The 55225-nt window shown below is 58.4% G+C and carries 59 protein-coding genes (2 of these 59 only partly in view); 25 read left to right on the plus strand and 34 right to left on the minus strand.

The window, feature by feature from the left end:
• The 4 genes from fbaA to tkt form a co-directional block, all read right to left on the minus strand.
• On the minus strand, window positions 1-342 hold the beginning of the coding sequence (gene fbaA / locus ACMGGH_RS01375) for a class II fructose-bisphosphate aldolase (protein WP_008499731.1). 738 nt of this gene lie to the left of the window's left edge; 342 of the gene's 1080 nt are visible here — the first part of the coding sequence; the start codon lies at window positions 340-342; its stop codon lies beyond the left edge, outside the window.
• 92 nt (window positions 343-434) lie between these two features.
• Complete coding sequence (gene pgk / locus ACMGGH_RS01380) at window positions 435-1598, minus strand: phosphoglycerate kinase (RefSeq protein ID WP_028014337.1); 1164 nt, start codon at window positions 1596-1598, stop codon at window positions 435-437.
• 49 nt (window positions 1599-1647) lie between these two features.
• A complete protein-coding gene (gene epd / locus ACMGGH_RS01385; RefSeq protein ID WP_047367434.1) occupies window positions 1648-2667 on the minus strand; it encodes an erythrose-4-phosphate dehydrogenase in 1020 nt (339 codons plus the stop codon).
• A 325-nt stretch (window positions 2668-2992) separates the two neighbouring features.
• The gene (gene tkt, locus ACMGGH_RS01390) at window positions 2993-4984 is read right to left on the minus strand and encodes a transketolase (protein ID WP_041908344.1); all 1992 of its coding nucleotides are present in this window, start codon (window positions 4982-4984) and stop codon (window positions 2993-2995) included.
• 271 nt (window positions 4985-5255) lie between these two features.
• On the opposite strand from tkt, the gene ACMGGH_RS01395 reads away from it, so the two are divergent.
• The 3 genes from ACMGGH_RS01395 (at window position 5256) to ACMGGH_RS01405 (ending at window position 9162) form a co-directional block, all read left to right on the plus strand.
• Window positions 5256-6014: a M48 family metallopeptidase gene (locus ACMGGH_RS01395; protein WP_232948827.1), complete on the plus strand. Its 759-nt coding sequence runs from the start codon at window positions 5256-5258 to the stop codon at window positions 6012-6014.
• Between the two features lie 210 nt (window positions 6015-6224).
• On the plus strand, window positions 6225-7493 hold the full coding sequence (locus ACMGGH_RS01400) for an OprD family outer membrane porin (protein ID WP_232948826.1): 1269 nt from the start codon (window positions 6225-6227) through the stop codon (window positions 7491-7493).
• Between the two features lie 526 nt (window positions 7494-8019).
• Window positions 8020-9162, plus strand: a complete 1143-nt coding sequence (locus tag ACMGGH_RS01405) for an IS481 family transposase (protein ID WP_420299056.1) — start codon at window positions 8020-8022, stop codon at window positions 9160-9162.
• A 132-nt stretch (window positions 9163-9294) separates the two neighbouring features.
• On the opposite strand, the gene ACMGGH_RS01410 is transcribed toward ACMGGH_RS01405, so the two are convergent.
• The 14 genes from ACMGGH_RS01410 to ACMGGH_RS01475 form a co-directional block, all read right to left on the minus strand.
• Window positions 9295-10935, minus strand: a complete 1641-nt coding sequence (locus ACMGGH_RS01410) for a thiamine pyrophosphate-binding protein (protein WP_232948825.1) — start codon at window positions 10933-10935, stop codon at window positions 9295-9297.
• 13 nt (window positions 10936-10948) lie between these two features.
• Complete coding sequence (locus tag ACMGGH_RS01415) at window positions 10949-12418, minus strand: aldehyde dehydrogenase (RefSeq protein WP_069732731.1); 1470 nt, start codon at window positions 12416-12418, stop codon at window positions 10949-10951.
• Between the two features lie 9 nt (window positions 12419-12427).
• A complete protein-coding gene (locus ACMGGH_RS01420) occupies window positions 12428-13198 on the minus strand; it encodes an aspartate dehydrogenase (RefSeq protein WP_041908340.1) in 771 nt (256 codons plus the stop codon).
• Window positions 13199-13207: 9 nt separating this feature from the next.
• Complete coding sequence (locus ACMGGH_RS01425) at window positions 13208-14002, minus strand: SDR family oxidoreductase (RefSeq protein WP_193066226.1); 795 nt, start codon at window positions 14000-14002, stop codon at window positions 13208-13210.
• On the minus strand, window positions 13986-14756 hold the full coding sequence (locus ACMGGH_RS01430) for an alpha/beta fold hydrolase (protein ID WP_193066225.1): 771 nt from the start codon (window positions 14754-14756) through the stop codon (window positions 13986-13988). Before ACMGGH_RS01430 ends, ACMGGH_RS01425 begins: the two co-directional genes overlap by 17 nt.
• A 9-nt stretch (window positions 14757-14765) precedes the next feature.
• On the minus strand, window positions 14766-15296 hold the full coding sequence (locus ACMGGH_RS01435) for a cupin domain-containing protein (RefSeq protein ID WP_017382915.1): 531 nt from the start codon (window positions 15294-15296) through the stop codon (window positions 14766-14768).
• A 10-nt stretch (window positions 15297-15306) separates the two neighbouring features.
• A complete protein-coding gene (locus tag ACMGGH_RS01440; protein ID WP_028014347.1) occupies window positions 15307-16563 on the minus strand; it encodes an MFS transporter in 1257 nt (418 codons plus the stop codon).
• A gap of 25 nt (window positions 16564-16588) precedes the next feature.
• Complete coding sequence (locus tag ACMGGH_RS01445; protein WP_232948824.1) at window positions 16589-17776, minus strand: NAD(P)/FAD-dependent oxidoreductase; 1188 nt, start codon at window positions 17774-17776, stop codon at window positions 16589-16591.
• Complete coding sequence (locus ACMGGH_RS01450; protein WP_049136405.1) at window positions 17773-18699, minus strand: VOC family protein; 927 nt, start codon at window positions 18697-18699, stop codon at window positions 17773-17775. The genes ACMGGH_RS01445 and ACMGGH_RS01450 overlap by 4 nt, the downstream gene beginning before the upstream one ends.
• Before the next feature lie 78 nt (window positions 18700-18777).
• Complete coding sequence (locus ACMGGH_RS01455; RefSeq protein WP_193066222.1) at window positions 18778-19566, minus strand: IclR family transcriptional regulator; 789 nt, start codon at window positions 19564-19566, stop codon at window positions 18778-18780.
• Window positions 19567-19578: 12 nt separating this feature from the next.
• Window positions 19579-20328 (minus strand): SDR family oxidoreductase, encoded by a 750-nt coding sequence (locus ACMGGH_RS01460; RefSeq protein WP_003860050.1) that lies wholly within the window; start codon window positions 20326-20328, stop codon window positions 19579-19581.
• Window positions 20328-21350 carry an aromatic ring-hydroxylating oxygenase subunit alpha gene (locus ACMGGH_RS01465; RefSeq protein ID WP_232948823.1) on the minus strand — a complete coding sequence of 341 codons (1023 nt, stop codon included), beginning with the start codon at window positions 21348-21350 and terminating at the stop codon, window positions 20328-20330. The genes ACMGGH_RS01460 and ACMGGH_RS01465 overlap by 1 nt, the downstream gene beginning before the upstream one ends.
• Before the next feature lie 10 nt (window positions 21351-21360).
• Window positions 21361-21669 (minus strand): recombinase-like helix-turn-helix domain-containing protein, encoded by a 309-nt coding sequence (locus tag ACMGGH_RS01470; RefSeq protein ID WP_028014353.1) that lies wholly within the window; start codon window positions 21667-21669, stop codon window positions 21361-21363.
• On the minus strand, window positions 21666-21989 hold the full coding sequence (locus ACMGGH_RS01475; protein WP_003860044.1) for a Rieske (2Fe-2S) protein: 324 nt from the start codon (window positions 21987-21989) through the stop codon (window positions 21666-21668). The genes ACMGGH_RS01470 and ACMGGH_RS01475 overlap by 4 nt, the downstream gene beginning before the upstream one ends.
• A 414-nt stretch (window positions 21990-22403) precedes the next feature.
• Here ACMGGH_RS01475 and ACMGGH_RS01480 point away from each other — a divergent pair, with 414 nt between their 5' ends.
• Entirely contained in the window at window positions 22404-23615 is a 1212-nt protein-coding gene (locus ACMGGH_RS01480; RefSeq protein ID WP_193066221.1) for an MFS transporter, read from the plus strand.
• Between the two features lie 3 nt (window positions 23616-23618).
• Here the strand turns inward: ACMGGH_RS01480 and speB are convergent, their stop codons facing one another.
• From speB to ACMGGH_RS01500, 4 genes are all read right to left on the minus strand, one after another.
• Complete coding sequence (gene speB, locus ACMGGH_RS01485; RefSeq protein WP_017382921.1) at window positions 23619-24539, minus strand: agmatinase; 921 nt, start codon at window positions 24537-24539, stop codon at window positions 23619-23621.
• 210 nt (window positions 24540-24749) lie between these two features.
• Entirely contained in the window at window positions 24750-26726 is a 1977-nt protein-coding gene (gene speA, locus ACMGGH_RS01490; RefSeq protein WP_028014361.1) for a biosynthetic arginine decarboxylase, read from the minus strand.
• Window positions 26727-26734: 8 nt separating this feature from the next.
• Complete coding sequence (gene yqgB / locus ACMGGH_RS01495; protein ID WP_127312443.1) at window positions 26735-26866, minus strand: acid stress response protein YqgB; 132 nt, start codon at window positions 26864-26866, stop codon at window positions 26735-26737.
• Between the two features lie 94 nt (window positions 26867-26960).
• On the minus strand, window positions 26961-27104 hold the full coding sequence (locus ACMGGH_RS01500) for a hypothetical protein (protein ID WP_418721940.1): 144 nt from the start codon (window positions 27102-27104) through the stop codon (window positions 26961-26963).
• Here ACMGGH_RS01500 and ACMGGH_RS01505 point away from each other — a divergent pair.
• The 9 genes from ACMGGH_RS01505 (at window position 27056) to ruvX (ending at window position 34600) form a co-directional block, all read left to right on the plus strand.
• Entirely contained in the window at window positions 27056-27343 is a 288-nt protein-coding gene (locus ACMGGH_RS01505) for a hypothetical protein (protein WP_041908330.1), read from the plus strand. The genes ACMGGH_RS01500 and ACMGGH_RS01505 overlap by 49 nt on opposite strands.
• 186 nt (window positions 27344-27529) lie before the next feature.
• Window positions 27530-28684 carry a methionine adenosyltransferase gene (gene metK, locus ACMGGH_RS01510; RefSeq protein WP_041908329.1) on the plus strand — a complete coding sequence of 385 codons (1155 nt, stop codon included), beginning with the start codon at window positions 27530-27532 and terminating at the stop codon, window positions 28682-28684.
• Window positions 28685-29043: 359 nt separating this feature from the next.
• Entirely contained in the window at window positions 29044-30441 is a 1398-nt protein-coding gene (gene galP / locus ACMGGH_RS01515; RefSeq protein WP_028014363.1) for a galactose/proton symporter, read from the plus strand.
• 58 nt (window positions 30442-30499) lie between these two features.
• Complete coding sequence (locus ACMGGH_RS01520; RefSeq protein WP_028014364.1) at window positions 30500-30997, plus strand: SprT family zinc-dependent metalloprotease; 498 nt, start codon at window positions 30500-30502, stop codon at window positions 30995-30997.
• A gap of 94 nt (window positions 30998-31091) precedes the next feature.
• Window positions 31092-31799 carry a deoxyribonuclease I gene (gene endA / locus ACMGGH_RS01525; protein ID WP_028014365.1) on the plus strand — a complete coding sequence of 236 codons (708 nt, stop codon included), beginning with the start codon at window positions 31092-31094 and terminating at the stop codon, window positions 31797-31799.
• Between the two features lie 51 nt (window positions 31800-31850).
• A complete protein-coding gene (gene rsmE / locus ACMGGH_RS01530) occupies window positions 31851-32582 on the plus strand; it encodes a 16S rRNA (uracil(1498)-N(3))-methyltransferase (protein WP_232948822.1) in 732 nt (243 codons plus the stop codon).
• A 19-nt stretch (window positions 32583-32601) separates the two neighbouring features.
• Window positions 32602-33549: a glutathione synthase gene (gshB, locus tag ACMGGH_RS01535; protein WP_041908326.1), complete on the plus strand. Its 948-nt coding sequence runs from the start codon at window positions 32602-32604 to the stop codon at window positions 33547-33549.
• A 74-nt stretch (window positions 33550-33623) separates the two neighbouring features.
• The gene (locus ACMGGH_RS01540) at window positions 33624-34184 is read left to right on the plus strand and encodes a YqgE/AlgH family protein (RefSeq protein WP_028014368.1); all 561 of its coding nucleotides are present in this window, start codon (window positions 33624-33626) and stop codon (window positions 34182-34184) included.
• A complete protein-coding gene (gene ruvX / locus ACMGGH_RS01545; RefSeq protein WP_021242076.1) occupies window positions 34184-34600 on the plus strand; it encodes a Holliday junction resolvase RuvX in 417 nt (138 codons plus the stop codon). Before ACMGGH_RS01540 ends, ruvX begins: the two co-directional genes overlap by 1 nt.
• A 9-nt stretch (window positions 34601-34609) precedes the next feature.
• On the opposite strand, the gene ACMGGH_RS01550 is transcribed toward ruvX, so the two are convergent.
• Window positions 34610-35590 carry a type IV pilus twitching motility protein PilT gene (locus ACMGGH_RS01550; protein WP_041908325.1) on the minus strand — a complete coding sequence of 327 codons (981 nt, stop codon included), beginning with the start codon at window positions 35588-35590 and terminating at the stop codon, window positions 34610-34612.
• Window positions 35591-35607: 17 nt separating this feature from the next.
• On the opposite strand from ACMGGH_RS01550, the gene ACMGGH_RS01555 reads away from it, so the two are divergent.
• From ACMGGH_RS01555 to ACMGGH_RS01580, 6 genes are all read left to right on the plus strand, one after another.
• Window positions 35608-36309 carry a YggS family pyridoxal phosphate-dependent enzyme gene (locus tag ACMGGH_RS01555; RefSeq protein ID WP_028014370.1) on the plus strand — a complete coding sequence of 234 codons (702 nt, stop codon included), beginning with the start codon at window positions 35608-35610 and terminating at the stop codon, window positions 36307-36309.
• 21 nt (window positions 36310-36330) lie between these two features.
• Window positions 36331-36897, plus strand: a complete 567-nt coding sequence (locus tag ACMGGH_RS01560) for a YggT family protein (RefSeq protein WP_045260768.1) — start codon at window positions 36331-36333, stop codon at window positions 36895-36897.
• A complete protein-coding gene (gene yggU / locus ACMGGH_RS01565) occupies window positions 36894-37190 on the plus strand; it encodes a DUF167 family protein YggU (protein ID WP_014885193.1) in 297 nt (98 codons plus the stop codon). The genes ACMGGH_RS01560 and yggU overlap by 4 nt, the downstream gene beginning before the upstream one ends.
• Window positions 37191-37193: 3 nt before the next feature.
• On the plus strand, window positions 37194-37787 hold the full coding sequence (locus ACMGGH_RS01570) for an XTP/dITP diphosphatase (protein ID WP_010435473.1): 594 nt from the start codon (window positions 37194-37196) through the stop codon (window positions 37785-37787).
• Window positions 37780-38922, plus strand: coding sequence for a radical SAM family heme chaperone HemW (gene hemW / locus ACMGGH_RS01575; RefSeq protein WP_232948821.1), 1143 nt, complete (start codon window positions 37780-37782; stop codon window positions 38920-38922). Before ACMGGH_RS01570 ends, hemW begins: the two co-directional genes overlap by 8 nt.
• A gap of 63 nt (window positions 38923-38985) precedes the next feature.
• On the plus strand, window positions 38986-39324 hold the full coding sequence (locus ACMGGH_RS01580) for an endonuclease domain-containing protein (protein WP_028014373.1): 339 nt from the start codon (window positions 38986-38988) through the stop codon (window positions 39322-39324).
• An 82-nt stretch (window positions 39325-39406) separates the two neighbouring features.
• On the opposite strand, the gene ACMGGH_RS01585 is transcribed toward ACMGGH_RS01580, so the two are convergent.
• Genes ACMGGH_RS01585 through trmB form a run of 3 tightly spaced genes read right to left on the minus strand, consistent with a single transcriptional unit; the run spans window position 39407 to window position 41226 of the window.
• Window positions 39407-40123: a DUF2884 domain-containing protein gene (locus ACMGGH_RS01585; RefSeq protein ID WP_041908321.1), complete on the minus strand. Its 717-nt coding sequence runs from the start codon at window positions 40121-40123 to the stop codon at window positions 39407-39409.
• A 57-nt stretch (window positions 40124-40180) separates the two neighbouring features.
• The gene (locus ACMGGH_RS01590) at window positions 40181-40507 is read right to left on the minus strand and encodes a YggL family protein (protein WP_028014375.1); all 327 of its coding nucleotides are present in this window, start codon (window positions 40505-40507) and stop codon (window positions 40181-40183) included.
• Window positions 40507-41226, minus strand: a complete 720-nt coding sequence (trmB, locus tag ACMGGH_RS01595) for a tRNA (guanosine(46)-N7)-methyltransferase TrmB (protein WP_028014376.1) — start codon at window positions 41224-41226, stop codon at window positions 40507-40509. The genes ACMGGH_RS01590 and trmB overlap by 1 nt, the downstream gene beginning before the upstream one ends.
• A 144-nt stretch (window positions 41227-41370) precedes the next feature.
• Here trmB and mutY point away from each other — a divergent pair, with 144 nt between their 5' ends.
• The 4 genes from mutY (at window position 41371) to ACMGGH_RS01615 (ending at window position 45380) form a co-directional block, all read left to right on the plus strand.
• Window positions 41371-42423, plus strand: a complete 1053-nt coding sequence (mutY, locus tag ACMGGH_RS01600; RefSeq protein ID WP_169804859.1) for an A/G-specific adenine glycosylase — start codon at window positions 41371-41373, stop codon at window positions 42421-42423.
• Window positions 42424-42449: 26 nt separating this feature from the next.
• On the plus strand, window positions 42450-42722 hold the full coding sequence (locus ACMGGH_RS01605) for an oxidative damage protection protein (protein ID WP_023309138.1): 273 nt from the start codon (window positions 42450-42452) through the stop codon (window positions 42720-42722).
• Between the two features lie 56 nt (window positions 42723-42778).
• Window positions 42779-43855, plus strand: a complete 1077-nt coding sequence (gene mltC, locus ACMGGH_RS01610) for a membrane-bound lytic murein transglycosylase MltC (protein ID WP_045260773.1) — start codon at window positions 42779-42781, stop codon at window positions 43853-43855.
• Window positions 43856-44123: 268 nt separating this feature from the next.
• A complete protein-coding gene (locus tag ACMGGH_RS01615) occupies window positions 44124-45380 on the plus strand; it encodes a nucleoside permease (protein ID WP_041908317.1) in 1257 nt (418 codons plus the stop codon).
• Window positions 45381-45470: 90 nt separating this feature from the next.
• Here ACMGGH_RS01615 and citG read toward each other — a convergent pair whose 3' ends face one another.
• Genes citG through ACMGGH_RS01655 form a run of 8 tightly spaced genes read right to left on the minus strand, consistent with a single transcriptional unit; the run spans window position 45471 to window position 52779 of the window.
• Entirely contained in the window at window positions 45471-46274 is an 804-nt protein-coding gene (citG, locus tag ACMGGH_RS01620; RefSeq protein WP_232949184.1) for a triphosphoribosyl-dephospho-CoA synthase CitG, read from the minus strand.
• Window positions 46252-46791: a citrate lyase holo-[acyl-carrier protein] synthase gene (gene citX / locus ACMGGH_RS01625; RefSeq protein ID WP_232949183.1), complete on the minus strand. Its 540-nt coding sequence runs from the start codon at window positions 46789-46791 to the stop codon at window positions 46252-46254. Before citX ends, citG begins: the two co-directional genes overlap by 23 nt.
• Window positions 46788-48311, minus strand: coding sequence for a citrate lyase subunit alpha (gene citF / locus ACMGGH_RS01630; RefSeq protein ID WP_028014382.1), 1524 nt, complete (start codon window positions 48309-48311; stop codon window positions 46788-46790). Before citF ends, citX begins: the two co-directional genes overlap by 4 nt.
• Before the next feature lie 10 nt (window positions 48312-48321).
• Window positions 48322-49197, minus strand: coding sequence for a citrate (pro-3S)-lyase subunit beta (gene citE, locus ACMGGH_RS01635; RefSeq protein WP_028014383.1), 876 nt, complete (start codon window positions 49195-49197; stop codon window positions 48322-48324).
• Window positions 49194-49487 carry a citrate lyase acyl carrier protein gene (gene citD, locus ACMGGH_RS01640; protein ID WP_193050788.1) on the minus strand — a complete coding sequence of 98 codons (294 nt, stop codon included), beginning with the start codon at window positions 49485-49487 and terminating at the stop codon, window positions 49194-49196. The genes citE and citD overlap by 4 nt, the downstream gene beginning before the upstream one ends.
• A 16-nt stretch (window positions 49488-49503) precedes the next feature.
• Window positions 49504-50526, minus strand: a complete 1023-nt coding sequence (gene citC / locus ACMGGH_RS01645; RefSeq protein WP_232949182.1) for a [citrate (pro-3S)-lyase] ligase — start codon at window positions 50524-50526, stop codon at window positions 49504-49506.
• 10 nt (window positions 50527-50536) lie between these two features.
• Window positions 50537-51400 carry a fumarylacetoacetate hydrolase family protein gene (locus ACMGGH_RS01650; RefSeq protein ID WP_028014386.1) on the minus strand — a complete coding sequence of 288 codons (864 nt, stop codon included), beginning with the start codon at window positions 51398-51400 and terminating at the stop codon, window positions 50537-50539.
• A gap of 17 nt (window positions 51401-51417) precedes the next feature.
• Entirely contained in the window at window positions 51418-52779 is a 1362-nt protein-coding gene (locus tag ACMGGH_RS01655; protein WP_045630637.1) for a 2-hydroxycarboxylate transporter family protein, read from the minus strand.
• A 345-nt stretch (window positions 52780-53124) separates the two neighbouring features.
• On the opposite strand from ACMGGH_RS01655, the gene ACMGGH_RS01660 reads away from it, so the two are divergent.
• Together ACMGGH_RS01660 and ACMGGH_RS01665 are read left to right on the plus strand one after the other, a co-directional pair.
• Entirely contained in the window at window positions 53125-54750 is a 1626-nt protein-coding gene (locus ACMGGH_RS01660; RefSeq protein ID WP_207119621.1) for an ATP-binding protein, read from the plus strand.
• A protein-coding gene (locus ACMGGH_RS01665; protein ID WP_047367414.1) for a response regulator crosses the window boundary here: on the plus strand, window positions 54740-55225 show its 5' portion. It continues 207 nt past the right edge of the window; the window shows 486 of its 693 coding nt (coding positions 1-486); it begins with the start codon at window positions 54740-54742; its stop codon lies off the right edge, out of view. Before ACMGGH_RS01660 ends, ACMGGH_RS01665 begins: the two co-directional genes overlap by 11 nt.

The following is a 55225-nucleotide window of genomic DNA, read 5'->3' on the forward strand; positions in this document are numbered from 1 at the left end:
CTTCGCGCAGTGGTCAGTGTGCAGGATAACTGGAACACCGTAGTGTTCAGCCATCTGGTGAACGTGGTGCGCACCAGAGATAGCACCCAGGATAGCAGCACCCTGAGGAATGTCAGTTTTCACGCCTTTACCTGCGATGAACGCAGCGCCGCCGTTAGAGAACTGAACGATAACCGGTGCTTTAACTTTTGCAGCGGTTTCCAGTACGGCGTTGATGGAGTCGGTACCTACGCAGTTAACTGCTGGCAGAGCGAAGTTGTTTTCTTTAGCTACCTGGAACACTTTCTGTACGTCATCACCAGTGATAACGCCAGGTTTTACGAAATCAAAAATTTTAGACATGTTGCTTAGTCCTGTATCTTCGGCCGTTAGAAAAGGTGCGAGCTCTTAAAAGCGCGCTGAAAATTGGGCAGGTTTCCCTGCCCTTGAATGGCTTACTTCTTAGCGCGCTCTTCGAGCATTGCTACTGCTGGCAGTACTTTGCCTTCCACGAATTCGAGGAATGCGCCGCCACCAGTGGAGATGTAGGAGATCTTGTCAGCGATACCGAACAGGTCGATTGCTGCCAGGGTGTCACCACCGCCTGCGATAGAGAACGCTTCGCTGTCTGCGATTGCGTTAGCCACGATTTCAGTCCCTTTGCGGAAGTTCGGGAATTCGAACACGCCAACAGGACCGTTCCACAGGATAGTTTTTGCGTTTTTCAGGATTTCAGCCAGTTTCTGTGCAGAAACGTCGCCCAGGTCCAGAATCTGCTCTTCGTCTTTGATGTCGTTTACAGATTTCAGGGTCGCGGTTGCGGTTTCGGAGAACTCGGTCGCCACGCGAACGTCAGTTGGAACCGGGATATCACAGGTACCCAGCAGGCGTTTGGCTTCGTCAACCAGGTCTGCTTCGTACAGGGATTTACCCACGTTGTGGCCCTGAGCGGCAACGAAGGTGTTCGCGATACCACCGCCAACGATCAGCTGGTCAGCGATTTTAGACAGGGAATCCAGAACGGTCAGTTTGGTAGACACTTTAGAACCACCAACGATAGCGACCATTGGGCGAGCAGGTTCTTTCAGTGCTTTACCCAGTGCTTCCAGTTCGTCAGCCAGCAGAGGACCCGCACACGCGACGTCTGCGAATTTACCGATGCCGTGGGTAGATGCCTGCGCACGGTGCGCAGTACCGAATGCATCCATCACGAATACGTCGCACAGTGCAGCGTATTTTTTGGACAGGGTTTCGTCGTCTTTCTTTTCGCCTTTGTTGAAGCGAACGTTTTCCAGAACAACCAGCTCACCTTCGGCAACGTCTACGCCGTCCAGGTAATCTTTCACCAGGCGAACCGGGTTGGACAGTTTGTCTTTCAGGTAATTAACAACCGGCAGCAGAGAGAACTCTTCGTTGTACTCGCCTTCAGTTGGACGGCCCAGGTGGGAGGTGACCATCACTTTAGCGCCCTGCTTCAGTGCCAGTTCAATGGTTGGCAGAGATGCACGGATACGCGCGTCGCTGGTCACTTTGCCATCTTTAACCGGTACGTTCAGATCGGCACGGATGAAAACGCGTTTACCTGCCAGATCCAGATCGGTCATCTTAATTACAGACATGGTGAATCCTCTCGTTGATTCTTAAAGTTTTGCAAGCGCAAGGTGCGCTCTACCTGAAACCTTTTGCGGCCATGGCTAACGTGGTGTCGAGCATTCGGTTAGCAAAGCCCCATTCGTTATCACACCAGACCAGCGTCTTGATAAGGTGCGCACCACTGACTCGCGTCTGCGTGCCATCCACGATGGCGCTGTGCGGGTCGTGGTTAAAATCTACTGAGACCAACGGTAATTCCGTATAGTCAACTATACCATGAAATGCTCCCTGTGCCGCTTTTTGCAGCAACAGGTTGACTTCACAGGCTTTTACCGGTTTTTTCACCGTCACGCTAAGATCGATTGCGGTGACGTTTATCGTCGGAACACGCACGGCAATCGCTTCGAAACGGTCATTAAACTGCGGGAAAATTCGGGTGATCCCTGCAGCCAGTTTCGTGTCCACCGGGATGATTGACTGGCTCGCCGCGCGAGTGCGTCGTAAATCCGGGTGATAGGCGTCAATAACCTGCTGATCGTGCATGGCGGAGTGAATCGTAGTTACGGTGCCGGATTCAATGCCATACGCATCGTCTAACAGTTTGATGACCGGAATAATGCAGTTGGTGGTGCAGGAGGCGTTGGAAACAATGCGGTGTTCGGCTTGCAGCTCATGCTGGTTGACGCCAAACACGACGGTCGCGTCGAGGTCGTTACTTCCGGGATGAGAAAACAGGACTTTTTTCGCGCCTGCTGTCAGATGCGCTTCGCCGTGTTCGCGGTTGCCATACACACCGGTACAGTCAAGCACGACATCCACACCCAGTTCACGCCAGGGTAGCCCGGAAATGCTGTTCTCATGCAGCACACGAATAGCGTCATCACCCACAAAAAGCTGATCTCTTTCCTGGCGCACATCCCAGGCGAAGCGTCCGTGGCTGGTGTCATACTTCAATAAATGCGCCATGCCAGCAGCATCCGCCAGTTCATTGATTGCCACCACGGTGATTTCCGCCCGACGTCCGGATTCATACAAAGCACGAACCACATTACGCCCGATGCGACCGAAGCCATTAATCGCTACGCGTACGGTCATAGATCTCCTGCAAAGCAATCCCTGAGTTTGAGGTGGCTGAAAGAGTAATCCAGCGACGCCCGAAGGGGAATCTTTGCTATCACAAACTGCGATTGATTGGTCAATTGTCGAACATTTAATCGACTGAAACGCTTCAGCAAGAATAAGCGAATCGGGGAATAAAAGGAATGTCTGTCCAGATGAATAAGCGAGCTATATGACTTGCGTCACATTTTCATTGGAATAATGACGCAAAAAAAGCCGGGTAAGCGCTAGCGCTTACCCGGCCTACTTTTGAGCCATTTGTAGGCCCGGTCAGCGTAAGCGCCACCGGGCAAAACGGCGATTACAGCAGTTCTTTCGCCTTAGCGACCACGTTCTCAACGGTGAAGCCGAACTCTTCGAACAGCTGTTCTGCCGGAGCAGACTCACCGAAGGTGGTCATACCGACGATAGCGCCGTTCAGGCCCACGTATTTGAACCAGTAGTCAGCGATACCCGCTTCCACCGCCACGCGAGCGGAAACCGCTTTAGGCAGTACGGATTCACGGTAAGCCGCATCCTGCTTGTCGAACGCATCGGTAGACGGCATGGAGACCACGCGCGCTTTCACGCCTTCGGCAGTCAGTTTTTCCCATGCTGCTACAGCCAGTTCAACTTCAGAACCGGTCGCGATGAAGATCAGCTCAGGCTGGCCCGCGCAATCTTTCAGCACGTAGCCACCGCGGGCGATGTTTGCCAGCTGCTCAGGGGTACGCTCCTGCTGCGCCAGGTTCTGACGGGAGAGGATCAGTGCGGTCGGGCCGTCCTGACGCTCAACGCCGTATTTCCACGCCACCGCAGATTCAACCTGGTCACATGGACGCCATGTGCTCATGTTCGGGGTTACGCGCAGGGAAGCTACCTGCTCTACCGGCTGGTGAGTTGGACCATCTTCGCCCAGACCGATGGAGTCATGGGTGTAGACCATCACCTGACGCTGTTTCATCAGCGCAGCCATACGCACAGCATTACGTGCATATTCCACGAACATCAGGAAAGTAGAGGTGTATGGCAGGAAACCACCGTGCAGAGCGATACCGTTCGCGATAGCGGTCATACCGAACTCACGTACGCCGTAATGGATGTAGTTACCGGCAGTGTCTTCGTTGATTGGCTTAGAACCAGACCACAGGGTCAGGTTAGAAGGCGCGAGGTCAGCGGAGCCGCCCAGGAATTCTGGAAGCAGCGGACCGAACGCTTCAATCGCATTCTGAGATGCTTTACGGCTGGCGATTTTAGACGGGTTCGCCTGCAGCTTCGCGATGAATTCGTTGGCTTTCGCGTCGAAGTCAGACGGCATATCGCCTTTCATACGACGGGTGAATTCAGCCGCTTCCTGTGGGAACGCCTTCGCATAGGCAGCGAATTTCTCGTTCCAGGCCGCTTCTTTCGCCTGGCCCACTTCTTTAGCATCCCACTGAGCATAGATCTCAGACGGGATTTCGAAGGCAGGGTGTTTCCAGCCCAGTGCTTCACGGGTCAGTGCGATTTCCGCGTCGCCCAGCGGTGCGCCGTGGGAGTCATGGGTGCCCGCTTTGTTCGGAGAACCGAAGCCGATGATGGTTTTGCACATCAGCAGGGACGGTTTGTCGGTGACTGCGCGAGCTTCTTCTACTGCACGTTTAATCGAGTCAGCATCGTGGCCATCAACACCACGCACAACGTGCCAGCCGTAGGCTTCGAAACGTGCGGCGGTGTCGTCGGTGAACCAGCCTTCAACGTGACCGTCGATGGAGATACCGTTGTCGTCGTAGAACGCCACCAGTTTGCCCAGCTTCAGGGTACCAGCCAGGGAGCACACTTCGTGAGAAATGCCTTCCATCATGCAGCCGTCGCCCAGGAAAGCGTAGGTGAAGTGGTCAACGATGTCATGGCCAGGACGGTTGAACTGCGCCGCCAGGGTCTTCTCGGCAATCGCCATACCCACAGCGTTAGCAATGCCCTGACCCAGCGGGCCGGTGGTGGTTTCTACGCCAGCGGTGTAGCCCACTTCCGGGTGACCTGGAGTTTTGGAGTGCAGCTGACGGAAGTTTTTCAGCTCTTCGATTGGCAGATCGTAGCCGGTGAGGTGCAGCAGGCTGTAGATCAGCATAGAGCCGTGGCCGTTAGACAGCACGAAACGGTCGCGGTCAGCCCATGCCGGGTTCTGCGGGTTGTGGTTAAGGAAATCACGCCACAGGACTTCGGCGATATCAGCCATACCCATAGGGGCACCCGGGTGGCCGGATTTGGCTTTCTGTACTGCGTCCATGCTCAGCGCACGAATAGCATTAGCAAGCTCTTTACGTGAGGACATTTTAACTCCAGATCGGACTGTTAAAGGCCATGCCCTTGACGACAGCGCGTTTTGGGCTACGCCGGAAAAAAGTGCCAACAATGTAACCCAAGCCGCAGGGCATGTACATGGACCATTCTTTTGCAGCTTAAGAAATCTCTGGATCATGCTCGCATGTTGCGCAATCTGCTCGCCCGCGCCTGTAGATATTCCTTATACTTATCCCGCCCCGGCTTCGTTGCGGGTGCACTTTTCGGATTTTATTCAGTTTAACGAGTACGGAAGCAACCTCATGAAAATGCGTGCAATAGTGCTGGCCCTGAGTACAACGCTCGTGCTGAGCGGCTGTCAGAATATGGACTCTAACGGTCTGATGACCTCAGGTGCAGAAGCCTTTCAGGCCTACTCCCTGAGCGACGCGCAGGTTAAAGCGCTGAGCGATCAGGCCTGTAAAGATATGGACGGAAAAGCCACGCTTGCGCCGGCTGACAGTACCTACACACAGCGTCTGAATAAGATTGCTTCCGCGCTCGGCGATAACATCAACGGCCAGCCGGTGAACTACAAGGTTTACATGGCGAAAGACGTCAACGCCTTCGCGATGGCTAACGGCTGTATCCGCGTCTACAGCGGGCTGATGGATATGATGACCGACAACGAAGTGGAAGCGGTTATCGGCCATGAAATGGGTCACGTTGCGCTCGGCCACGTGAAGAAAGGGATGCAGGTTGCCTTAGGCACCAACGCCATTCGCGCGGCGGCGGCCTCTGCGGGCGGCATCGTTGGCAGCCTGTCCCAGTCGCAGCTTGGAGACGTAGGTGAAAAACTGGTTAACTCCCAGTTCTCGCAGCGTCAGGAGTCCGAAGCGGACGACTACTCCTACGATCTGTTGCGCAAACGCGGTATTAATCCATCCGGTTTAGCCACCAGCTTCGAAAAGCTGGCAAAACTGGAAGCGGGTCGCCAGAGCTCCATGTTTGACGATCACCCGGCCTCAGAAGCGCGCGCACAGCATATTCGCGACCGAATGGCCGCTGACGGAATTAAATAATTTTGGAAGGAGGCAATTTTGCCTCCTTTTTATTTCGCATGAATTGCTAACTAAATCGCACGTATCGGTAACACCTCTGAAAGCCCCGTCAAATCTACCCTTTCCGGCTGAAACGTCTGGTCACATATTTATTGCAATCGTTAATCTTTCCGGTAATTATCAAACACGCAGTAATTCAATTTAATATATTAAGACAGAGACGTTCCCTCCGTGAAAAAAGAATTATCGTTAATTGCTTTAAGTTTATTCGCCGCATTACCCGCCGCTGCAAGCCAGCAATCTGACAGCAAGGGTTTTATCGACGACAGCCATTTAGACCTGTTTTTACGCAATGCGTATATCAGCCGTGACTACCATCAGGGCCAGCAGGATAAAGCCGAATGGGGTCAGGGAATCATCGCCACCTTTGAATCCGGCTATACCGAAGGGCTGGTGGGCTTTGGCGTGGACGGCATCGCGCAGTACGGCGTGCGCCTGGACGGCGGTCGCGGCAAGAGCGGCGCGGGCGGTATCGACTTCTTTAAACAGGAAGACGATGGCCGGGCCAAATCCGATTTAGCGAAATTTGGCGCTACCGCCAAAATGCGGATCTCGAATACTGTGCTGAGCTACGGTAACCAGCGTCCTGAACTGCCTATCGTTAACGCCGACAGCTCCCGCCTGCTGTTTGAAAGCTACACCGGTGCCATGCTGACCTCGAAAGAGATCGACGGGCTGGAAGTGAACGCCGGTTATTTCACCGACGAGCAGCGTAAAAGCGACGACCGCCACGACAGCGGCCTGAAAAGCCTGACTTTCGGTGGCGCAAGCTACCAGTTCAACGACCAGTTCAGCGGCGCGCTATACGCCTCTCATAACGAAGAGGTGATGAACAAACAGTACCTGGGGCTGAATTTCAAACAGCCGTTCAGCACCGGGCAGCAGCTGGTGCTCGACTTTAACGGCTATAACTCGCGTCTGGATCAGGGCTACGCTGACAGCCTCGACACCGGCCGCAGCAACACCATCTGGAGCCTGGCGGCGAGCTACATCTGGGATGTTCACACGTTCAAAGTGGCGTACCAGCAGAGCAGCGGCAGCACCGGCTATAACTACGGCGGCTATCGCGACAAGGGTGGCGTGGGCGACGGCGGTAACACCATCTGGCTCGCGAACTCCTACTGGTCTGACTTTAACGGCGAAGATGAACGTTCCTGGCAGGCATCCTACGGTCTGGACTTCGCGGGTCTCGGCCTGCCGGGCCTGAGCTGGACCACCGCCTACGTACGCGGCGACAACATTAAGACGTCTGAAACCAGCAACGGCAAAGAGCACGAGTGGTTTAACCAGATCCAGTACCAGGTGCAGAATGGCCCGGCAAAAGATCTGAAGCTGAAACTGCGCTACTCCGTGCTGCGCGTCTCCAGCAACGCCAGCGACTATAACGTGGGCGGGGACGAGATCCGCGCCTACGTGGAATACCCGTTTAACGTGTTCTGATAAAACAAGCCGGGTGGCGGCTTCGCCTTACCCGGACTACTGTTTTCTCCCTCTCCCCGTGGGCTGAGGGATCCCCAGTAATTTTTAAGCAGAAGCATTAACGTTGCTTCAGAACGATTTAAGGCTTTCAGCGATGCTCTGGTCCGGCTGTAAATCGCTGAGGCGTTTCCTGCAGGCCGGGGCGAGGCGCATGGATGCGCCGAGAGGGCGGGCTTTACAGGGATGTTACCTCCGCCCGTCCCCGATAAGCCGAAAGGAATTAGCCGAAGGTACCGCGTAGCGGCGATTTACCGCCGGGAGCCCGGGTCGCCAGGGCGGCGGCGATTGAGCCGCCCTGGCACGTTCACCGAAACAGCATTTACAGAGTAGCAAGGAACATAAAGTGAACGGAATGACCACCACTGCCGTATGTTCCCCTCACCCTAACCCTCTCCCCATGTACGGTCCGGGGACATAGTGAACACTTGTTCGGGGACATGGTAGACACTTACAACTGAGGCATAAGAACCCGTTTATGGAGTCACTTATGCCCTGGGATGCGAGAGATACCATGTCATTACGTACCGAGTTTGTACTGTTCGCCTCGCAGGACGGGGCGAACATCCGTTTCCTCTGCCGTCAGTTCGGCATTTCTCCTGCCACCGGCTACAAGTGGCTTCAGCGCTGGGCTGAGGAAGGTGCCTCCGGTCTTCAGGACCGCTCCCGCGCACCTCATCATTCCCCGAACCGCTCATCTGACGACATCACGGCCCTGCTGCGCATGGCGCATGACCGTCATCAACGCTGGGGCGCCCGCAAGATTAAGCGCTGGCTTGAAGACCAGGGGCACCGTATGCCCGCCTTCAGCACCGTCCATAATCTGATGGCCCGTCACGGTCTGCTGCCGGGCGCATCACCGGGCGTTCCGGCTACGGGACGCTTCGAACATGACGCGCCGAACCGGCTCTGGCAGATGGATTTTAAGGGCCACTTTCCCTTTGGCGGTGGCCGCTGCCATCCGCTCACCCTGCTGGACGACCACTCCCGTTTTTCCCTGTGCCTGGCGCACTGTACCGATGAACGGCGCGAGACCGTGCAGCAGCAGCTGGTCAGCGCGTTTGAACGCTACGGCCTGCCGGACAGGATGACGATGGACAACGGCTCACCGTGGGGCGACACCACCGGCACCTGGACGGCGCTGGAGCTGTGGCTGATGCGCCACGGTATCCGGGTGGGGCACTCCCGGCCTTATCATCCGCAGACGCAGGGCAAGCTGGAGCGTTTTCACCGCAGCCTGAAGGCGGAAGTGCTGCAGGGAAAATGGTTCGCGGACAGCGGAGAGCTGCAGCGCGCTTTCGATCACTGGCGCACGGTGTACAACCTTGAACGCCCGCACGAGGCGCTGGATATGGCGGTACCGGCCTCGCGTTATCAGCCGTCTGCCCGGAAGTACAGCGGCAGCGTAACGCCACCTGAATACGATGAAGGGGTGAAGGTCAGGAAAGTGGATGTCAGCGGAAAGCTGAGCATACAGGGTGTCAGTCTGAGCGCAGGCAAGGCGTTCAGGGGAGAACGGGTCGGGCTGAGGGAGACGCAGGATGACGGCTGCTATGAAGTGTGGTGGTACAGCACGAAAGTGGGGGTGATCGACCTGAAGAAAAAGTCGATCACCATGGGTAAAGGATGTTAAAAAGTGTTCACCATGTCCCCGAACACCTGTCTACCATGTCCCCGGACTGTACACCCCAAAGGGGCGAGGGGATTGTTCAGTGCTCGCATTAATTTGTGGGGAACCCTCAGCCCCGTGGGAGAGGGGAAAAAGCTAGTAAAGCGTTTTCTGCGGCGGCCCTGCAAACTTCAGCGCGCCAATCTGACCCATCCGCACTTCCACTACCGACGGCCCCGGCATCGCCAGCGCTTCCGTCATCACGGCTTCAAAATCCTCTGCCCGCTCAACGCTCCACGCCTGCAGGCCAATTGCCTGTGCCAGCAGGGTAAAGTCCGGGGTATGCAGTTCGTTATAATACTGCCGCCCGCCGAAGTACTTATCCTGAATGCCGCGCATCACGCCGTAGCCCCCGTCGTTCATGATCAGCAGCGTCACGTTAGCTTTCTCCTGCGCCAGCGTCGCCAGCTCGCCTAAATTCAGGCTCAGGCCACCGTCGCCCACCAGCCCCACCACCTTGCGCTGCGGGTTGGCAATCGCGGTACCAATCGCCATTGGCAGCCCCATGCCAATCGCCCCGGCCAGGGAGTGAATGTTCATCAGCGGGCCGTTAGCGCGGAACAGACGACTGCCCCACAGGCTGCCGGAAACGGTGATATCGCGCACCAGCAGGCCGTCCTTCGGCAGCGCTTTCTCAATGGCGTCGTTGAGTTTCGCATAGGCGCCGCACTGCTCGCGCAGGCCCTGTTCAGCCTGCGTGACCGCCTGCTGCACCTGCGCGTCCCACTGGGCGTTGCCCCACTCGCGGCCCTGCGCTTTTTCAGCCAGCGCGGCAAGCAGCGCTGAACAGTCGGCTACCAGCGTGTTATCCATCAGGTAGTTACGGCTCGCCGCCGCCGGGTCGATATCAATCTGCACGCGTGGAGACGGCAGCTCAAGCGTCCAGGAGCGGGTTTCGTTGCTGCGCAGGCGAGAACCGGCCACCAGCGTAAAATCACACTGCGCAATCAGCGCCTCTACCGACGGCGAATTGTGGAACGCCCGCAGGCTGGCACGATGGTCGTCCGGCAGCACGCCGCGCGCGTGGGTGCTGGAGATCACCGTCACGCCCGCATCGGCCAGCTTTTTCACCGCGTCAGCGCTTCCCAGCGCCCCGCCGCCCAGCCACAGCAGCGGCTGTTTAGCCTGCCTGAGCTGCGCCCATAAAGCATCCACCATCGCGGGATCCACGGCTGCAACCGAAGCTGGTTTCACCGGTGCGGTCACCAGAGACAGAGGAATTTTAGCCCCCTGAATATCAATCGGAATTTCCACAGAGACCGGCCCGCACGGCGGCATCTGCGCCTCCTGAATCGCTTTATGCAGAATCGCTATCGCCTGGCTGGCATTGCTGATGCGGTACGCCCGTTTTGAACTGGCCTTCAGGAAGGTCAGCTGGTCGCGGGTCTCGTGGATAAACCCGGTGTCGGCGTCCAGCCAGGCCTTTTCAACCTGTCCGGTTAAATGCAGCAGCGGCGTGCAGGCGTTCATCGCCTCCACCAGCGCGCCTACCGCGTTCCCCGCCCCCGCGCCGGTGCTGGTCAGCGCCACGCCGAGGCCGGAAAACCGCCCGTGGGCGTCGGCCATGGTGACGGAACCCGCCTCGCCGCGCGCGGGCACGAAGCGGATTTTGCCCCGCTGCCCTATCGCGTCCGCGATCGGCAGGTTGTGAATGGAGATGACGCCGTAGATGGCCTCAACCTGATACTGCTCCAGCGTTCTGGCGATGGCGTCGCCGACGGTTATCATTTCGCTCATTGCTCACCCTTTCTCAGTCGCACCAGTGGTTGACGCTGTTACCCGTCGCCAGATAAATGCTCTTTTGCTGCATCCAGGCTTTCAGCCCCTGAATGCCCTTTTCGCGGCCCAGACCGCTCTCTTTAAAGCCCCCGAACGGGGTCGAAATCGCAAAAACTTTGTAGGTGTTGATCCACACCGTACCGGCTTCCAGCTGCTCGCTCAGGCGCAGCGCCCGCCCGGTGTCGCGGGTCCAGATCCCTGCCGCCAGGCCGTAAACCGAGTCGTTCGCCTCGCGGATCAACGCCGCTTCATCGCGAAACGGCATCGCCACCAGCACCGGGCCGAAGATCTCCTCCTGGCAGGCGCGGGCGCCGTTCGTCAGCCCTTCGATAATGGTCGGCTGGAAGAAGCTGCCGTTTGCGAGGTCAGGATCCGCCGGGATCTCCCCGCCGCACAGCACCCGGCCCCCCTCGCGCTTCGCCAGCTCGACGTATTCCTGCACGCTCTGGCGATGTTTCTCATTGATCAGCGGCCCAACGTGAACGCCGTCGGTGAAGGGGTGCCCTACGCGCAGCCCGCGAGTTAATTCCAGCAGCCGCGCCATCAGCGGCGCGTACAGGCTTTCGTGGATAAACAGCCGGGACCCGGCGATGCACGCCTGCCCTGCTGAGCTGAAAATGCCGTAGCAGATCCCGCGCGCGGCCTGCTCAACGTCGGCATCCTCCAGCACGATGGTCGGGGATTTACCGCCCAGCTCCAGCGACGCCGGGATCAGCTTTTCCGCGGCCACGTGCGCCAGATGGCGGCCCGTATTGGTGCCGCCGGTAAAGGAAATTTTTCGCACGCGGGGATGGCGCGCCAGCGCGTCGCCAATCACCGAGCCTTTGCCCGGCAGCACGCTCAGCAGCCCGGCGGGCAGCCCGGCCTGTTCAAAAATGCGCGCCAGCTCAAGCGCCATCAGCGGCGTGGCTTCGGCAGGCTTGAGGATCACCGCGTTCCCGGCGGCGATGGCCGGGGCGACCTTCTGCATCTCGCTGGCAATGGGCGAGTTCCACGGCGTGATGGCCGCCACCACGCCGAGCGGCTCATAGCGGCTTAGCGTCAGCAGATCCGGCTGGCGCGGCGTGGGCAACTCCCCTTCCAGCAGCTCGCAGGCGGCGGCGAAGTAGCGGGCCGTTCCCGCCGCGCTCATCACCAGCCCGCGCGCCTCCGCCAGCGGCTTGCCGTTATCCCGGCTCTGCATCTGCGCCAGCTCGTCAGCGCGGGACTCAATCAGATCCGCCACCTTGTGCAGGATCTTCGCCCGCATGTGCGGCAGGCTGTTGCGCCAGGCGGGATCGCGCCACGCGCGCTCGCCGGCCTCGATCGCGTCGTGCAGATCGTCAAGGTTTGCCGCGTTCAGCGTCGCATTGAGCGACCCGTCAGCCGGGAAGTGGCTCTGCATCGGGTTGCCACCGCCGCGTCGCCACTGGCCGCCGATAAAAATCTTCAGATCGTCCATCGTCACTCCTCAGCTCAGGGCCAGCTCGCGGCAGGCGCGCACCGCGCTGAGTGCCGCCAGGGTGGAGGTTTTAGGGTTAGACGCCAGCGGCAGCCCGCTCAGCTCCAGATGGAATTCGCCAAACAGCCCTTCTACGTGCAGCGTGTGGGTGTTACGTTTCGTTGCCGGGTCAACCATCAGCTGCACGCGGGTTTCATCCATCCCGACGCCGCCGAGCGCCACGGTCGCCGCCACGTTGGCGTTCGCCGGGAACAGGCGCGCCGCCTCGCGGGCGCTGCCTTCGAAGAAGACTTTCGCTTCTGACACTGCGTTAAGGTCGATAAGCTGCTCGGCGTAGCTGCCGCGCCAGCTGGCCGGGCTTTTGCGCGACTGATAGGTGACGCGCTCAAGCCCGCCCTCCTTCGCCGCCGCCAGCCCGTCGATGCCGGCCACCGCCCCGGAAAGCAGCGTCAGCTTTCCGCCCGCCGCGAGCAGGCGCTGCTCCAGCGCGCTGTCCGCCAGCGCGCCGGTGGAAATGACCGCCAGATGCCAGCCGCGACGCAGAATCGCTTCGCCGTACTGCGCAACCGCCTGCTGGCTGGCGCACTCCAGCACCAGATCGGGCGTTTGTGCGCACGCCATCGGCGAGGTCAGCGCCTCGACCGCATCGCCAAACTGATCGCGAATGGCGGCATGGTGAGACGCGCGCGCCACGATCCAGCCGATAGCCACGCCAGCGGGCAGACGCTCAATCACCGCCTGCGCCATGGCGCCATAACCAATTAACATTACCTTTTTCATGATGTGTCCTTACAGATGGCGGCAAAAGCCGCCGGAAACGTCCAGCGCCGCGCCGGTAGTAAACGAGGCCAGCGGCGAGGCGAGGAACAGCAGCGCCTGCGCGGGCTCCTGCGGCTTGCCGAGGCGCGCCATCGGGATGCCGCGTTTGCGCGCGATCTCCGCCGTCCACTCCGGCCAGCTCTGGCTTTTGTCCGCCCGGCTTTCAAAGCGGCGCTGCCACTGGCCGGACTCGACCATACCGAGCAGTATGGAATTGACGCGAATCCCTTTGCTCACCAGCTCTTTCGAGAGCGTCAGCGTCATGTTCAGCAGCGCGGCGCGGGCTGCCGATGTGGCGATCATGTGCTCTTCCGGCTGAAGCGCCAGCAGGGAGTTCACGCAGGTGATGGAGGCGATATCGGACCGTTCCAGCAGCGGCTGAAACGCCTGCACCGGATTAATGACGCCAAACAGTTTAAGTTCGGCTTCGTGCAGCCACGCCTCGCGCGGCGTGTCGCTGAAGTGCGCCACGTAGCCCTGACCGGCGTTGTTGATCAGCATATCCGCCGCGCCAAAGCGCGCCTGCACCGCAACCGCGAAGGCCTGCACCTCGTCGGCAGTCAGCACGTCGCAGCGGTAAGAGAAAATCTCCCCGTCGGGATAGTCGTTTTGCAGCGTCGCATGGGCGCTGGCGAGCCGGTCCGGGTCGCGACCGCAGAAGGCGACTTTCGCCCCTTCGCCCAGCAGCAGGCGCAGCGTTTCAAAGCCAATGCCGGACGAACCGCCGGTAACGACCGCTACGCGGCCGTCAATGTGTGCATTCATCGCGCACCTCTTCGTTAATGCGTAAAAGCTGTTGATTAAAAAACGCGTCGTTATCGAGATAGCTCGCGTGTCCGGCCTGGGGAATCGCGGTAAACGGCATGCCGTAGCGCAGCGCCAGCCCCTGTACCAGCTCGGGCTGTGTGATCGCGTCCTGCTCGCCGCACCAGACTTCAAATTGACCGGCGTAACGCTTAAGCCAGCCGTGAATGTCGTCATGCGCCAGCATCCACGCGGCAGCGAGGTAGCCTTCGGGGCGCAGCCTGCGCATGCCCGCCGCGACGGTGGCGATATCGTCCGGGCGCGCGCCGGGGCGCAGCAGCTTCGCGGCGCGGGTCTGCGCGAGGATGTCGCCGCCGAGCGCCATCTGCTGCTCGCGATTACGCCAGACCTGCTCCCGCTGCGCCGGCGCGGCATTACCGTAGCCCTGCGCGGCGTCCGCCAGCACCAGATGAATAACGCGTTCAGGGAACTTCGCCGCAAACGCGCTGGCCACCAGCGCCCCCAGGGAATGGCCCACCAGCACCGCCTGCCAGACACCGGCGCGGTCGAGCATCGCCGCCAGCGCGTCGGCGTAATCTCCCGCGTTAGCCCGCTCAACCGCCAGCATCGGGCTTTCGCCGTAACCGGGCATGTCCCACGCCAGCACGCGAAAACCGTTCAGCGCCATCTGCTTGTGCCAGGACGCAGCGCCAGAGCTGATCCCGTGCAGCATCATCAGCGGGATGCCGCTTCCCTGTTCACGAAAACCCGTCATGTCGCCCCCTTAGTTCCGCTTCACTTTTGAGAGCGGATGATCGGAGGGATAGGTCGGGATTTCCGGCTTGTTGGTTCCCAGCATGACGCACATCAGCGCCTCTTCTTCCCCGTGGTTAAACAGGCCGCGATAGATGCCCGGCGGGACGGAGATCAGGTCACGCTCGCGCAGCACGGTTTCGGTGTAGTTGTCGCCGTCCTGGATCATCAGCGTGATCTGCCCTTTGAGCATGAAGAACACCTCCTCCACGTCGTCATGCAGGTGCAGCGGCCCTTCGCACTTCGACGGCAGCACCATGGTAGAGAAGGTAAAATGGTCCGCCTGCACGGTATTGGTGTCGTTCGCCACGCCGGTTGCCCCGGTGCCGATGTAGCGCATCTGCGCCCGGCGGTATTTCGGGTCAAAATCGGCCTGGAACTTCAGCGCGTTCCAGTCGTATTTACGGCCTTCGAAGCGCGCGATGCGCGACTCGACCCACTCTTCCATTGTCAGGTGGTCGGGTTTGATGCCTGTTTTGTTGGTTACGGTTGAATCAGTCATGACACTCTCCTCAGTAACGTCTCAGCAGCGGCAGTAACAGGACGCAGCCCACCGCCGCCATCACCGCCAGAAAAATCAGCCCGGAATCCATGCTGTGGGTGAAAGCGATCAGCGCGCCCATCACCGCCGGCGACAGCGCGCCCGCAAAGTTTCCCAGCCCGTTGAAGATGCCGCCCGCCGTGGCGCTCACCCGGGGATGGGTGGCTTTCGCCAGCAGGGCGAAAATGTTGGGGGCGCCGGTGCCCCACATAAAGGTGCTGAAGCTCATCGCCGCGATGATGGCAAGCGGGGTGTCGAGGTGCATCACCGCCGCCAGGCCTACCGCCGCCCCCGCCATCGAGATAAAGCAGGCCGCCGCGCGCTTATCGACCCGGTCAGAGAGCCACGCGCCAATCACCTCGCCCGCCAGCATGGCGATGAACGGCATCGACGACAGCCAGCCCGCGTGCTCCAGATGAATGCCTTTGCCCTTAATGAGATAGCCCGGCAGCCAGCCGTTGATGCCCCACAGGTAGGTCAGAAAGGCGATGTTAAAGATGCAGATGATCCAGAAGTGCGGGCTGACAAACAGCTCGCGCCGCGCCGCGCGCCGCTCGTCCTGAGACGCCTGCGAGGTACCGGGTTTTGCTTCCAGACGGATCCCGCGCAGGCCAACGCGCACAAAGATAAGCACCGGCACGGTCAGCATTGCCATGACAAAGAAGGTGCTCTGCCAGCCGAAGGTGTTCAGCAGCCACAGGGAGAGCGGGAAGCCAATCGCCGCGCCGACCGGCGTGCCCAGCAGCCAGAGCATGGTGGCGCGCGCCTGTAAATGCTGCGGGAAGTTGTGGCGCACGATGGCGAAAGCCAGCGGGAACAGCGGTCCTTCCGCCACGCCCAGCAGGATGCGCAGGACGATCATTAGCGTGTAGTTATGGGTAAAGCCCATCGCCACCATCAGCGCGCACCACACCACCATCATCCCGGTGAGCAGGCGCAGCGGCGCGATTTTGTCGCCTAAACCGCTCAAAAATACCGACGAAAAGCCATAGCTCAGCAGGAAGGCGCTCATCAGAATGCCGAGGCGCGTGGTGTCAAAATCGATGCCCATGGCCTGCTGGAAATGGGTGTCGGAAAAGAGCGCCGCGATGCTGATTTTGTCGAAAAAGGCCAGCAGCACGCAGGCCAGCAGCGACAGCGGGATGGCCCAGCGCACCGCTTTTTCAGGCGTGCGGGTTCCCTCACCGCTCGCCTCGACGGGCGCGGTGTTGGTCTCTAATGTGGTCATGTCTCCCCCTACGGGTGCGGGTTAGCTATCGCAATGACATTAGTGAAAAAGCCGGGTCGCCGAGCGGCACATTCGATAAATCTCGCTCCGCGGCCATCCAGCGCTTCGCCAGCTTGACGGTGCGCGCATCGTTGAACGCCACCAGCTGCGTTAGCCGACCGTTGTCGTCCAGCGAGAAATACAGCGCCTCTTCACGCACTATCGTTCGGCTGCCCGGCTGCGGAATGCCGAGGATCTGGATGTTGTGCTGATATTGATCCGACCACAGCCACGGCGCGTCGTCGTAGCCTGGCGCATCGGGGTTAAGCATGGCTTTCGCCGTCGCCACCGCCTGGTTCTGGGCGAAGGCCCAGGACTGAATGCACAAGCCGTAGTGATGGTGCTGCGCCACGTCGCCTGCGGCAAAGATGAACGGATCGGACGTGCGCCCCTGGGCGTCCACCACGATCCCCCGCTCGGTGCGAAGTCCCGCATCGCGCGCCAGCTCAAGATTGAGATCGACACCGATCCCCACCACCACCGCGTCAAAGGTTTCACGCTGGCCGTCGCAGTGGATGACCGGCAGGCCGTTATCGTCCTCCAGCTCCAGCGCGCCGCAGCTGGTACGGATATCCCCCCCCTGCTCGCGATGGATAGCCTCTAAGCGCTGCGACACCTCGCCGCTCACCGAGCGCATGCACAGCGCGGGCTGCTGCTCGAACAGCGTGACCGCCACGCCGCTTTTGCGCGCGGAAGCGGCAATCTCAAGGCCGATCCAGCCGCCGCCGACAATCGCCAGTTTTTTACTTTCCGCCAGACGCGCCTTCAGGCGCTGCGCGTCCTGCCAGTGGCGCAGAGTGTAGACCTGCGGGTGCGCCGCCCAGGCCTGCGAAGGCAGGCGCGCCCGCCCGCCGGTGGCCATTAAAAGAATGTTGTAACTAAGACGTTCGCCGTTGCTTAAACGCACGGTTTTCGCTTCACGATCGACTGATTCAGCACGCAGCGGGCGGTACCAGGTCAGGTTCAGCGCCTGCTGTGCTTCTTCGCTAAACAGCCGCGGGAGCGCCGCGTCCGGCTCCAGCAGAGACGCTTTCGACAGCGGCGGACGTTCGTAGAAATCCCACTCCTCTTCCGCCACCACGCAGATCTCGCCGTCGAAGCCCTCGTCGCGCAGGGTTTTCGCCGCCCAGCCACCCGCCTGACCGCCACCGATAATGACAATGCGCGACGTCATACCGCCTCCGGCTTTTTCTGCTGGCGGCGCGTGTCGTGGTCAATCCCGCCTTCTACCGCCCATTCGGTAAAGGAGACCAGGGAGTGCTCCAGCTCGCGCGGCTGCCAGTTTTCGGTCAGATAGTCGTCGTTGGTGTAATACTCAAACGCGCCGCCGGTCGGGCTATTGACGTACCAGAAATAGGCCGACGACACCGGATGGCGGCCCGGCCCGATAAAGGTGCTCCATTCATTTTTATTCATCGCGATACCGCCGCCGATCACCTCGTGGATGTCGCGCACGGTGAAGGCCACGTGGTTGAGGCCGCGCCTGCGGTTCGGCAGTTGCAGCAGGAACAGGTTGTGATGTCCGCCGCGCACCCCGCAGCGCAGGAACACGGCGCGGTTGATGTAGCGGTCCGAAACCTGGAAGCCGAGCACCTCGCGGTAGAATTTTTCCACCGCCGCCAACTCCTCCACGAAGAACACCACGTGCCCGACGTTGATCGGCTGCGCGCGATCGTAAACCGGGCTGGGCGTGTCGATACGGCGGGCATCGCCCCACTGGTTAATCGGCTCAACGTTCAGCTCCACGTCAGTCTGCTGGCTGACCTGCACACGCAGGGTCATGCCGTTCGGATCGAGACATTCCAGCGCGTCGCCCACTTCGCGAAAGCCGGGCTGCTGCGCCAGCTTCGGGCGCAGCGCGTCGAGATCGGACTGTGCGGCAACCGCCCAGGTCATGCGGCGCAGGGTGTTGCCCGCTTCAAACGCCGGCGGCAGGTCGGGGCTGTCGATGGGGTTCAGCTCCACGCGCGCGCCGCTCAAGGTGGTAAAACGCTGGCCGCTGGCATCGCCCGTCAGGCCAAAATCACGCATAAATTTGGCGCAGTGCGTCAGGTCTTCCACGCCAAATTCCAGCTTTTCAATTCCGGTTACACTCATCGTTCGTTGCCTCATCTGGCCCAAATTGGGCGTAAAACATGCCTGACGCAGTCAAGCGCCTGACGTTAACTCACTGATTTAGCTGGCCTGTGGCAAATAGCCTAAGAAGCCAGAAATTTTATCCGCCGCGAGGCGAACCTCGTTTTGCAACCGCTCGCGGTCGGTCTGCGGGATCTCCTCCGACGGCACCAGAATGCTGACCACCGCCGCCACGCGTCCGCTTCGGTCATACACCGGGTAGACGATGGAGGAGATGCCGTGGCGGAAGAAGGATTCGCCGATGACAAACCCGCGGGCTTTGTCCTGTTGCACCATCTGCCACAGGGCCTCGCGGTCGTGAAGCTGCCCCGGCGTGTTGCCCGGCAGGCGCTCGTGCGGGAACAACTGTTCGAAATCGGCGCGGGTAATATCGGTCAGCAACATGCGGCCCAGCGAGGTGCAGTGCACCGGCAGGCGGGTGCCAATGCTGACCTGATTGATGCGCGACCCGGCGGCACTGACGCGGGCGATGTAGATAATGTCGCGCCCGTCGCGGATCGCCAGATGGCTGCTGCACTGGCTGACGTCGCGCAGCTGCTCAATCACCGGCTGGCCGACCTGCGCCACGTCTAGCGAGGCGATGTACTCAAAGCCGAGACGCAGCACGTTCATGCCCAGCGAAAAGGTATTGGTGCGCGCGTTGCGCTCCAGAAAGCCCATGTACTCCAGCGTCTGCACCACGCGATAGGCGGTCGCCTTCGGCATATCCACCAGCCGGTGCAGCTCGGCAAAGGTCAGATCGCGATGCTGCTCGCCAAAGGCCAACAGCAGCTGTAAACCGCGCTCCAGCCCCGGCACCAGATACTTCACTTCCTGATCGTTTGCCATAATCGCCACACCTTAGTTAAAGACAAAACCGCCGTTGACCGGGATCAGCTGCCCGGTGATAAACCGCGACAGATCGCTTAACAGCCAGACTACGCTGCCGGTGACGTCTTCCGGCTGCTGCGCGCCGGTTAACGCGCGGCCATTCTCGTAGAGCTGATGGCGCTCGGCCGGAACATATTCGGTCGCCTCGACGCGGGTTAACCCCGGCGCGATGGCATTAATGCGTATACGCTTTTCGCCCAGTTCGCGCGCCATTGAGCGGGTCATGGCAATCACGGCGCCCTTACTGGCGACGTAGGCCATCAGGCGCGGCGCGCCCCACAGCGCGGTGTCGGACGCAACGTTCACGATACCCGCGCCCTCGCGCAGCAGCGGCACCGCGGCGCGCGTCACCAGCCAGGTGCCTTTGACGTTGACGCTCATCACCCGATCCCAGAGATCCGGATCGTAATCGAGCATATTTTTGCCGCCGACGCCCGTCGCCATCGCCGCGTTGTTCACCAGGCCATCGATCTGACCCTGCTCGCCAATCGCGCTGAACACCTGCTCAATGGACTGCGGATCGGCCAGATCGATAACGTGCGGTTCGATCGCATAGCCCCGCTCGCTCAGGGCGTGGGCGCTTTCGGCCAGCTCGCCCTTGAGGATGTCGCACATAACCACCGCCGCGCCCTGCTCCGCGCAGGCTTTGGCAAAGTGAAAGCCCAGCCCGCGCGCGGCGCCGGTTATGACGATGCGCTTGCCGCTCAGCAGCCCGTTCATCAGGCGGCTCCCTGCTGTTCTTCGCGCATCGCCAGTTGCTCTTTGGCGGCCTTTTGCATCATGCGGCGCAGGCGCGAGAGGCCGACGTCGTGCTGATACAGGTATTCATGGTCGCGGGCGTTTGGCGCCAGGCTTTCCAGCACCACGCGGTCCTGCTCCAGCACTTCCCAGTGCAGTTTTTCCAGACGGTTGCGGTACATGAAGCGCCACATGTCGCGCTGCCAGCCCTGCACCCGGCGAATGCGCCAGAAGAAGACGCGGCAGTTGTCGTTATCTTCCGGCACCACCATGCCGACGATAAAGAAGTGGCCGCCCGGCCCGAAACGCTTCTTGTACGGAATGGAGAGGCGCATCCAGCAGGTGCCGCTGTTGCCCAGCTCCACCCAGTCAAAGTTGACGCCGCTCTGCCCTTTCTTCTCGAAGATAAAGCCGGTTTTGGTCGGCTGGAGCACCATGTCGGCCTTGCGATCCCCTTCCGCCATTGAGTGCGACGAGGAGTGCAGATAGGTGCCGTGCATCGGGTCCATCACGTTTTCCAGCGCGTACTGGTAATTGCATTTCCACGCGGCGGTGCAGAGGAAGTTGCTGAAGCTGTCCGTATCGGCGAGCTCGTCCGGGAAGGTCAGCTCGTCCGGCTGCTGGTCCGCGGTGACGCCAAACCACACAAAGATTGCGCCGTGCGCCTCCTGCACGTTGTAGCTGCGCACGCACTGCTGGCCGACCAGCGGACATTTGTCCACGGCGGGCACGTCTTTCACCTCGCCGTTGCCCGCGACCTCCACGCCGTGATACCAGCAGGCAATGCGGTCGCCCAGGTTCCAGCCCATCGACAGGCGTGCGCCGCGGTGCGGACAGCGGTCCTCCAGCGCCTGCACCTGGCCGTCTTTGTTGCGCCAGACCACAATCTGTTCGCCCAGGCGGGTAATGCCCACCGGTGCAGACTGCACCTCCCAGCTCGCCAGCACCGGATACCAGAGGCCGCGCAGACCTTTATCGAGATAGTGTTGTACGGTAGTCGTCATCGCGTTGCCCTCAGTAGCCGTTAACCTGTAAGAATGCCTGGAAGCTGGCCTCGCTCCACGGCTCGCCCTGCTGATCGTGCATGCGCACCGCGTTCAGCCCGTTCACCAGCTCCGGTAAAGTTTCAACTCCCTGCTCGAAGAGATCTTCCAGCGTGGCGATAAGGTTCACTTCCCAGCTTTCCGGCTCGCGGCTGCGGGTCTGCCAGATCAGGTTCTGGTAATCACCCGGCTTATGGATCGCACCGTTACCGCCCTCAGCCGGTGGGGCAAACTGACGGCTTTCCGGCAGCGCCGGGTTGTAGTTCAGGGTGTCGCTCATGCCACGGTCTCCTCGACGAAGGTAATCTGAATCTGGTTTTCAAAAACCCGAACCGGGTAGCGGTTGAGGTTGCGCCCGCCGGGGCCGTGCAGGCACTGACCGGTTTTGACGTCGAATACCGCCTCGTGCAACGGGCATTCCACCTTGCCGTCCTCCACGAAGCCCTGGCTCAGCAGGGCATAGGCGTGGGGGCATACGTCTTCCAGCGCGTAATATTCACCGTCAATCAAATACACGCCGATCTCTTTACCGTCGACGTTGCCGCTAAAAGGGAAATCTTCCTGTACTTGTTCTGCGTCACATACGCCTATCCAGCTCATCACGATCCTCCAGGCTTTTGTTTCATATATGAAACTCTGTTTCTTATTTAATACGGTCAATATAAAAGCGATGAATGTTTCGTCAAGCCGCAATGTGACGAATTTGTTAATCAAACAGCAATTAATTAACTAAGTGTGCAAAGGATCACGAAAAAATGCAGCGATATGAAATTTTCATTATTTCGGTGTGAAAGAATACGATTTATCGATGGCCTTAAATTTTAATAATCAGTGATTGACTTCTTTTCTTTTTGTTCCTTAAAAATAAAAGAAGTGAAAAACATCGTGTTTCACCTGTGAAACTTAATTTTATTTTTTCTTTAATAAACAATGAGTTTCACAGGTGAACCATTTTACCCACGTGATAATCACGCGCATAAAAATAGAAATAAGCAAAAACATAAGGCAGGCGTTATGACGGCAAGATGGCAAGGCACAGTGGCATTGTTATTACTGGTTATTATTTCCTACGTTGACCGGGTGAATATTTCTGTAATGATTTTAAACCCGGAATTTGCTCAGCATTTTCAGCTAAATGAAAACAGAATGTTACAGGGAATGCTTATGACCTGTTTTCTGCTGGGTTATGGATTTTCAGCTTTATTATTAACTCCAGTTATTGAAAGCAAACTCCATTATCGACAGGGATTATTGAGCAGCATAGCGATGTGGGCAGCGGTATGCGCCATTTCACCGCTGCTCGGATCGCTGATGGGCATGCTCGTCGCGCGCACGATCCTGGGGATCGCTGAGGGGCCGCTCTTTTCGCTGAAAACGCGCTTCATCAGCAATCACTTTAGCTCGCAGGAGATCGGCAAACCCAACGCCGTGACCGCGCTGGGCGTCTCGCTCGGGCTGGCCGTGGGCTTTCCGCTGGTAACGTGGCTGATGGCGCATCTCGGCTGGGCCGGGTCGTTTTATGCCCTGGCGGTATTAAATCTGGTGCTGGGTGGCGGCCTTGTCTGGCGCTTCCTGCCCGCGCCGCGGGGTGCGGAGAAAATCAAAAAACCGGGCTTCGCAGAGACGTTTTCGCTGGCCTGGCAAACGCCGCTGCTCGGGTGGATCCTGCTGGTTGAGATTGCCACCCTGAGCTATCTCTGGGGGAGCAGCGCCTGGCTGCCCGCGTGGCTGCGCGACGAGCATCATTTCTCGCTGCACGCCACGGGCATGCTTGCGGCCATTCCCTTCCTGCTGAGTCTGGGCTCGAAGTTCCTCGGCGGGGTGCTGCTCGACAGAATGCGCCCGGAACAGGCACCAATGCTGTTTGTGGTGGGCGGCGCGCTGACGGCGCTGTCCGTGGTCGCGCTGATGCTCAGCCATCAGCCTGCCTGGCTGGCGCTGTTTATGCTCTCGGCGAATATCTTCTGGGGGCTACAGGGGGCGGCTATTCCGGCGGTGATCCAGCATCACGCCGCGCGGGAAGCGGTGGGCAGCGCTTACGGCATTATCAACGGGATCGGCAATATCTGCGCGGCGTTTATTCCGCTGCTGATGGGGATGGTGATGAGGTCGGTAGGGTCAGTCAGCTCAGGCTTTTCGGTGCTGGTCGTCTCGCAGGTAATCACCCTGCTTGCCGGGGGAATGTTGCTGCTGCGCATGCGTCGCGCAGCAGCAATCAGCGCGTAAGGCTTATTCGCCTTTTTTCGCGGCCTGGATGTAGAGCATTTCCAGCGCCAGGGTCGCCGCGGCAAGCGCGGTGATCTCGGACTGGTCATAGGCTGGCGCCACTTCCACCACGTCCATCCCAACGATGTTCAGATCCTTCAGGCCACGCACCAGCTTGATGGCGCGGTCTGACGTCAGGCCGCCAATAACCGGCGTACCGGTACCCGGTGCAAACGCCGGATCCAGGCAGTCGATATCGAAGGTCAGGTATACAGGCATATCGCCGACGATCTGCTTAACCTGAGCCAGAATATCGTCCACGCCGCGATCGTTCACCTGGCCGGCGTCCAGCACGGTGAAACCGTTGTCTTTGTCGAACTCGGTACGGATGCCGATCTGCACGGAGTGGTTCGGATCGATCAGGCCTTCTTTCGGCGCGGTGTAGAACATGGTGCCGTGGTCGAACTCGCAGCCGTTCGCGTAGGTGTCGGTATGCGCATCGAAGTGCACCAGCGCCATTTTACCGAAGTGCTTCGCGTGAGCGCGCAGCAGCGGCAGAGTGACAAAGTGGTCACCGCCGAAGGAGAGCATGCGCTTACCGGCAGCCAGCAGCTTCTCGGCGTGCGCCTGCAGCTTTTCGCTCATCTCACGCGCGTCGCCGAAGGCGTACACCAGGTCACCGCAGTCCACCACGTTCAGGCGCTCGCGCATGTCGAAGTTCCACGGGAAGCGGTTGTGCTCCCAGGCCAGGTTGGTGGAAACCTGGCGGATTGCCGCCGGGCCGTGACGTCCACCCGCACGACCGGAGGTTGCCATGTCGAACGGCACGCCGGTGATCACCCAGTCCGCATCGCTGTCGTACGGCTGGAAGTTCATTGGAAGGCGTAAAAAACCAAACGCGTTAGATACCAGAGAGTTATCGTACTGATGACCTAAAGTGCTCATGTCCTGACCTCTTTTAACGTCGATACATTAAAAACAGATGAAAAAAAATCCCCTCCGCGTCGTTAAACCCGACGAGGAAGGGATTGATTCGTAAATCGCATATTGGGGCGAATTATCGCCGTTAATTCATACGGGTTCAAGTGAGTATAGGGCATTGTGCGGTCTGATGCCCTCACCCCAACCCTCTCCCACCGGGAGAGGGAGTTTTACCTACTCGTCTTCCAGGTAGGTGTACCCGTACAGACCCGCTTCAAACTCTTCCAGGAACTGCTGCTGCAGCGCGTCGTCCAGACCGGTGTTTTTCACCTGGTCGCGGAACTGGGTGAGCAGTTTTTTCGGATCCAGCTGCACGTATTCCAGCATGTCCGCCACGGTGTCCCCTTCGTCGGACAGCTCAACCTCGACGCTGCCGTCAGGGAAGACAAACACGTCAACCGCTTCGGTATCGCCGAACAGGTTGTGCATGTTGCCGAGGATCTCCTGATACGCACCCACCATAAAGAAGCCCAGCATTGGCGGGTTCTCCGGATCGTACTCCGGCATTGGCATCGTCGTTGCGATACCGTCACCGTCAACGTAGTGGTCAATCGCGCCGTCAGAGTCACAGGTGATGTCCAGCAGCACCGCGCGACGTTCCGGGGCGTGGTTCAGCCCTTCCAGCGGCAGAACCGGGAACAGCTGGTCGATACCCCAGGCATCCGGCATCGACTGGAACAGGGAGAAGTTGACGTACATTTTGTCCGCCATACGCTCCTGCAACTCGTCGATAATCGGACGATGCGCGCGGTTGCTCGGGTCGAGCTGTTTCTGCACTTCATGGCACATGTTCAGATAGAGCTGCTCGGCCCACGCGCGCTCCTGCAGGCTGAAGGTGCCTGACGAGTAGCCGACGTGGATATCGTGCAGGTCCATCTGGCTGTCGTGCAGCCATTCGCGCAGGGAACGGCGCGTGCCCGGCTCGTGCATTTCCTGCCAGGTTTCCCACATGCTTTGCAGGGAACGTGGGGCATCATCTTGCGGAGGCGTCGCTTCGGTGATTTCGCTGCGCTCAACGCCAATGATATTAGACACCAGCACCGTATGGTGCGCGGTAACCGCGCGGCCAGATTCGGTAATCACCGTCGGGTGCGGCAGGCCGTGCTCTTCACAGGCATCGCCAATCGCCCAGATGATGTTGTTGGCGTATTCGTTCAGGCCGTAGTTCACCGAGCAGTCGGACTGGGAGCGGGTTCCTTCGTAGTCCACGCCCAGGCCGCCGCCCACGTCGAAGCACTGAATATTCACGCCAAGCTTGTGCAGCTCAACGTAGAAACGCGCGGACTCACGCACGCCGGTGGCGATGTCGCGAATATTGGCCATCTGCGAGCCGAGGTGGAAGTGCAGCAGCTGAATGCTGTCCAGACGACCGCGCTCGCGCAGGATCTCCACCAGCTGCAGCACCTGGTTCGCCGCGAGGCCGAACTTGGATTTTTCACCGCCGGAAGACTGCCATTTACCGGAACCCTGCGACGCCAGACGCGCACGTACGCCTAGGCGTGGGATCACGTTCAGACGCTCGGCCTCTTCCAGCACGATGGCAATTTCGGTCATCTTCTCGATAACCAGATAGACCTTGTGGCCCATCTTCTCGCCAATCAGCGCCAGACGAATGTATTCGCGGTCTTTATAGCCGTTACAGACGATCACCGACCGGGTCATGCCCGCGTGCGCCAGAACCGCCATCAGCTCCGCTTTGGAGCCTGCTTCCAGTCCCAGCGGTTCGCCGGAGTGGATCAGGGATTCGATTACGCGGCGGTGCTGGTTCACCTTGATCGGGTAAACCAGGAAGTAGTCGCCGTTATAGCCGTAGGATTCACGCGCGCGCTTGAACGCGGCGTTAATGGAACGCAGGCGATGTTGCAGGATCTGCGGGAAGCAGAACAGTGCAGGCAAACGCTGGCCCTGCGCTTCACGGGCTTTCACCAGCTTAGCGAGATCCACGCGCGCTTCAGGAACGTCCGGATCCGGGCAGACGCTGATATGGCCCAGTTCGTTGACGTCGTAGTAGTTATTGCCCCACCAGGCAATATTGTAAGTGCGCAGCATCTTGCTGGCTTCCTGGGAGCTCATCGCAACCTCCTGCATAGAACGTAGTACACCCTGTTCGCCCGCTGACGAAGGCGAAAAAGAAGACATGTCGTCAGACATAGCGAACCTCAACTCTTTGTATTAAGTGTAAAACAGTTGACTACTATCGCAGCGTTATACGGCGATAACAACCCATAAACGGCTCCGTTTCCCAGCAGAGTATGCTGAAATCCAGACCGTGCGACCGGTTTCTTATTCATATCATTGTAAAACACGTATCCGAACTCTGTATGACAAGGTTCGGCGAAACCACGAGAAAACTCTTGTATTAACAAGAGCGCCCTTGTTCAGTTTTCACAGAGCGTAACCGGCCCTTGAATCCTGAGAAGCGCCGAGATGGGTATAACATCGGCAGGTTTGCAGACTAGAAATGCGGGTTGCGGGAATCAATGGCGCGCCAGAACGGCAGCGCTGAATTAGCGGAAAACGATGGTTCATTATCTCGTATCACCTCCACGGCCGCCTCTGATGAAACGGACCCCAAGCCAAAGCTAAAAGTTCACTGCTCAACCCGGCTGGAAGTGGCGACACGATGTATTCATCGAGCGCTGATTTTATATGAGCCGCGCGCCGCGTTTTATACCGAGAAGGGGGCTAAAAAGCAAAACAAAAATACGCGTGTTGCCAGCAGCGTCAGGAAAAATTTCCAGCAGCCATTTCAACGCAGTGAGAGATGAATCAAAAAAAACTGGAAATCGGGCGAAGAAGTGACCTAAAATAGCCATCCAGATGTTAATCCATCTATACTGATTAACACTCATACTGCCAGTGTCAAAAACCTGCAGGCCTTGGTAGAATTATCTCCTTTGGCTATTCCACACAGCAGCTTGAGCTAACCAAATTCCTCTTAGGTGAAATAAAACATGGCAAAACACCTGTTTACGTCCGAGTCCGTATCAGAAGGACATCCTGATAAAATTGCTGACCAAATCTCCGATGCGGTGCTGGATGCGATCCTGGCGCAGGATCCTAAAGCGCGCGTAGCGTGTGAAACCTATGTCAAAACCGGCATGGTTCTGGTTGGCGGTGAGATCACCACCAGCGCATGGGTTGATATCGAAGAGATCACCCGTAACACGGTGCGTGAGATCGGCTATGTGCATTCTGATATGGGCTTTGATGCCAACTCCTGCGCGGTGCTGAGCGCGATTGGCAAACAGTCTCCGGACATTAACCAGGGCGTTGACCGTGCCGATCCGCTGGAACAGGGCGCGGGCGACCAGGGCCTGATGTTCGGTTATGCAACCAACGAAACCGACGTGCTGATGCCAGCGCCTGTGACCTACGCACACCGTCTGGTGCAGCGTCAGGCTGAAGTGCGTAAAAACGGCACCCTGCCGTGGCTGCGCCCGGATGCGAAAAGCCAGGTCACCTTCCAATACGACGACGGCAAAATCGTCGGTATTGACGCGGTGGTGCTGTCTACCCAGCATGCCGAAGAGATCGATCAGAAATCCCTGCAGGAAGCAGTGATGGAAGAGATCATCAAGCCGGTACTGCCGACCGAATGGCTGAGCTCAGCAACCAAATTCTTCATCAACCCAACCGGACGCTTTGTTATCGGCGGCCCAATGGGCGACTGCGGCCTGACCGGTCGTAAAATCATCGTTGATACCTACGGCGGCATGGCGCGTCACGGTGGCGGCGCGTTCTCCGGTAAAGATCCGTCTAAAGTTGACCGTTCTGCCGCGTACGCTGCACGTTATGTGGCGAAAAACATCGTTGCTGCCGGCCTGGCCGACCGCTGTGAGATTCAGGTTTCCTACGCAATCGGCGTGGCTGAGCCAACCTCCATCATGGTGGAAACCTTCGGTACGGAGAAAGTGCCTTCAGAACAGCTGACCCTGCTGGTGCGCGAGTTCTTCGACCTGCGTCCATACGGCCTGATTCAGATGCTGGATCTGCTGCACCCAATCTACCAGGAAACCGCTGCATACGGTCACTTTGGTCGTGAACATTTCCCATGGGAAAAAACCGACAAAGCCGCTCTGCTGCGTGAAGCTGCCGGTCTGAAATAATCGACAGCCGAGAGTATTAAACAGGCCAGCCTTTGTGCTGGCTTTTTTTATGTCGGGTGGCGGCTAAAGCCGCACAACTGAAAGCGGTTACACCGCACCGGCACCACTCTGCTTTCAGAATAATCTCTTTGCATGTTCGCCTTTCTTCTGCTGTTACATTTCCTTTCAGTTAAGTCTGAATTTCAAACAAACGCGATACGTATCACCTCGTTTACCTCTATATTTTCAAAGCTTTAATAATTTTTACGGTTGCACGTCAGTGTAACCGATTACACCATTGTGATTAATCTCACATATTTTTATGGGTCGCTCACCTACCCTTATCATCAATAAAACTGATAACCCAACTGGAGGGCATAATGCCTGACAATAAAAAACAGGGGCGTACGTCCAACAAGGCGATGACTTTCTTCGTCTGCTTCCTCGCCGCCCTGGCAGGATTACTCTTTGGCCTGGATATCGGCGTCATTGCCGGCGCTCTTCCCTTCATCGCAGACGAATTCCAGATTAACGCGCATACCCAGGAATGGGTGGTTAGCTCCATGATGTTCGGTGCGGCCGTTGGGGCCGTCGGCAGCGGCTGGCTCTCCTTCAAGCTCGGACGCAAAAAGAGCCTGATGATCGGTGCGATCCTCTTCGTCGCCGGTTCGCTCTTCTCCGCTGCCGCCCCTAACGTTGAAGTGCTTATTCTTTCCCGCGTGCTGCTGGGCCTTGCGGTGGGCGTGGCGTCTTACACCGCCCCGCTCTACCTCTCCGAAATAGCGCCGGAGAAAATCCGCGGCAGTATGATTTCCATGTACCAGCTGATGATCACCATCGGTATTCTCGGCGCTTACCTGTCCGATACCGCGTTCAGCTACAGCGGCGCATGGCGCTGGATGCTCGGCGTGATCATCATCCCGGCCATTCTGCTGCTGATTGGCGTCTTCTTCCTGCCGGACAGCCCGCGCTGGTTTGCCGCCAAGCGCCGCTTCGTTGATGCCGAACGCGTGCTGCTCCGCCTGCGCGATACCAGCGCGGAAGCGAAAAACGAGCTGGAAGAGATCCGCGAAAGCCTGAAGGTAAAACAGTCCGGCTGGGCGCTGTTTAAAGAGAACAGCAACTTCCGTCGGGCGGTGTTCCTCGGCGTGCTGCTGCAGGTGATGCAGCAGTTCACCGGGATGAACGTCATCATGTACTACGCGCCAAAAATCTTTGAACTGGCGGGTTACACCAACACCACCGAGCAGATGTGGGGCACCGTCATCGTGGGCCTGACCAACGTGCTGGCGACCTTTATCGCCATCGGCCTGGTGGACCGCTGGGGTCGTAAGCCAACCCTGACGCTGGGCTTCCTGGTGATGGCGGCCGGTATGGGTGTCCTCGGTACGATGATGCATGTGGGCATCCACTCCCCAACCGCCCAGTACTTCGCGGTGGGTATGCTGCTGATGTTTATCGTCGGGTTTGCGATGAGCGCCGGTCCGCTGATTTGGGTACTGTGCTCTGAAATCCAGCCGCTGAAAGGGCGTGATTTTGGTATCACCTGCTCTACCGCAACCAACTGGATTGCCAACATGATCGTCGGCGCAACGTTCCTGACCATGCTCAACACCCTGGGCAATGCCAACACCTTCTGGGTCTACGCCGGTCTGAATATCTTCTTTATTGTGCTGACCATCTGGCTGGTTCCAGAAACCAAACATGTTTCTCTGGAACATATTGAACGTAACCTGATGAAAGGTCGTCCGCTGCGCGAAATCGGCGCCCACGACTAATCCTCTTGCGGGAGGCGCCTCTTGCGCCTCCCCGCTTCCCGCTTTATGCTCTGCCCCTATGAAAGCTCCCCGTCTCCCCATCGCCATTCAGCAAGCCGTTATGCGCAGCCTGCGGGAAAAACTTGCCCAGGCGAATCTGAAACTCGGCCGCAATTACCCTGAACCGAAGCTGGTCTATCAGCAGCGCGGCACCGCAGCCGGCACCGCCTGGCTGGAATCGTACGAGATCCGCCTGAACCCGGTGCTGATGATGGAAAACCAGCAGGCGTTTATTGAAGAAGTGGTGCCGCACGAGCTGGCGCACCTTCTGGTATGGAAGCATTTTGGCCGCGTCGCGCCGCATGGAAAAGAGTGGAAATGGATGATGGAAGCGGTGCTCGGCGTTCCGGCGCGCCGTACCCATCAGTTCGAGCTGGAATCGGTACGCCGCAATACCTTCCCCTACCGCTGCCAGTGTCAGCAGCACCAGCTTACCGTCCGCCGCCATAACCGCGTGGTGCGCGGCGAGGCGACCTACCGCTGCGTCAAATGCGGCGAACCGCTGATTGCAGAGTAATCACCTGAACTTTCAGGAACTTTCCTGATCTGACTGATTGCATACAGGAACAACATTCGTTACGTTGCGGGCTCGTTTTGACACGGAGTGTAAGATGTCCCGTAATGTTTCTCTCGCGGTCGCTTTTCTGGCGACGGCGCTTTCCGGTCAGGCCCTGGCCGACGGTATCAACAGTTTTTCCCAGGCCAAGGCAGCAGGCGTGAAGGTGAACGCCGATGTGCCGGGCGATTTCTACTGCGGCTGCAAAATTAACTGGCAGGGCAAAAAAGGGGTCGTTGACCTCGAATCCTGCGGCTATAAGGTGCGTAAAAACGAAAACCGCGCCAGCCGCATCGAGTGGGAGCATGTCGTTCCGGCCTGGCAGTTTGGTCACCAGCGCCAGTGCTGGCAGGACGGCGGACGTAAAAACTGCGCCAAAGATCCGGTTTATCGCCAGATGGAAAGCGACATGCATAACCTGCAGCCTGCGGTTGGTGAAGTGAACGGCGATCGCGGCAATTTCATGTATAGCCAGTGGAACGGTGGCGAAGGCCAGTACGGCCAGTGCGGTATGAAGGTAGATTTCAAAGAGAAAGTCGCCGAGCCCCCTGCCCGCGCGCGCGGCAGCATCGCCCGCACCTACTTCTACATGCGTGACCGTTATGACCTCAACCTTTCACGCCAGCAGACGCAGCTGTTCAATGCCTGGGATAAGCAGTATCCGGTGACGGAATGGGAATGCCAGCGCGACGAACGTATCGCCAGAGTCCAGGGGAATCATAACCCTTACGTCCAGCGGGCTTGCCAGGCGCAAAAGAGCTAACCTACACTACGGCAATTCGCTTATACCGCATGACATATGGAATTTTTGACTATGCGCATTCCCCGCATTTACCACCCTGAACTGATTACCGCAGGCAGCGAGATCGCTCTGTCTGACGACGCCGCTAACCACGTTGGCCGCGTGCTGCGCATGGGGGCTGGCCAGGCAATACAGCTGTTCGACGGCTCTAATCAGGTTTTCGACGCGGAAATCACGCGGGCTGATAAAAAAAGCGTGCATGTGAATGTCTTGCGCGGCGAAGTGGACGACCGTGAATCGCCGCTACACATCCACCTTGGGCAGGTGATGTCGCGCGGAGAAAAGATGGAATTCACCATTCAAAAATCCATTGAGTTGGGTGTAAGCCTCATTACGCCACTTTTTTCCGAGCGCTGTGGCGTTAAACTGGATGCGGAACGTCTGAACAAAAAGATCCAGCAGTGGCAGAAAATCGCCATTGCGGCCTGCGAACAGAGCGGTCGCAACCGTATTCCGGAGATCCGCCCGGCGATGGATCTGGAGGACTGGTGTGCAGAAGAGGAAAGCGGGCTGAAGCTCAATCTTCATCCGCGCGCCAGCGCCAGCATCAATACGCTGCCGCTGCCCGTTGAGCGTGTACGCCTGCTGATTGGCCCCGAAGGCGGCCTGTCGGCGGACGAAATTGCGATGACGGCGCGCTACCAGTTTACTGATATTCTGTTGGGACCTCGCGTTCTGCGCACTGAGACAACGGCACTCACGGCCATAACCGCGCTACAGGTACGGTTTGGCGATCTGGGTTGAAGTATTAACGGAGAAGAACATGATAAAGCTCGGCATCGTGATGGATCCCATCGCAAACATTAACATCAAGAAAGATTCCAGCTTCGCCATGCTGCTGGAAGCGCAGCGTCGTGGCTATGAGCTCCACTATATGGAGATGAACGATCTTTATCTGATCAACGGTGAAGCCCGCGCACGCACCCGCATCGTTAACGTCGAGCAGAACTACGACAAATGGTACGAATTCGGCACCGAGCAGGACATTGCCCTGGCCGACCTCAACGTCATCCTGATGCGTAAAGATCCGCCGTTTGACACCGAATACATCTATAGCACCTACATCCTTGAGCGTGCCGAAGAGAAAGGGACGCTGATCGTCAACAAGCCGCAGAGCCTGCGCGACTGCAACGAGAAGCTTTACACCGCCTGGTTCTCTGACCTGACGCCGGAAACGCTGGTCACCCGCAGCAAAACGCAGCTGAAAGAATTCTGGCAGAAGCACGGCGACATCATCATGAAGCCGCTGGACGGCATGGGCGGCGCGTCTATTTTCCGCGTGAAGGAAGGCGACCCGAACATTGGCGTGATTGCCGAAACGCTGACCGAGCTGGGCACGCGTTACTGCATGGCGCAAAACTATATTCCAGCGATCAAAGATGGCGATAAGCGCGTGCTGGTCGTGGACGGTGAGCCGGTGCCTTACTGCCTGGCGCGTATCCCACAGGGAGGCGAAACCCGCGGTAACCTGGCGGCAGGTGGCCGCGGCGAGCCGCGCCCGCTAACCGAAAGCGACTGGGAAATTGCCCGCCGCGTTGGCCCAACGCTGAAAGCCAAAGGCCTGATCTTTGTTGGCCTGGATATCATCGGCGATCGCCTGACTGAAGTTAACGTCACCAGCCCAACCTGCATTCGCGAAATCGAAGCGGAGTTCCCGATCTCGATCACCGGAATGCTGATGGACGCTATCGAAAAACGTTTACAGAAATAAACTGTGACAGCGCCTGGGTTTATCCCCATACTGGGCGCTGTCGCTTTTTAAACCAGGAAACAGTACCTCTGACAATGAATTTACAGCATCACTTTCTTATTGCCATGCCTGCTCTCCAGGATCCGATTTTTCGCCGCGCCGTGGTTTATATTTGTGAATACAATGAAGACGGCGCGATGGGTATTATCATCAACAAACCGCTGGAAAACCTGCAGGTTGAAGGGATTCTGGACAAGCTGAAAATCTCGGCTGAAGCGCGCCTGCCGGAAATCCGGCTTGATAAACCGGTGATGCTGGGTGGACCTCTTGCCGAAGATCGCGGCTTTATCCTGCATACCCCGCCGGTATTCTCTTCCAGCATTCGCATCTCCGATAACACCGTGATCACCACCTCGCGCGACGTGCTTGAAACGCTGGGCACCGCTGAGCAGCCTTCCGAAGTGCTGGTGGCGCTGGGCTATTCGTCGTGGGAGAAAGGCCAGCTTGAGCAAGAGATCCTCGATAACGCCTGGCTTACCGCACCTGCGGACATGAATATTCTGTTTAAAACCCCTATTGCCGATCGCTGGCGTGACGCGGCAAAGCTGATTGGCATTGATATTCTGACCATGCCTGGCGTAGCGGGGCACGCGTAATGAGCGGCACCCTTCTCGCCTTCGACTTCGGCACCAAAAGCATCGGCGTCGCCGTGGGTCAACGGATCACCGGCACCGCCCGCCCGCTCACGGCGCTGAAAGCTAACGACGGCACGCCGGACTGGAACCTTATTGAGCGCCTGCTCAAAGAGTGGCAGCCGGACGACGTGATTGTCGGCCTGCCGCTGAACATGGACGGCACCGAGCAACCGCTTACCGCCCGCGCGCGTAAATTCGCCAATAAAATCCATGGCCGCTTTGGCGTCTCCGTGAAGCTTCACGACGAGCGTCTCAGCACCGTCGAAGCGCGTGCAGGCCTGTTTGAACACGGTGGCTTCCGGGCGCTCAACAAAGGCAGCGTAGACTCCGCTTCAGCCGTTATCATCCTCGAAAGCTACTTCGAACAGGGCTTTTAACGCAGGGGCCTACAGCCGCCCCTGTGCCCGTCTCTCCGCCAGGCTCTGGTCAAAGTTCTGCATTCCCGCCTGCTGGCCGGTTTGAATGATGCCGGGCAGCTGCCACGTCTTCCCCTCACGAATCAGATTCGCCGCCGCCGCGGTGTTTACCAGCAGCTCGTACAGCGCGACGCGCCCGCCCTGAAGATCGGGAAGCAGCTTTTGCGCCAGCACTGCCCGCAGGCTGCCGGCCAGCTGGTTACGCACCGGATCTTTCTCCTGCGCCGGGAACGTATCGACCAGCCGTTCAATCGCCTGTGCTGCCCCGCGCGTGTGCAGCGTCGCCAGCACCAGATGCCCGGTCTCCGCCGCCGTCAGCGCCAGGCGGATCGTTTCGCTGTCGCGCAGCTCCCCCAGCAAAATAACGTCCGGGTCCTCGCGTAACGCACTGCGCAGCGCCTCTGCAAATGATGGGCTGTGCTGGCCTATCTCCCGCTGCTGAATCAGGCAACGTTCACTCTGGTACATAAACTCCACCGGATCTTCAAGCGTGAGGATATGGCCGTCAGTATGGCGGTTGAGGAAGTCGACCATTGCGGCCAGCGTGGTGGATTTACCGCTGCCGGTCGCTCCCGTTACCAGAATCAACCCGTTGTCGCTGGACAACAGTTCGGGAATAGCGCGCGGCACCCCAAGCGAAGGGAGCTGCGGACAGGAACGCGGCAACAGCCGCAGGGTAACGGAGATGCCCTTCATCTGCTTAAACGCACTGCCGCGCAGACGCTGGTCTCCTGCGACCGTCACGGCAAAATCGACCTGCCCGTTTGCCCACCATGCGCCCTGCTGTTCGTCGTTGAGCCACGCCTTTAGCAACGCCCCGACATCGGGCGGCGGAAACGGGGCCGGCTCAAGGCGGCCCAATCTGCGCCAGCGCGGTGGTGAATCACTGCACAGGTGTAGATCGGAGACGTTATGCTTTACACTAAGGGCCACAATTTCTTCCACATCCATAGACTACTCCTCGGAAAATGAACGACATTGCGCATAACCTGGCACAGGTCCGGGACAAAATCTCAGCCGCTGCAACGCGTTGCGGCCGTGCTTCAGAAGAAATTACGTTGCTTGCAGTCAGCAAAACCAAGCCTGCGAGCGCTATCGCAGAAGCGATTGCTGCAGGTCACCGGGCGTTTGGCGAAAACTACGTGCAGGAAGGTGTGGATAAAATTCGCTACTTCCAGGAGCAGGAGACGTCCGATCTGCAATGGCACTTTATTGGTCCCCTGCAGTCGAACAAAAGCCGTCTGGTAGCAGAGCACTTTGACTGGTGCCATACCATCGACCGTCTGCGTATTGCTTCCCGTCTGAGCGACCAGCGCCCGGCGGAGATGCCTGCGCTTAACGTGCTGATTCAAATCAACATCAGTGATGAAAACAGCAAGTCCGGCATTGCGCTGAGCGAGCTGGATGCGCTGGCCGCAGAGGTGGCCGCTCTGCCGCGCTTAACCCTGCGCGGGCTGATGGCCATTCCGGCACCTGAGTCAAGTTATGAAAGGCAGTTTGCCGTGGCACAGCAAATGGCTGTAGCATTTGAGGCGCTTAAAGCGCGCTATGAAACGGTAGACACGCTTTCACTGGGCATGTCGGATGATATGGAAGCCGCCATCGCGGCAGGCAGCACTATGGTGCGCATCGGCACAGCCATTTTCGGTGCGCGCGACTACACCAAATAATAAGGAAACCTGAGGAACGCCATGAAGACGTTGACTTTCCTGCTCTCAACGGTCATTGAGCTGTACACGATGGCGCTTTTGCTGCGCGTCTGGATGCAGTGGGCCCGCTGTGACTTTTACAATCCGTTCTCCCAGTTTGTCGTGAAAATCACGCAACCTGTTGTCGGACCGCTGCGCCGTATTATCCCGGCCATGGGCCCCATCGACAGCGCTTCGCTGCTGGTGGCGTTTATTCTGAGCGTGCTCAAAGCCATCGTGCTGTTTATGGTTATCACCTTCCAGCCGATTATCTGGATTGCCGCCGTCCTGATTCTGATCAAAACCGTCGGTTTGCTGATCTTCTGGGTACTGCTGGTGATGGCGATCATGAGCTGGGTAAGCCAGGGACGTAGCCCGGTAGAGTATGCCTTGATTCAGCTGGCCGAGCCGCTGCTGCGTCCGATCCGTAACCTGCTTCCGTCCATGGGCGGCATCGACTTCTCCCCGATGATCCTGGTGCTGCTGCTCTATGTGATCAACATGGGGATCGCCGAACTGCTCCAGTCTACGGGCGATATGCTGCTGCCGGGGCTGTGGATGGCGCTATGAGTGCAGTAAGCACCTGCGCCGACGGGCTGGTTTTACGGCTGTATATTCAGCCGAAAGCCAGCCGTGACAGTATTGTTGGGCTGCATGGCGACGAGCTAAAGGTCGCCATCACCGCCCCACCGGTCGATGGCCAGGCGAATGCGCATCTGACCAAATATCTGGCAAAACAGTTTCGCGTCGCCAAAAGCCAGGTCATCATTGAAAAAGGTGAACTTGGGCGGCATAAACAGGTAAAAATCCTTAATCCGCAATCTATCCCGACGGAAGTCGCGGCTCTGACAGAACAGGACTAAACCATGCAGAAAGTTGTTCTCGCGACCGGTAACGCCGGTAAAGTGCGCGAGCTGGCCTCGCTATTAAATGATTTTGGGCTGGACGTGGTGGCTCAGACCGAACTGGGCGTGGAGTCCGCCGAAGAGACGGGCCTGACGTTTATCGAAAACGCCATTCTGAAAGCACGCCATGCGGCGCAGGTAACCGGCCTGCCCGCGATTGCCGACGACTCCGGTCTGGCCGTGGATTTTCTCGGCGGTGCGCCGGGGATTTACTCCGCCCGCTATTCCGGGGTGGACGCCACCGACCAGCAGAATCTGGAAAAGCTGCTCGTGGCCCTGAAGGACGTTCCCGACGAACAGCGTACCGCACAGTTCCACTGCGTGCTGGTCTACATGCGTCATGCGGAAGACCCGACGCCGATTGTCTGTCACGGCAGCTGGCCGGGCGTGATTACCCGTGAAGCGGCTGGCAACGGCGGCTTTGGCTACGACCCGATTTTCTTTGTCCCAACCGAGGGCAAAACCGCTGCGGAACTGACCCGCGAAGAGAAAAGCGCGATTTCCCACCGTGGACGCGCGCTGAAACTGTTACTGGAAGCACTGCGTAATGGCTAATTTGCCGCCTCTGAGTCTTTATATTCATATCCCGTGGTGCGTGCAGAAATGCCCGTACTGCGATTTCAATTCGCACGCGCTGAAGGGCGAAGTGCCGCACGATGACTACGTCGCGCATCTGCTGGCCGACCTGGACGCCGATGTGCCGTACGCGCAGGGACGTGAAGTTAAGACCATTTTCATTGGTGGCGGTACGCCGAGCCTGCTGTCCGGCCCGGCGATGCAGACGCTGCTGGACGGCGTGCGTGCACGCCTGAACCTGGCGGCGGATGCGGAAATTACGATGGAAGCCAACCCTGGCACCGTTGAGGCCGACCGTTTTGTCGAGTATCAGCGCGCGGGCGTGAACCGCATCTCCATCGGCGTGCAGAGCTTTAGCGAGCCGAAGCTGAAGCGTCTGGGTCGCATTCACGGCCCGGAAGAGGCGAAGCGCGCGGCGAACCTGGCAACGGGGCTTGGGCTGCGCAGCTTTAACCTCGATTTGATGCATGGCCTGCCGGATCAGTCGCTGGAAGAGGCGCTGGACGACCTGCGCCAGGCAATTGAACTGAATCCACCGCACCTGTCGTGGTATCAGCTCACCATCGAGCCGAACACGCTGTTTGGCTCACGCCCGCCGGTGCTGCCGGATGACGACGCGCTGTGGGATATCTTCGAGCAGGGCCACAAGCTTTTGACCGCTGCCGGGTATCAGCAGTATGAAACGTCCGCCTACGCGAAGCCGGGCTATCAGTGTCAGCACAACCTGAACTACTGGCGTTTTGGTGATTATCTGGGGATTGGCTGCGGCGCCCACGGCAAGGTGACCTTCCCGGACGGGCGTATTCTGCGCACCGCCAAAACCCGCCACCCGCGCGGGTATATGGAAGGCCGCTACCTGGAGCGTCAGCACGACGTTGAGGCGGCGGATAAGCCGTTTGAGTTCTTTATGAACCGTTTCCGCCTGCTGGAAGCCGCGCCGCGCGCGGAGTTTTCGCTGTACACCGGCCTGGCGGAATCGGTGATTCGTCCGCAGATTGACGAAGCGCTGGCAAAGGGGTATCTCACCGAGAGTGAGGAATGCTGGCAGATCACCGAGCACGGCAAGCTGTTCTTAAACTCCCTTCTTGAGCTGTTCCTCGCTGAAGATTCCTGAAGGCTGATTCAGGATTTCGCATCCCGTTCTGCCAGCTAAGGGAAAGGCTGGCAGAGTGTGGGGATGGAAAAATCAAAACAACTCCGTAAACAAATGACGCCCGAAGAGTTACGCCTCTGGTATTTACTCAGGGGACGCCGCTTCTTTGGCTATAAGTTTCGCCGCCAGATGCCGATTGGTGCATATATCGTGGATTTTGCCTGTTTTAAGGCAAAGCTGATTATCGAGCTGGACGGTGGCCAACATCAGAATAACGAAACCTATGATTCACGTCGTACTGAATTTTTGAATGCGAACGGCTGGGAAATACTACGGTTCTGGAATAACGAATTCAGGACAAACGAGGAGGAGGTGTTAATGGCTATCAGGCAACGACTGCGCTGCCTGATGCCCTCACCCTAACCCTCTCCCACAGGGAGAGGGAAAAATTACACCCTCTCCCTTGGGGAGAGGGATGGGGTGAGGGGCCCAGCGCGCAGAGAACTTACTTCAGCGTCCCCACCAGCGCCTTCCGGCTGTCTTCCAGCGACACCACGCGTTTACACACGTCTTTGCCGAACTGCTGGAAATCATCTTCCTGGTTCTTCCACTCGTTCTGAATGGAAGTCTGCAAGCCGCCCAGGCTGCCCAGCACGCCCTGCAGCGGGTTACCGCCGCCTTTCAGCACGGCTTTGGCGCCCATCTCGTTGATGCTGTCCTGCAGGATGCCGCCCATCGCCTGGTTCACCAGCTGCTGGCCGTCAGCGCGGACCTGATCGATCGCCTTATAGTGGAACGTCAGGCCATCAGAGCGCGTCTCGATAATGCGGTTCATCTGCTCTTTGAGCTGCTTGTCGAGCTTCGTAAGGCGGGAGCGCATATTACTGCTCTCCCCCACCTCTTTAGTGATGATTTTGTCCAGCGCGACGCGGCTCTTTTCGACGCGCGTCAGGGCGCCTTCATTAATCCATGGCAGCGCGGTACGCAAATCGGCCTGATAATCTTTCGCCTGCTCACGCTGTGCGGCAGTCAGGTTGTACTGTTTGCCGTTAAAGGTGACGTTCCCTTCCGGCGTAATCACCAGATTGCCGTTCTCGCCTTTGACCTGCACGGTTTGCGGGCTTAACACCACGTCATCACGCGGGGTGACGCTACATTGATAATCCGCATGGGCGGTGAATCCGGTTGCCATCAAAGCAACAGCCAGCAACGTTTTGCGCATCTTAAACACTCCCTCAGACAAAATGGGCCAGCTAATGCTGGCCCGCTTACTGCTTTATTAGTCCCACCAAACGTCGAAAAGTTCGCTCACGCGGACATCTTCCAGCTTGTGCTCTTCAAGCCATTTGCGAACCAGGGCCTGATGTTCTTCGGTGCATTTGCCAACTTCCTGGGTGCAGATCAGACCTTCCCATGCCAGGTAGCCGCTACCGTCGAAGGCCAGCTTGTTAGGCTCGATCACCTCGTTGATGAACGCATCAACGTCCTGGTCGATCTGCTCAACGCTGGTGCCTTCCGGGAAACGCCAGGCAACGGAGAAGCCCACTTCCTGGAATTCTTCGATGTGCATCTTTTTACGCAGACGACGGCTACGATTCTTTGCCATTATTTCACCCTCTCGAACATTAAGTCCCATACGCCGTGACCAAGACGATGGCCACGCTGTTCAAATTTTGTCACCGGACGCGATTCCGGACGCGGTACGTAGTCGTTGCTCTCGGACTGATTTTTGTACCCGTCCAGCGACGACATTACTTCCAGCATGTGTTCCGCATAAGGTTCCCAGTCGGTCGCCATGTGGAAAACGCCGCCCAGCTTGAGCTTGCTTTTCACCAGCTCGGCAAACGGTGCCTGAACGATACGGCGTTTATTATGACGCGCTTTGTGCCATGGGTCAGGGAAAAAGAGCTGAACCATGTTCAAAGAATTGTCAGGAATCATTTTGTGCAGCACTTCCACCGCGTCGTGACACATCACGCGCAGGTTCTCAACGCCCTCTTCGTGGGCCGTTGCCAGGCACGCACCGACGCCCGGGGAGTGTACTTCAATGCCGAGGAAGTTCTGCTCAGGGCGCGCTTTCGCCATGGTGACCAGCGAGGTGCCCATACCAAACCCGATCTCCAGCGTGACGGGCGCGTCGCGGCCAAACAGCTCGGTAAAGTCGAGCGGCTGCTCGCTGAACTCAACGCCCATCACCGGCCAGTAGTTGTCCAGCGCGTGTTGCTGCCCTTTGGTCAGGCGGCCCTGACGGCGGACAAAGCTGCGAATACGGCGCAGCGGGCGACCGTTTTCATCAAATTCCGGTGAAATGACGTCGTTTTTCATAAAAGAGTTGTCTGCTTGTGAGAATGTTCGGGAAACGGGCATTATCCAAAGTTAAGGCTTCTATGCAAGCATGGGAAAGATCCGGTTTACAGCAGATTGACGCTGTGCTGCAATCTGCGTCCCTGATTATGCGAATCGATGACCATGCAAGCCTCTCAATTTTCAGCCCAGGTGCTGGACTGGTACGACAAATACGGGCGTAAAACCCTGCCCTGGCAAATTGAAAAAACGCCCTACAAAGTATGGCTCTCCGAGGTGATGTTGCAACAAACGCAGGTCGCCACCGTGATCCCTTACTTCGAGCGTTTTATGGCACGCTTCCCGACGGTCACCGACCTGGCAAACGCGCCGTTGGACGAAGTGCTGCACCTGTGGACCGGGCTGGGCTATTACGCCCGCGCGCGCAACCTGCACAAGGCCGCGCAGCAGGTCGCCACCCGCCACAACGGTAAATTCCCGGAAACCTTCGACGAGGTGGCCGATTTGCCCGGCGTCGGACGTTCAACCGCAGGCGCGATCCTCTCCCTTTCATTAGGCAAGCATTTCCCGATCCTCGACGGCAACGTGAAGCGCGTGCTCGCACGCTGCTACGCCGTTGACGGCTGGCCGGGTAAGAAAGACGTTGAAAAACGCCTGTGGGAGATCGCTGAAGCGGTCACCCCGGCGAAGGGCGTAGAGCGTTTTAACCAGGCGATGATGGATCTTGGCGCGATGGTCTGCACGCGCTCAAAACCGAAGTGCGAACTCTGCCCGGTGAACAACCTCTGCGTGGCGTATGCCAACCAGTCATGGGCGCAGTATCCGGGTAAGAAACCTAAACAGACGCTGCCGGAGCGCACCGGCTATATGCTGCTGATGCAGCACGGTGACGAGGTCTTCCTCGCCCAGCGTCCGCCGAGCGGTCTGTGGGGTGGTCTATACTGCTTCCCACAGTTTGAAGATGAAGACTTGCTGCGTGAATGGCTTAAACAGCGCGGCATTGCGGCAGATACCCTGACGCAGCTGACCGCGTTTCGCCACACCTTCAGCCATTTCCATCTGGATATAGTACCGATGTGGCTTCCCGTGTCCTCATTCACCTCCTGCATGGATGAAGGCACCGCTCTCTGGTATAACTTAGCGCAACCGCCATCAGTCGGGCTGGCGGCTCCCGTGGAGCGCCTGTTACAGCAATTACGTGCCGGTGCAATGGTTTAGCATCGGCAACACAAAGAGGAATACGTATGGCCAGAACCATTTTTTGTACTTTCCTGCAGCGCGACGCTGAAGGCCAGGATTTCCAGCTCTACCCGGGCGACCTGGGCAAGCGCATCTATAACGAGATCTCCAAAGAAGCCTGGGGACAGTGGCAGAAAAAACAGACCATGCTGATCAACGAGAAGAAGCTCAGCATGATGAACCCGGAGCACCGCAAGCTGCTGGAGCAGGAGATGGTGAGCTTCCTGTTCGAGGGCAAAGACGTCCACATCGAAGGCTATACGCCGCCGGAAAAATAACAGCGTGCGGGTGAAACCCCGCCGTAAAAGCAAACACAACACGCACTCCCGGAATGATGAAAAAACTTTTAGCGCTAGCCCTTGTTGCGCCGTTGCTGGTCTCGTGCTCGTCCAAAAAAGGCGATGATTACAACGAAGCCTGGGTCAAGGACACCAACGGTTTTGACATTTTGATGGGGCAGTTTGCCCATAACATCGAGAACATATGGGGATTTAACGAAGTTCTTATTGCCGGACCGAAGGACTACGTTAAGTACACCGACGCCTATCTGACCCGTAGCCACATCAACTTTGATGAGGGTACGATCACCATTGAGACCATCGCAGGCACCGACCCTGCGGCACGGCTGCGTCAGGCGATCGTCAAAACCCTGCTGATGGGTGACGATCCGGGATCTATCGATCTCTACTCCGATGCGGACGACATCACCATTTCGAAAGAGCCGTTCCTGTACGGTCAGGTTGTCGACCAGACAGGACAGCCGATCCGCTGGGAAGGTCGCGCCACGAAATTTGCCGACTACCTGCTGCAGACGCGCCTGAAGAGCCGCTCTAACGGCCTGAAGATTATCTACAGCGTTACCATTAACCTTGTCCCGAACCACCTCGACAAGCGTGCGCATAAGTATCTGGGCATGGTGCGTCAGGCGTCGCGTAAGTATGGCGTGGACGAGTCGCTGATCCTGGCGATTATGCAGACCGAATCCTCGTTCAACCCGTACGCGGTGAGCCGTTCCGACGCGCTGGGGCTGATGCAGGTTGTCCAGCACAGCGCCGGTAAAGACGTCTTCCGCTCGCAGGGGAAATCCGGCACGCCGAGCCGCAGCTACCTGTTCGATCCGCAAAGCAATATTGATACCGGCACGGCCTATCTGGCGATGCTGAACAATGTCTATCTCGGCGGAATTGATAACCCGACGTCGCGTCGCTACGCGGTAATCACCGCCTATAACGGCGGCGCGGGCAGCGTGCTGCGCGTCTTCTCGAATGACAAAGTGCAGGCTGCGAACATCATCAACAGCATGGCGCCGGGGGATGTTTACTCCACCCTCACCACCCGCCACCCGTCTGCGGAATCCCGCCGGTACCTGTATAAGGTGAATACGGCGCAGAAAAATTATCGTCGTCGATAATCAACACACCTTCTCCAGCAAGGAGAAGGTGTTCTGCTTCCCCTCTCCCTGTGGGAGAGGGTCAGGGTGAGGGCATCAGGCCGCACCTATCCTCCACCCATACGAAAATGTTATTTGCATCACAATCCAAACTGCAAATTAATGTGGATTGCATTTTTTTGCGGGAGGTAACAAAACATATCGTTGCCAACTGATAAAATTGCATCAAATAACAACCCTGAATGTTCCTATAACAACATATCTCCCGCTCACTTGTGAGGAAAGTAACATGAACCTTAAGCTGCAGCTTAAAATCTTGTCGTTTCTGCAGTTCTGCCTGTGGGGTAGCTGGCTGACTACACTCGGCTCCTATATGTTTGTGACGCTCAAGTTTGATGGTGCGTCAATCGGTGCCGTCTACAGCTCGCTGGGTATTGCGGCTGTTTTCATGCCAACGCTGCTCGGTATCGTGGCGGATAAATGGTTAAGTGCGAAATGGCTGTATATGCTTTGCCATCTGGTGGGTGCGGGGACGCTGTTTATGGCGGCCGAAGTGACCACGCCGGGGGCGATGTTTATGGTGATCCTGCTTAACTCGCTGGCGTATATGCCAACGCTTGGGCTGATCAACTCCATCTCCTACTACCGCCTGAAATCTGCCGGCCTGGATATCGTCACCGACTTCCCGCCAATCCGTATCTGGGGCACCATCGGCTTTATCATGGCGATGTGGGGCGTGAGCTTCGCGGGCTTCGAGCTGAGCCACATGCAGCTGTATATTGGTGCAGCGCTCTCCGTACTGCTGGCGCTGTTCACCCTGACGCTACCAACCATTCCGGTGTCTAACCAGCAGAAAAACCAGAGCTGGAGCACCATGCTTGGCCTGGACGCCTTCGCCCTGTTCAAAAACAAGCGCATGGCGATCTTCTTTATCTTCTCCATGCTGCTGGGCGCGGAGCTGCAAATCACCAACATGTTCGGCAACACCTTCCTGCACAGCTTCGATAACGATCCGCTGTTTGCCGGGAGCTTTATCGTTGAGCACGCGTCGGTGATGATGTCCATCTCGCAGATCTCCGAGACGCTGTTCATCCTGACCATCCCGTTCTTCCTGAGTCGCTACGGCATCAAAAACGTCATGCTGATCAGTATCGCCGCGTGGATGCTGCGCTTCGGCCTGTTCGCCTACGGCGACCCGAGCGCGTTCGGCACCGTGCTGCTGGTTCTGTCGATGATTGTTTACGGCTGCGCCTTCGACTTCTTCAACATTTCCGGTTCGGTGTTTGTGGAAAAAGAGGTGAAGCCTGAAATCCGCGCCAGCGCGCAGGGCATGTTCCTGATGATGACTAACGGCTTCGGCTGTATTCTGGGCGGCGTGGTGAGCGGTAAAGTGGTTGAGATGTACACCACCAACGGTATCACCGACTGGCAGCCAGTGTGGCTGATCTTCGCGGCGTATTCGCTGGTGCTGTTCTTCGCGTTCCTCGCGCTGTTCAAGTACAAGCACGTTCGCACAGCGCACGGTACGCAGCCGATTGCGCATTAATCCTTGATGTCTTTTGCCCGGTGGCGGCTTCGCCTTACCGGGCCTACAAAAGCACGGAGAGTAGGCCGGGTAAGCGTTAGCGCCACCCGGCTATTTTATTGCAGAGAGCACCCACCCCACCGACAGCAAATCCGCGCTGCCGCCCGGACTCAGGTTTCGTTCAATCAGTGCCTTATCCATCATAAGCAACGCCTCGCGATCCCAGCCGTTAGCCAGCAGTTCCCGCGCATAGCCCTGAACATAGCGCAGCCCCTGAATGCCGCCGCGTGACACGAGATTACTGTCCTGATTGACCGCCATCAGGCGCAACAGCAGGCCGTGAAGCGACTGTCCGTTCCACTGCCCCAGCGCCTTACGCACCGTCGCAAAGCCGCTCTCCGCCTCGCCTCGCGCCCCGGTTAAGCCGTACTGCTGAAACTGCCGCTCGCCCGCCGTCGCCTGCCCGCTGCGCGCTGCCAGCTCCCGCGACACCAGCCCGCTGCAGATGTTACTCACCTCACAACAGAGGCTGTCCGCAGAGACATTTTTCACACGCCCGGCAGCGAAGCACAGCAGGCCGAGAGCAAAAATCCCGCCCTTATGCGTGTTCACGCCGTTCGTCGCGGCGTACATCGCCTGCTCGCAGGCCATCCCCATCGGGCGGATAATCCGCAGCTGTGCGTCAGCGGGTTTATCCGCATGCACGTTACCGAGTTCAGCAAAGCGCGAAAACCACGGCGTAATTGCCGCGATGCTACGGACAAACAGCGCGTGGTCCATATCGCGATGGGAACCGTTGTTGAGCTTGTCCACCAGCCCCGGTTTGGGCGTCAGCTCCAGCTCCTGCCACAGCGCCGCTTCGGCAAGCGCGGGCACATCAATCGGGCGCGGTTTAGTCGCGAGCAAACCAGTCATCGATCGTCTTCTCCACGCGGGAAACAACCTGCTCAACGGGATGATTGCGCGAACGGGAGCAGGCATGCGCGGGCTCGTCGCAGATCAGACAGCGCCGGAGATTCTCTCCCAGCGACTGACGCCCGACGTGGCCGTGCTGAGGACAAATCACGTCCAGATCCCACAGCCTGCCGAGCGGGTGCGTCTGCTCCAGTTCCGCGCAGTGCGCTTTGATTTCCGCCGCCGCATGGGCGACGCACCATAAAGCTTCCGGTCCGGTGGGCAGCCACAGCACCTGACGGTCCAGCACCTGCCAGCGGTTCTCCCACAGCAGTTGGTCGCACATCTGGAGCGCCACGCCCATGGTGTTGCGATAGCGCAGGCTGTCCTTGATTTCCCCTGGCGTGACCAGCGTGAGGGAGATCACCGGCTGTTTATAGTGCTTAAGCATGTCAGCCTGACGGGCTGCGCGACGCTCTTTCGCCGCCAGCAGTTCCTCCAGGTTGACACCCGCCCGCACGGGTGTCGCTAAAATCATACTGACTCCTTCACCTGTCGTACGGTGTCGATCACGCTGCCGTCGCGGTAGCGGATCACACCGACGATTTTGTCTGTAAATTCAATCGGTTTCGGTACACCGGTCAGGGAAATCGCCCGCTCATAGAGCGCGCTAATGTCCACTACCTTCAGCCCGGCCTCCAGCAGCCGCTCGCGGATCTCCGGGCGCGCCGGGTTGACTGCGATGCCGTGGTCGGTGACCAGCACGTCGATGCTCTCCCCCGGCGTGAGGCGCGTGGTGACGCGCTTGACCACCGTCGGAATGCGGCTGCGCAGCAGCGGCGCGACCACGATGGTCAGGTTGGCTGCCGCCGCCACGTCGCAGTGCCCGCCGGATGCGCCACGCATCACACCGTCGGAGCCAGTGATGACGTTGACGTTGAAATCAACGTCAATTTCCAGGGCGCTGAGGATCACCACGTCGAGCTGGTCGCAGCTTGCCGCCTTGCTGCCGGGGTTGGCGTAGACGTTGGTGGAGATCTCTACGTGGTTCGGGTTGCGCGCCAGCGAAGCCGCCGCCTGGCCGTCAAAGCACTGGGTGTCGAGCAGCTTTTCGATAAGCCCCTTCTCGTGCAGATCCACCAGGCTGCCGGTGATGCCGCCGAGCGCAAAGCGCGCCTTTACGCCGCTGCGCTCCATCTTTTCTTCCATAAAGCGGGTGCAGGCGGTGGCCGCCGCGCCGGAGCCGGTCTGCATCGAGAAGCCCGGTTTGAAATAGCCGGAGTGTTCAATCACGTCCGCCGCATAGCGGGCGATCATCAGCTCGCGCGGGTTGCTGGTGACGCGCGCCGCGCCGACGCTGATTTTCGCCGGGTCGCCCACGCTCTCGACCTGCACGATGTAGTCCACCTGGTCCTGCACCAGGCTGGCGGGCATATTCGGGAACGGCACCAGCTCTTCGGTCAGCAGCACCACCTTGCGGGCAAAGTGCGCGTCCACCATCGCGTAGCCGAGCGAGCCGCAGCACGATTTACCGTGCGTGCCGTTAGCGTTGCCAAACGCATCGCTGCACGGCACGCCGAGAAACGCCACGTCGATATTCAGCTCGCCGTCCTGGAGCAGCTTCACTCGCCCACCGTGGGAGTGAATGTGTACCGGCTCGTCCATCAGCCCGTGGGAGATGGCGTCCGCCAGCCTGCCGCGCATGCCCGAGGTGTAAATCCGGGTGATGACGCCGCTTTCAATATGCTCGATCAGAGCGTCGTTGCAGGTCATCAGCGAGCTGGAGGCCAGCGTCAGGTTTTTGAAGCCCATCCGCGCCAGCAGCGCCACAACAGTGTTGATCACCCGGTCGCCTTCGCGAAAGGCATGGTGGAAGGAGATGGTCATCCCGTCCTGCAGGCCGCTGCGCGCTACGGCTTCTTCAAGGGAGGCACATAGCTTGCGGTTGTGCTTCGCGTCACTGTCCGCCAGCCACGGCGTCGCGCTGTGGGCAGTATCAAAGGGTTTCAGGTCCCGCAGATGGGGGAAGTTTACGTGGAGAAGTTCTGTTTGATTCATTTTGTCATCCTTACCGACGCACGCCGGAAGCCGCCGCGCGCTCCAGCACCACCTGCGCGTGGTTAATAATTGGTGCATCCACCATTTTGCCGTTGAGCGACACCACGCCCAGGCCGTTACGCTCGCCCTCTTCTGCCGCTTCAATCACCCTTTTTGCGTGATCCACCTCTTCCTGAGTCGGTGCATAAGCGTTGTGCAGCAGGTCAATCTGGCGCGGGTTAATCAGCGATTTGCCGTTGAAGCCCATCTTGCGGATCAGATCGACCTCGCGCAGGAACCCGGCCTCGTCGTTAACGTCTGACCACACCACATCGAAGGCGTCGATGCCTGCCGCACGGGCGGCGTGCAGCACGGCGCAGCGGGCGTAGAACAGCTCGGTGCCGTCGCCGCGCTCGGTCTGCATGTCCATCACGTAGTCAAAGGCGGCCAGCGCGATGCCGATGAGGCGCGGGGAGCTGCGGGCAATCGCCACGGCATTGATGACGCCAATGGCCGACTCAATCGCCGCCATCACGCGGGTGGAGCCGACCTCGCGGCCGCACTCGCGTTCAATGCGCTCAAGATGGCCCTCTAACTCATAGACGTCGTCTGGGGTGTCGGTTTTTGGCAGGCGGATCACGTCCACGCCCGCGCGCACGGCGGCTTCCAGATCCAGCAGGCCAAACGGCGTGCTGAGCGGGTTAATGCGCACCACGGTTTCGATATCCTGATACATCGGGTGCTGTAGCGCGTGGAATACCAGCATGCGCGCGGTGTCCTTCTCACGCAGGGCGACGGCGTCCTCAAGGTCAAACATGATGGAGTCGGGGCGGTAGATAAACGCGGTGGAAAGCATGGCGGCGTTGGCGCCCGGCAGGAACAGCATACTGCGGCGGAGTTTGCTCATTTCAGCGCCTCCCAGTTGATGGCCCGTTCATCGACGGCACGCATCAGCGCGCTTTGCAGGCGGGCGCGAATAACACAGTCCAGCGCCCCTTTGTCTTCAATAATGATGAGCCCCTGGCGCACGTTCATGGCGCGCAGCGTGTCGTTGACCACCTGGCGAATGTGCTCGCCAAACTGCTTAATCACTTCACTGTGGATGACAATCTCCAGCTCTCCGTGAACGGGGGCGATTTTCACCATCAGGTCGCTGGACTCCTGCGTTCCGGCCAGCGCCTCCCTTACAATATTCATGATAAATTCCTGATAGTTATGCGACTTCCGCACTCGCACGATAGTGTGTTTCGAGATGCGCGAAGGTGGAGTCCGGGACGATCTCCCGGATCCGGGAAAACTGCTGTGTCTTGAGTAAACGGCGCACTTCGGACGCCGAAATGGCGTTGCCGGTGGCCTTGATGCGCGGCATCTCCACCACCTCGATATGCGAAGCCAGCAGATCGTGCAGCGTCTGGTTGTACTGGCGGGTGATGTCGCAAAACGGCTCCGAGCCGATGAAGCGGTGCGTGATGCCGAGCGCCGGGGCGATGAAGTCCCGGAAGATCAGCACGTCGATCTCGCTCCACGCCTGCTGCACTTTGCCGGTCTCCTTCAGGAAGTAGGCCGGGAAGGTGGCGCGGGAGATGATGTACTGCGAGCCTTCATGCACCACCACGTTCGGCAGATGGGCTACGCCCGCGCGCACCATCTCGAGACGCGCGCTGAACGGGAAGAACGAGGCGTCTTCACGCACCACGAACAGATGCAGGGCATCGCACCGCTGCGCCGCCTGCTCCACCAGATGGCGGTGGCCGAGGGTGAACGGATTGGCGTTCATCACTATCGCGCCAGTTTTATCCCCGCCCTTTCGCATCCGGCTTAAGGTACGGCAGTAGCGCGCGATCCCCTGCGGGGTGTTCTCCATCAGCACCGCGTTGTTCCCGCTCTGGGCAATTGGCCAGAAGCCGCTGCGGGCAAAGCGCTCCCGGTTGCACGGACGGGTGCAGAGGAAGAGGTGAAAATGGCCGCGCTCCAGCGCCGCATTTTCCACCTCTGCCAGCAGCCGCGCGCTGAGGTTTTCCCCACGAAGCTGCTCGTTGACCGCCACGCATTTGATGACGTTGCCGGCAAGTCCTGCGCAACCCACCAGCTGCGCGCCGGACCAGGCTTCGACAAACAGCGTGATGTCGTTGTCCAGGCCAAGGCCGCTGTCTGCCAGCAGGTAGCGGATCTGGCTTAAGCGTTCCGGGTGTTTCGCCACCAGCGTCTGGCGAAAATCGATGGGTTGACTGTTCATGCCGCCTTTCTCAGTGTGCCGCCGCAAGCCCGACGGCTGGCGCTTCAACAATCACGTTGCTTAGATGACCGATATGCTCGATCTCCACCTCAATGCGATCCCCCTCTTTCATAAACAGCGGCGGGTTACGCTTTTTACCCACACCGCCCGGGGAGCCGGTGATGATCACGTCGCCCGGGCTTAAGCGGGTAAAGGTGCTGATGTACTCGATGAGCTCCGCGACCTTGTGGATCATGCTGCTGGTGTTGTCCTCCTGCACCATGCGGCCGTTAAGCCAGGTGCGGATCGCCAGGCTGTGCGGGTCCGGGATCTCATCCGCCGTCGCCATCCAGGGGCCAAACGCCCCGGTCTGACGCCAGTTTTTACCGGCGGTGAACCAGGTGTGCTGCCAGTCGCGGGCGGAGCCGTCCATGTAGCAGCTGTAGCCCGCCACGTGGCGCAGGGCGTCATCGCGGCTGATGTTCTCCCCACCCTTACCGATGATCACCGCCAGCTCGCCTTCGTAGTCGAATTCGCTGGAGTGGCGCGGCTTCAGCACCGGCTCGTTGTGGCCGGTCTGTGAGTCCGGGAAGCGGACAAACAGCGTCGGAGCCGGGTTGTGCTGGTCAAACTCCTTGCGTTTGTCGGCGTAGTTCATGCCCACGCAGAGGATTTTTTCCGGCTGCACGATCACCGGCAAGAAAGTGATGGCGTTCAGCGGCACGTCCACCGCGTCGTTCAGGTAACGGGTGGCCAACGCCAGCCCGTTGCCCTGCAGCAGCGCTTTAAGGTCGCCATAGCGGTCGCCCAGACGGCGGCCTAAATCAATCACGCCCTCGGCCTGAACGATGCCGTAGCTGCGTTTTCCCTGGTATAAAAAGCTTGCGAGTTTCATTGTTTTTTCCTGAATACTTAGACGAGGAAGTTGCCCAGAATCAGCAGTGAGACAGAGACGTTAATCGCCCCGCCGATACGGGTAGCAATCTGGGCGAACGGCATCAGGCTCATGCGGTTGCCTGCGGTCAGTATCGCCACGTCGCCGGTACCGCCCTGTCCGCTCTGACAGCAGGAGACGATGGCGACATCAATCGGGTGCATACCGATCTTTTTGCCGACGAAGAACCCGGTCGCCACCAGCGCGGAAACGGTGCTGATAATCACCAGCAGGTTGGTCAGCGTGAAGGCGGCCACCAGTTCATGCCACGGGGTAATGGCCACGCCAACGGCGAAGAGGATCGGGTAGGTCACGGAGGTCTGGAAGAATTTGTACACCACCTGAGAGCCCTCCAGCAGGCGCGGAGAAGCGCCGTTGCAGAGCTTCACCAGCACCGCCATAAACAGCATGCCAACGGGCGCAGGCAGGCCAATCAGCTTGTGGCCGAGCATGCCCAGCATGTACAGCAGCACCGCCAGCAGCGCGCCGGAGGCGATAGTCGTCACGTCCGCTTTACCGGAAAACGCAGGCTGAGAGACGGTGGCATCGGCATTCGCGCGGTTAGGCATCAGCTGGCCTTCACCGGTCAGGTGCGGGTAGCGTTTACCGAGCTGGTTCAGGCAGCCGGAGATGATGATTGCCGTCAGGCCGCCGAGCATGACCATCGGCAGCACGCGGCCGAGCGCTACGCCCTGGTCCATATGCAGCAGGGTGGCATAGCCGATGGAAAGCGGAATCGCCCCTTCCCCGACGCCGCCCGCCATGATCGGCAGAATGATAAAGAAGAAGATCTGGAACGGCTCCAGGCCCAGCGCCAGCCCCACGCCCATACCAACAATCATGCCGACGATTTCACCGCACAGCATCGGGAAGAAGATGCGCAGGAAACCCTGAATCAGCACCGTGCGGTTCATGCTCATGATGCTGCCGACGATAATGCAGCAGATATAGAGGTAGAGAATGTTGGTGGATTTGTAGAATTTGGTCGTGGATTCCACCACCACGTCCGGCAGCAAACCGTAGTAGACCAGCGCGGAAGGGATAAAGGTGGCGCAAATCGCCGCCGCGCCAAGCTTGCCGACAATCGGCAGGCGTTTGCCGAACTCACCGCAGGCAAAGCCGAAGAAGGCCAGCGTGGCCACCATGACCACGATATCGCTCGGCAGCTTTCCGCCGAGGCAATCAATCGCGATCAGCGCGCCCGCCAGAACGAACAGCGGCAGAGGAATAATCCCGATTTTCCAGGTATCCATAATATGCCACCACCGCTCCTTGAGGGATGGCCGCTGAATTTCAATCGGGTCGTGGGTAACAGAGAAAGAATCGTCAGTTGTGCTCATAATAAGCCCCTTAGTTATTTTGTGCGTTCAGCTTAGAGTCACAAAGGCCTACTTTATGTGAGGAATGGCATATTAAAAGCGAAGTTTTAATGGCAGCTATGGTTTTTATGGTTTCTTTTATTTAATGTGATTTATGCCTTATTTATTATCGTGGTTTTTATGGTTTCTTTTCTGAATTGAACGACCAAATAACATTTAACGTAGCAGCATGAAGATCATAAGCCTTCTGGATAAATCATTTACAGCCCTTGCTGTGCAAGGGATCACAAGTTTCCCGCAAAGCGGACATCCGCATGAAAAAAGATGATATATTGACGATCTTTGCCGCTACTTTGCGTGATAGTTATGAAAGTCTCTTTCCAGATTAAGCTGTTTATTTCGCTGGTTGCCTTTTTCTCAGTGCTTTTTGTGCTGCTGGGCGGATATTATTATGCCGATGTCGGAAAACAGCTTTATCAGGAAATGAGTGCGCGCGCCAAAATACAGGCGGAAGAGATCGCGCTTATTCCGTCATTGCGTACTGAAGTTGAACAAAAAGATATCAACGCCATTCATGATTTCATGCAGAAAATGGCCGCGCACAGCGACGCCAGCTTTATTGTCATTGGCGATAATACGGGACGGCATCTTTTTCACTCCGTCTTTGCCGACAGGGTGGGCACGACGCTGGTCGGCGGCGACAATGAAGCCGTATTGCAGGGGAAAAGCACGACAACCATACGTAAAGGCGGGTTAGGCATTTCACTGCGCAGTAAAGCGCCCATTTTCAACGACGCCGGGCAGGTGGTCGGCATTGTTTCAGTTGGCTATCTCACCAGCTACCTGGACACCATTACCGTCAGTAAAGTGGTCAATATCCTGATTGCCGCCGTGCTGCTGCTAATCGCCCTCTTTGTCTTCTCCTGGTTCTTTACCCGTAGTATTAAGAAGCAGATCTTCTCCCTGGAGCCACGAGAGATCGGCCTGCTGGTGCGCCAGCAAAAGGCGATGATGGAGTCCATCTACGAAGGCGTGATCGCCATTGATAACGAACGGCGCATAGAGGTGATCAACCAGGCGGCGCGCAAACTGCTGGGCCTGAGCCAGCCGGCCCGGGAACTGCGCGGGCAGCTGATAAGCCAGGTGATCGATCCGGTCCCGTTCTTCGACACGCAGACGATGCTGGCGAAAGATACCCATGACGAGATTTGCCGCTTTAACGATCTCACGGTGATTGCCAGCCGGGTACACATCATGCTTGAGGGGTCGCTGCAGGGCTGGGTGATCACCTTCCGCGATCGCAACGAGATCGACTCGCTGAGCGCCCAGCTTAGCCAGGTCAAACGCTATGTCGATAACCTCCGCATAATGCGTCATGAGCAGCTGAACCGGATGACCACCCTCTCCGGCCTGCTGCACATGGGCCGCTATGAGGAGGCGATTGGCTACATTCAGGCGCAGTCTGAACACGCTCAGGAGCTGCTGGACTTTATCTCTTCGCGCTTCAGCTCACCGACCCTGTGCGGCCTGCTGCTGGGGAAAGCCGCCCGCGCGCGGGAGAAAGGCGTCGAGCTGTGCTTCGACCCGGCCTGTCGGCTGGACAAACCGTTCCTGCCGCTGGGAGAGCAAGAGCTGATTTCGATTATTGGCAACCTGCTGGATAACGCCATCGAAGCGACGCAGCGGTCGCCGCTTCCCCACGCGCCGGTGGAGGTGCTGATAAAGCTCAGCGAACAGGAGCTGATTATTGAAGTGGCCGACCAGGGCGTTGGCATCACGCCGGCGATCCGTGACCGGATATTTGAACGCGGCATCACCACCAAAACGCGGGGCGATCACGGGATTGGCCTGTATCTGATTGAAAGCTACGTCACGCAGGCTGGCGGCACAATAGAAGTTGCCGATAACATGCCGCACGGGACCATTTTCTCACTGTTTATCCCGGCCTCGGGAACCGTCCGGCAACTGGAAGATACCGACTATGCAACATGAACTTATCGACGTACTGATTGTTGAAGACGAGAACGAACTGGCACAGCTGCACGCGGAGCTTATCGGTAAACATCCGCGCCTGAGGCTGGTGGGGATTGCCGCGTCGTTGGCCGACGCGCAGCGACAGCTGGAGAGCAAACAGCCGAAGCTGATGCTGCTGGATAACTACCTGCCGGACGGCAAAGGCATCACCCTTATCAGCAACCCGATGCTGGCCCGCGCCAACTGCTCGGTGATTTTCATCACCGCCGCCAGCGATATGGACACCTGCAGCCAGGCCATTCGAAACGGCGCGTTTGACTATATCCTTAAGCCGGTCTCCTGGAAGCGGCTCAGCCAGTCGCTGGAGCGTTTTGTGCAGTTTGCCGAACAACAGCGGGTCTGGAAGATTGTCGACCAGCAGAACGTGGATTCACTCTATCAGTTACAGGCGAAAAACTATCGTCTGGACAACGGCAGTAAGGGAATAGAGGAG

This window comes from Enterobacter sp. BNK-16 (assembly GCF_048684955.1).
GTDB lineage: Bacteria > Pseudomonadota > Gammaproteobacteria > Enterobacterales > Enterobacteriaceae > Enterobacter > Enterobacter bugandensis.

Bases quoted from the DNA above. Each gene is read 5' to 3' on its own strand.
- pgk (WP_028014337.1), bottom strand. From the start codon at position 1,598: ATGTCTGTAATTAAGATGACCGATCTGGATCTGGCAGGTAAACGCGTT.
- epd (WP_047367434.1), bottom strand. From the start codon at position 2,667: ATGACCGTACGCGTAGCGATTAATGGCTTCGGTCGCATCGGGCGTAAT.
- tkt (WP_041908344.1), bottom strand. From the start codon at position 4,984: ATGTCCTCACGTAAAGAGCTTGCTAATGCTATTCGTGCGCTGAGCATG.
- ACMGGH_RS01395 (WP_232948827.1), top strand. From the start codon at position 5,256: ATGAAAATGCGTGCAATAGTGCTGGCCCTGAGTACAACGCTCGTGCTG.
- ACMGGH_RS01405 (WP_420299056.1), top strand. From the start codon at position 8,020: ATGCCCTGGGATGCGAGAGATACCATGTCATTACGTACCGAGTTTGTA.
- ACMGGH_RS01410 (WP_232948825.1), bottom strand. From the start codon at position 10,935: ATGAGCGAAATGATAACCGTCGGCGACGCCATCGCCAGAACGCTGGAG.
- ACMGGH_RS01415 (WP_069732731.1), bottom strand. From the start codon at position 12,418: ATGGACGATCTGAAGATTTTTATCGGCGGCCAGTGGCGACGCGGCGGT.
- ACMGGH_RS01420 (WP_041908340.1), bottom strand. From the start codon at position 13,198: ATGAAAAAGGTAATGTTAATTGGTTATGGCGCCATGGCGCAGGCGGTG.
- ACMGGH_RS01425 (WP_193066226.1), bottom strand. From the start codon at position 14,002: ATGAATGCACACATTGACGGCCGCGTAGCGGTCGTTACCGGCGGTTCG.
- ACMGGH_RS01430 (WP_193066225.1), bottom strand. From the start codon at position 14,756: ATGACGGGTTTTCGTGAACAGGGAAGCGGCATCCCGCTGATGATGCTG.
- ACMGGH_RS01435 (WP_017382915.1), bottom strand. From the start codon at position 15,296: ATGACTGATTCAACCGTAACCAACAAAACAGGCATCAAACCCGACCAC.
- ACMGGH_RS01440 (WP_028014347.1), bottom strand. From the start codon at position 16,563: ATGACCACATTAGAGACCAACACCGCGCCCGTCGAGGCGAGCGGTGAG.
- ACMGGH_RS01445 (WP_232948824.1), bottom strand. From the start codon at position 17,776: ATGACGTCGCGCATTGTCATTATCGGTGGCGGTCAGGCGGGTGGCTGG.
- ACMGGH_RS01450 (WP_049136405.1), bottom strand. From the start codon at position 18,699: ATGAGTGTAACCGGAATTGAAAAGCTGGAATTTGGCGTGGAAGACCTG.
- ACMGGH_RS01455 (WP_193066222.1), bottom strand. From the start codon at position 19,566: ATGGCAAACGATCAGGAAGTGAAGTATCTGGTGCCGGGGCTGGAGCGC.
- ACMGGH_RS01460 (WP_003860050.1), bottom strand. From the start codon at position 20,328: ATGAACGGGCTGCTGAGCGGCAAGCGCATCGTCATAACCGGCGCCGCG.
- ACMGGH_RS01465 (WP_232948823.1), bottom strand. From the start codon at position 21,350: ATGACGACTACCGTACAACACTATCTCGATAAAGGTCTGCGCGGCCTC.
- ACMGGH_RS01470 (WP_028014353.1), bottom strand. From the start codon at position 21,669: ATGAGCGACACCCTGAACTACAACCCGGCGCTGCCGGAAAGCCGTCAG.
- ACMGGH_RS01475 (WP_003860044.1), bottom strand. From the start codon at position 21,989: ATGAGCTGGATAGGCGTATGTGACGCAGAACAAGTACAGGAAGATTTC.
- ACMGGH_RS01480 (WP_193066221.1), top strand. From the start codon at position 22,404: ATGACGGCAAGATGGCAAGGCACAGTGGCATTGTTATTACTGGTTATT.
- speB (WP_017382921.1), bottom strand. From the start codon at position 24,539: ATGAGCACTTTAGGTCATCAGTACGATAACTCTCTGGTATCTAACGCG.
- speA (WP_028014361.1), bottom strand. From the start codon at position 26,726: ATGTCTGACGACATGTCTTCTTTTTCGCCTTCGTCAGCGGGCGAACAG.
- yqgB (WP_127312443.1), bottom strand. From the start codon at position 26,866: ATGAATAAGAAACCGGTCGCACGGTCTGGATTTCAGCATACTCTGCTG.
- ACMGGH_RS01505 (WP_041908330.1), top strand. From the start codon at position 27,056: ATGGCGCGCCAGAACGGCAGCGCTGAATTAGCGGAAAACGATGGTTCA.
- ACMGGH_RS01500 (WP_418721940.1), bottom strand. From the start codon at position 27,104: ATGAACCATCGTTTTCCGCTAATTCAGCGCTGCCGTTCTGGCGCGCCA.
- metK (WP_041908329.1), top strand. From the start codon at position 27,530: ATGGCAAAACACCTGTTTACGTCCGAGTCCGTATCAGAAGGACATCCT.
- galP (WP_028014363.1), top strand. From the start codon at position 29,044: ATGCCTGACAATAAAAAACAGGGGCGTACGTCCAACAAGGCGATGACT.
- ACMGGH_RS01520 (WP_028014364.1), top strand. From the start codon at position 30,500: ATGAAAGCTCCCCGTCTCCCCATCGCCATTCAGCAAGCCGTTATGCGC.
- endA (WP_028014365.1), top strand. From the start codon at position 31,092: ATGTCCCGTAATGTTTCTCTCGCGGTCGCTTTTCTGGCGACGGCGCTT.
- rsmE (WP_232948822.1), top strand. From the start codon at position 31,851: ATGCGCATTCCCCGCATTTACCACCCTGAACTGATTACCGCAGGCAGC.
- gshB (WP_041908326.1), top strand. From the start codon at position 32,602: ATGATAAAGCTCGGCATCGTGATGGATCCCATCGCAAACATTAACATC.
- ACMGGH_RS01540 (WP_028014368.1), top strand. From the start codon at position 33,624: ATGAATTTACAGCATCACTTTCTTATTGCCATGCCTGCTCTCCAGGAT.
- ruvX (WP_021242076.1), top strand. From the start codon at position 34,184: ATGAGCGGCACCCTTCTCGCCTTCGACTTCGGCACCAAAAGCATCGGC.
- ACMGGH_RS01550 (WP_041908325.1), bottom strand. From the start codon at position 35,590: ATGGATGTGGAAGAAATTGTGGCCCTTAGTGTAAAGCATAACGTCTCC.
- ACMGGH_RS01555 (WP_028014370.1), top strand. From the start codon at position 35,608: ATGAACGACATTGCGCATAACCTGGCACAGGTCCGGGACAAAATCTCA.
- ACMGGH_RS01560 (WP_045260768.1), top strand. From the start codon at position 36,331: ATGAAGACGTTGACTTTCCTGCTCTCAACGGTCATTGAGCTGTACACG.
- yggU (WP_014885193.1), top strand. From the start codon at position 36,894: ATGAGTGCAGTAAGCACCTGCGCCGACGGGCTGGTTTTACGGCTGTAT.
- ACMGGH_RS01570 (WP_010435473.1), top strand. From the start codon at position 37,194: ATGCAGAAAGTTGTTCTCGCGACCGGTAACGCCGGTAAAGTGCGCGAG.
- hemW (WP_232948821.1), top strand. From the start codon at position 37,780: ATGGCTAATTTGCCGCCTCTGAGTCTTTATATTCATATCCCGTGGTGC.
- ACMGGH_RS01580 (WP_028014373.1), top strand. From the start codon at position 38,986: ATGGAAAAATCAAAACAACTCCGTAAACAAATGACGCCCGAAGAGTTA.
- ACMGGH_RS01585 (WP_041908321.1), bottom strand. From the start codon at position 40,123: ATGCGCAAAACGTTGCTGGCTGTTGCTTTGATGGCAACCGGATTCACC.
- ACMGGH_RS01590 (WP_028014375.1), bottom strand. From the start codon at position 40,507: ATGGCAAAGAATCGTAGCCGTCGTCTGCGTAAAAAGATGCACATCGAA.
- trmB (WP_028014376.1), bottom strand. From the start codon at position 41,226: ATGAAAAACGACGTCATTTCACCGGAATTTGATGAAAACGGTCGCCCG.
- mutY (WP_169804859.1), top strand. From the start codon at position 41,371: ATGCAAGCCTCTCAATTTTCAGCCCAGGTGCTGGACTGGTACGACAAA.
- ACMGGH_RS01605 (WP_023309138.1), top strand. From the start codon at position 42,450: ATGGCCAGAACCATTTTTTGTACTTTCCTGCAGCGCGACGCTGAAGGC.
- mltC (WP_045260773.1), top strand. From the start codon at position 42,779: ATGAAAAAACTTTTAGCGCTAGCCCTTGTTGCGCCGTTGCTGGTCTCG.
- ACMGGH_RS01615 (WP_041908317.1), top strand. From the start codon at position 44,124: ATGAACCTTAAGCTGCAGCTTAAAATCTTGTCGTTTCTGCAGTTCTGC.
- citG (WP_232949184.1), bottom strand. From the start codon at position 46,274: ATGACTGGTTTGCTCGCGACTAAACCGCGCCCGATTGATGTGCCCGCG.
- citX (WP_232949183.1), bottom strand. From the start codon at position 46,791: ATGATTTTAGCGACACCCGTGCGGGCGGGTGTCAACCTGGAGGAACTG.
- citF (WP_028014382.1), bottom strand. From the start codon at position 48,311: ATGAATCAAACAGAACTTCTCCACGTAAACTTCCCCCATCTGCGGGAC.
- citE (WP_028014383.1), bottom strand. From the start codon at position 49,197: ATGAGCAAACTCCGCCGCAGTATGCTGTTCCTGCCGGGCGCCAACGCC.
- citD (WP_193050788.1), bottom strand. From the start codon at position 49,487: ATGAATATTGTAAGGGAGGCGCTGGCCGGAACGCAGGAGTCCAGCGAC.
- citC (WP_232949182.1), bottom strand. From the start codon at position 50,526: ATGAACAGTCAACCCATCGATTTTCGCCAGACGCTGGTGGCGAAACAC.
- ACMGGH_RS01650 (WP_028014386.1), bottom strand. From the start codon at position 51,400: ATGAAACTCGCAAGCTTTTTATACCAGGGAAAACGCAGCTACGGCATC.
- ACMGGH_RS01655 (WP_045630637.1), bottom strand. From the start codon at position 52,779: ATGAGCACAACTGACGATTCTTTCTCTGTTACCCACGACCCGATTGAA.
- ACMGGH_RS01660 (WP_207119621.1), top strand. From the start codon at position 53,125: ATGAAAGTCTCTTTCCAGATTAAGCTGTTTATTTCGCTGGTTGCCTTT.